Source organism: Bacteroides caccae, from assembly GCF_002222615.2.
Classification (GTDB): Bacteria; Bacteroidota; Bacteroidia; order Bacteroidales; family Bacteroidaceae; genus Bacteroides; species Bacteroides caccae.
The window spans coordinates 3165781-3223451 of sequence record NZ_CP022412.2 but is presented as its reverse complement, the minus strand read 5'-3'; the positions used below and the strand labels follow the sequence as shown (position 1 = coordinate 3223451).

Genomic DNA, 57671 nt, shown 5'->3' with positions numbered 1-57671 from the left:
ATCCATCGAATTTATATTCTTCCAGCCAGTATTTACAGTTAGACAACAAGAAGTGAACGACTTCATTCTTGCCATAGTCAAAACAAAGAGAATCCCACGCCGGATGTTCACGACGCCCTCCCGGATAGAAATACTGGTTCGGATCACCGGCAAAATTACCCAATCCTTCTACCTCATTCTTCACTGCATGGGAATGAACAATATCCATAATAACAGCGATACCCATTCCATGAGCAGTATCGATCAACTCCTTCAACTCATCAGGAGTACCGAAACGGGAAGAAGCGGCAAAGAAACTGGATACGTGGTAACCGAAACTTCCATAATAAGGATGTTCCTGAATAGCCATTATCTGAATACAATTATACCCTTCTTTGGCAATGCGGGGAAGCACCTTTTCACGGAATTCATTATATGAACCTACTTTCTCTTCCTGTTGTGCCATTCCGATGTGACATTCATAAATCAACAGAGGACTTGTGTTAGGTTTAAAAGTCTTTTTCTTGAATTTATAAGGTTTCTCTGGGGCCCATACCTGTGCACTAAAAATTTTCGTCTGTTCATCCTGAACAACACGGGTAGCCCAAGCAGGAATACGTTCTCCCTGTCCACCGTCCCAATATACATTCAGTTTATACAGGTCACCGTGATGAATGGCCCCTTCTGGAAGATTGATTTCCCAAATCCCATTCTTCAGTTTTTTCAGTTTATAGGTAGCCTTTTCTTCCCAGTTGTTGAATGTACCTACCATGTAAATATGACTGGCATTAGGAGCCCATTCACGGAAAGTCCAGCCTTTGGCAGTACGGTGCAATCCAAAATAAAGATAGCCCGAAGCGAAATCCGACAGCGTCTGTTTTCCTTTATTAGTCAGTTCGGCTTCTTTATCCAGCACAAATTGATGCCGGCCGGCAATAGCGTCGGCAAAAGGTTCCAGCCAAGGATCGTTTTTGATAAGATTCAGTGTCTTTTCCATATCTGAATTAAATTAGGATTATGCTTTTACTTTTACAATTACTTTTTTCACTCCGTCCGGGGTAATACCAGGAGCGTGTCCGTCTTGCGGGAAGAAGATAGCAAACATTCCCGGTTTCACGGCAATATAAGTTTCAGCTAATCCTTCAAAGAAAGTGATATCTTTTTCTACATTGTATGGAGCATTTGTCGGGACACAGTCTTTAGCAGCAGTATACCCCATGATTTCTGTTCCCGACAATGGAATTTGAATATCAATAAATTCGTTATGTGTTTCCAGTTTAGCCTCTTCTTTAGTCTTAGGTTTGGTCTGTGCAATATTCACCAGCAGATCTTTTCCTTTCAGTTCAGTCTTACCGATTTCCATGGCTTGAAGATCATGAGATTTCAGGAACTCAATAGCTTGTGCAAACAAAGGATTTAAAGACGCATATTTCTCCAGATTTTCTAAAGTATCTACTACCATAAGAGTTTTATTTAAAAGTTTATATTCTAGGTATTATTCAAAATCGTCAATTGTGTAATTGATAAAGTCGGCAAATCGCTTGAATTGGCGGAATACTTTATCTATCTGTTCCAACATATCCGGTTGGGCGAAGAAGTCATCGGGGACATTATAAGAACAGACATATTCTTTACACTTCAAATAATCAATGTATTTAAAATCTTTTGGAAAGCCCTTAGGAGCAGTTTTCAGGAAGTCTTCCCCTATCACCGGAAAGTATTTCTTAAACTCCGGATCTTCTACGATCGCAACAAATTCCTCAATATTGTCATAAATTGACTGCCGCACAGCTTTTAGTACGTTAGACGGCAGGCATAAGCTCCCTCCGGCAAGCATAGATCCAGCAGGTTGCAGATGCACATAATAGCCACAATGATCGGATTTTTTTCCTTTTGCATTGATATAACCGCCAAAATGTATTTTATACGGAGTTTTATCCGTAGAAAAGCGTGTATCACGATAAATACGATACGTACAATCTTTAGGTTGGATGCCTCGAATTGATTCGTCGAACAAGGAGATACGGGCAATAACTGTTGCTAAGAAATTTTCAAACTCGACACGGGCTGTTTCATACTCCGCCCTGTGTTCATTGAACCAGTCACGATTATTATTCGCAGAAAGATCTTTTAAAAACTGAAAGATAACGGGTATGTTCATCTTTATCATTTTCTATTATTACCCTACAAACGTACAAATTTTATTTCATATAAACTACAAAACGCAACAAAAGGACATAAAAAAAGCATCGGCCTGGTAAAACCGATGCTCTAACACATTTATCAAAAAAACAGACTCTTCTGTCTCTGACGTACTTTAGCTTTCACAAGTGGAGTACAATCTCTTTTAATTAATCTTATATCTAATACTATGAAAAACACATAAATATAACAGACGAAAGAACACCTTTGTTCAAAGGTTCTCTAAATATTTCTGTTAATAATAGTTTATAGAATTAAATGTTTTTCATCAATCGGTATCACGATTTGTCCCCAATCAATCATCGCATTGAATAACATAATACGGAAATAGCTTCCCAACTGTGTATGCAATATCTCCTTTTCTTGAATCAAATGCTTGTCCAGAAGTTCAGCCCGCTTGATTCCCTTGAGTAGCGGGCACGACGGAGTAAACCATGTATTGCCGTCATAAAGAGCTATATTGGAAATAGATGTATCCGTCAGGTATCCGTTTCTTACCACTAATATATCATCAGCCGTTTCTCTCTGGGCGTACAATGAATTTAGTTCTTCCCGATTCGTACTTTTATAAGTATAATCAATAGTATCCGACGTAACCAGACGTAAAGAGGAAACTTTGCGCCTCTGATAAGGAACGTATGTAATTTCTTCTATCGCCTTTCCGTAAACAATCCGGCATTTCCAGATACCTTCCAATGATTGGGGAGAAATAAATTCACCTAAGTCAATATCGGCAACATCTTGCCAGAAGGCGGCACGAGTCCGGTTGCAACGTTCCGTATGATAATTGATATTATAAATCTTTCCATCTTCTATTCGGATCGTTTCAATAAATGGGCACATATACTTTCTGTTTCATTTCATTATATTCATTTTCCACATCACTTTGGCTGGTAATCCCACCCCCACTCTTAAAATACATTTTACCACCCTCCTGCTCCACAAAACGGATCATAACTGCGCTATCGAGGTCCTTACCGTCAAAATAGCCCATAATACCTGTATAGAATCCCCTGTCATAGGTTTCAGCCTCCTTGATAATCTGCATTGTTTTTTTCTTCGGAGCTCCTGTGATAGAACCGGCTGGTAAAAGCCGGAATATAATACTTCCCAAATTTGTCAGATAATCATCCGGCAGTACACCCTGTATTTCAGAACTTGTCTGAAGAATACTCCCTTGATTGGTCTGCAATTTATCAATATACCGGTATCGGGATACGGATACTTGTTCGGCCACCATGCTCAAATCATTACGAATCAAATCTACAATAGTGGCATGTTCCGCCGTTTCTTTAGGATCGTTGATTAATAGCCGGTCAGCCGAAGGGGTTGAAGCATTAATCGTTCCCTTCATGGGGTAGGAATATATTCTTCCATTATGAATTCTTATAAATATTTCGGGAGAAAAAACCGTAAAAGCATCTCTGACCCATAATTTATACATAGCTTTTGAATAACAATAGATATCTTTCAAAGTCAGATTTGTTTCTACCGGAGTGCGACAAGTCAAGTTAGTGAGAAAACTATTTCCGGCAAAGATGTTTCGTTGGACAATATCAAACGAATGTTGATATGTAGCCAAAGATTCCGGGAAAGATTGCCAACGAAGTCGCTTTCTTGACAAAAAAGCTATATTATTCTCTGCAAACATGGGCTGATTCGTAAAACCATTCAAGTTATAGAGTATTTCGGCAGGGTCTACCGAAGATACTGCTTCTATATAAGAAGCATCCTGCTGGTAATTAATGATAAAAATAAAAGGACGACAGGATTGCCCTAAATAGTTCATTTGTCTGATAGCCTGTTCTTTTGTATATAACTGCATGGATTTGTTCTATTTTTAAGTGAAGCAAATGTACGCAAAAAGTATAGATTAGAAAAAGGTGCAACAAAAAAAGGGTTGCCACCGTGTCTATCGGGCAACCCTTATTATCTATACGAGATCGGTCAAATTACTTCATTGCATCCTGTACCTGAGGAATCATCTTTTTCACATTTGCGTTGTCAGGAGATACCTTTGCTGCTTCTTCCAAGTAACCTAATGCTTCTTTAAATCTAGCTGTTGCTTTTTCTTTTTCAGCAGCATATTTATCTGCATCAGAGTTTGCTAAAGGAGTTGCTTTTTTCAGGATATTGGCTCCGTCATTATAACACAATACTCCAAGGCTGTACAAAGCATTTGTTTTATATGATTTATGATCCAGAGGAATTACCTTCTTGAAACATTCTTCTGCTTCTTCAGCTTTACCAGCTTTTTGGGCGGCGAGTCCGGCTTTCAAGTAGTGTAAACCATAATTCTTGATCATTGTTTTATTATTCGGATCAACTTTCAAGCCTTCTTCCAATGTAGCAACGTATTCATCTGTTTTCTTCAATGCATCCAAAGCCAAAGCTTTACGGGCATACGCATTACCAGTATTAAACTTCTTCTGAATAGCAATATCAAAGAAAGTTACGGCTTCCGCATACTTCTTCACTTCATCTGCTGCTATACCGCAATAGTATGCTGTTGCAGAATCCTGATTATTAGTTTGTTTCAAATATTCGCTGAACTTAGCGTAGGCCACAGGATAATTCTTAGCATTGAATGCGTCATTTCCTTCTTTCTTAATTTGATTAGGATCCGTTTGTGCAAAAATGTTAGTTACTGCAATACTAAATGCAAATAAAAAAATCAATTTCTTCATAACTTTATGTGTTTTTTAGTTGTTTATCGTCCAAAAGTATAAGGAATAATAGAAAGACACAACCCTATTTTTGTTTTTTTGAGCTTTTTGAAACCTATATAACGTTCGTTATTCTTCGTAAAAACGGGCTTTTATTCTCAAATACAGCGTAAAAGGAATCACCCTTTTACGCCTTTCTCGGCCGTCAAAGGGGTGATACACAAACTGTTTGGGTAACTACTTTTATCAAATAAATATAGTATACAACAAGAAAATGTATAGAGGGATATTTAATGTTCTATGAGGGACAACAGGGAATAAAATCAAATATACTGTCACAAGAGTTCTTCCAAATATCTCCTTTTATTAACTTCCCGAAAAAATGCTATTCATTTGTTTATCTATAAAACACGAATTCAGTCCCCACCTAATTAAATAAAAAAAACTTCTTTCATAAAATACTGATTCATAGCACCAAAGAAAAATATGAATAAAAAAGTTCCAGAAAGTTTTTGAGTTTTCATAAAAAGCACTACCTTTGCATCCGAAAATAAGGCTGGTTCCGTAGCTCAGCTGGATAGAGCAACGCCCTTCTAAGGCGTGGGTCAAGCGTTCGAATCGCTTCGGAATCACAAATAAAATCCGATAACTTGAAAAGAGTTATCGGATTTATTTTTTTATTACTTTCGCTTTTATAGACAACTTCCTTTTGCAGCGCAGAAGATAAACGATTGAACATGTAGGTCAGAATAAGAGAAGTTCTTTAAAACTTCTCTTTACGTTCAAACTTCCCTTCCTCGGTATAATATTTCCAAGTACCCTTAGGTTGGTTATGCGAATATTTACCACGAAGTCTTAATTTTCCATTTTCGTAATATTCACGATAACGTCCGTGACGTTTTCCCTCTTTTACTTCCGCTTCACTCTTTAGTGCTCCTTCCGGATAAAATTCACGTAGAACATTTCCTTCAAACTTTTCGACATAGAAACGTTTCAATTCACTTAACTGTTCTTTCTCGGTCACAACATCTTCATTCATTTCTTCATCTTCCTCATCGGTAGCAACCTCAACAAGTTCTTCCGGTTCGTATGGACTATAATCCATAACATATTGTAAAGAAGCAGACTGGCTATCTCCTATCACTTGCATAGTCCAATAAGGGAAAGAATACAAAACATCCTTATTTGACTGTATCTCATTCCATGTGGCAGGATTCATCATTAGCTTCAACTGGGAATAGAACTTACGTACATCCGTATATAAGAAAATCGTAGAACTGGATTTCAGATATGAAAAAGCATCTTTAAATCCCGGATTGTCTTTCAACAAGTTCTTTTGTTCATAATCCTCTACGAATGAGAGTAAAGATGCAGCTTTATTACTAAAAACAACATAATCATCCACATAAGTATAATAGGGTTTCTCGAACTTATCAAATAGTTTTCCGAAAAACAGTCGGAAGAACCCTTTCATCTCGACATAATTAATTTCAAAGTCCTTATAATTAACAGTTTTAATTTTAACCGGAGTACGACGTTTGACCTTCTTTTCTATAAGTTCCATGTTCTCACGTGCATCCTTTATACTTTTTGCTCTGATAGCCAAAACCAGTTCGGGTTCACGCCCAAGTAACCCCGGTTCAGATTGTGTAATAGCAAACTCTCCAGACATCCAGCTCAAAAAGTTTTCTTCCAAAGAGATACCGAACAGTCCTTCAATCTTTTTTCGGGAATTTTGATACGAATCATACAACTGTTTATCATGAACAGAGAGGGCATTTTCTAATTCCTTCACAAAAGTCATCGGATTATTAAAACCAATATTCGTATAAAGGGCCGTTCGTCCGGACAAGATTTCATGCGCTTTCATTTTATGCTTTCCGGAATTCAGCAAGGCAGTGATATAAGGATCTACTGAATCTTTCTTCAACGTATAACCTTTCACCTCCATTTTATCCTTACCCATATTCAAGTAAAGACCGGCAAAATTCATAGAATTACTGAACATATCAATATATTCATTCCTTGTTCCCAGGTAGATAGACATAAACTGTGGGATACGCTCATAGTTGATAAAAACCCTGACGAGTCCCTTACCGGAAACTAGTTTCTCGGTTTCAATAAAAGCTTGATCAAGTCCGATTTTAGGTTTGTTACGTGAATCAATAGCCGATTCGATAAGCCCGGAAGTATAAGAACCTACCAGATGATTATCCACAAAAGCAATATAAAAGATATCACGCGTATCCGGATCACGCATCTCAAGAATGTTAATGCCACTATGCATCCGGTTAGTAACAGTGAAGCCGCTCATTACAAGAACCGTCTCAAGCTGATCTTTCACCAAGTCCATTTTAGAAGCTTTCTGCATATCCAGAATGAGCAGAAAATCCCAATCAGTCGCGCGGGTTTTATGAAGTGAAATAAGCATATCCCGTTTGCCGACAAGTGACAACAGCACCTTGTTACTTTTCACAACTGAATCAAGTTTTTCCACACTCTTCGTAACTTCCTCAAAAGACTTCGCTTTTTTCAGACATTGCCATGTTTCGCTTCCGCTAAATTTCTCCCAATCTTCAATCGGAGCTGATGATTGAATAATAAATGCCGCATTTTCCGGAACCAGATAAATCTGCTGAATATTACGATCGGGTGAGATAAACAGATAAACCACGGAGTATACTACATATACCGCCAAAGCCAACCCTATCACCACCAAGGTACGTTTTACGATTTGCTTACTACTCTTTTTTGTCGTGGGCTCGGCATATTGCTCTTGTTCCCTGTTGTTTAATTCATTCATGGTTGATTTATTAATATAAATTATAGTCCCATTGGTATCCTCAGTAAATACCAAATAATAAAGAATAGCGTCCATGCAGCTAAAATACCTACAGAGTAGCGCCAAGTGTATTTGAGTAATGTCCCATAAGTAACTTGTTTATCATATTGCCTCATATATGTCAATACCAGAGGCATATAAAACATAAAAGGCGTAATAGCATTTGTCGAGCTGTCACCAATACGGAAAGCGCACTGTGCGATATCCGGAGAGATTCCCATTTGTGCAAACATCGGGATAAAGATAAAAGACATAAATGCCCACTTGGAAGTAGCAGATACCATAATCAGATTGATAAACGCTGTAAACAGGATAAAGAGAACAAGTGCAGACAACGGAGCCGGCTCGAAAGAAGAAAGCAGATCAGCTCCCATAATAGCAAGACACTTATCCAAATGAGAATACTCGAAGCAGGCGAACATTTGAGCGGCAAAAAAAGCAATAACAAAGTAAACACCCAAAAGTTTCATCGGTTGGGTAAGCCCTTCAATCACATCATTGTCGGAACGATAACGACCGGAACTGAACCCGTAAGCCATTCCCGTGATGCCCGCCCCTAAGGAAAGAAGAAAAAGAATTCCGGCAATAAAAGGCGAATGCATCAAACCACCGTTCACGCCACGTAATATCCCATGAGAAGAAAACGTAAGCCATAAGATAAGAGCTACATAAATTCCTGCTACAATAATCGAAATCATTATCGCCCGCCGTTCTTTACGGGACAAGGGCCGATAAGCTTCCACCTTCACGCTTCCTTCATATTTTCCTAAAGCGGGAAGAAGCCATTTCTGAGTCAGCCAGTAAACAATAGCAGTAATTACTACGGTAGAAGCACTCATGAAAAAATAATTGCAAAGTGGTTCGGTATTTCCCTGATATCCTGTCTGAGCTAGTGCAGCTTCCTGAGTGGTATGAGCCAGCAACGGATCCATTGTGCTTAATACAATATTTGCACTATATCCGCATGCCACTGAAACATAAGCCGTAATAATTCCTGCAAGCGGATGAAGTCCTACCCATTGGAACAGCATGGCGGCAATAGGCAATAAGATAATATATCCGCCATCGCCAATAACGTTGGACAACAAGCCAAGAACGATTACCCACAAGATAACCTTCCTTTTCTCCTTCCGGTTCCCCACTCCCAAACGGATGCATGCACCAATAAATCCTGAATGCTGGGCAACCCCCAGTCCGAACATAGCAATAATCACCATACCCAACGGTGCAAATCCGGTAAAGTTCTTGATAGCATTCCGCAACCACCAGCGAATTCCTTCCGGACTCAATAAGCTCTGTACGCGAATCTCCTCACCGGTTTGTGGCAGCGTCACCTTCAATCCATAAATATCACATATCCATGAAAGAAAGACCACTGCTATTGTCAGCAGAAGGAACATCGTAGCGGGGTGAGGCATACGCCATTTATTCTTCATCTGTCTCAAGATTTATTCTTCGTCAGCCTCCAGATTATCCAAGTCAATAATACGTAATTCTAATGCACGCACTGCTAGACGGGTAGCATTTACTCCCACCCGTTCCCCATTAGGGAAAAGGCGTCCTATAAGATCATTCTGTCGTTTTTCCAATGACTTCACTCCGAAAGGCATTCCCTTCAGACTGGCAATCATTTCTTTCGTATATCCTAAAGCCAGATGACGTAAGAAACGCTCATCATACTCATCAATATCATAACTAATCACCGCCTCCTGACGCTTGGCATCGTTAGCTACCGATTTTTTGAAACGATCTACAATCTTTTCCAAAATCGGATAGTTGAAAACTAACTTCTTTCCGTCCATTACAGCCTGCACATCTGTTTTGGTGAGCAGTTCCCCTGTTTTCAGGATAATTCCGTCAGCACCGGCATTGAGCACATCCACCCATAACTTTTCATTCAGAATTTCACCCGTAAATATCAAAACCCGAACTCCTTTGTAACGTTTGAATATATTCCGGCATATATCAACACCGATAGTGGTTGAACCTCCCAATCCTAAATCCAGCAACACCAAATCGGGAAGTTGTGCCTCCATTAACGGCCAGAACTCATTTTCCGTCATAGCTGTACCAATAACCTCTGCATTGGGTATCTCATGGCGAAAAATCTCCTCTGTACCTTTCAACTCCAGTTTTACATCTTCTACAATAATAACTTTAAATTTCTGTTCTTCCATTTCCTTATCTAATAACTTTATATGTGTTCTTTTTCATTATCTGCGTGGAATAGTAAAATAAACCGTAAACCCTCCGCCTTCGGCCGGTTCGGCATTAATACGGCATCCTCTACGCCCTGCAAATTCATCATGATCGCGGATTATCTGCTTACATACGAGATATTCCGTCCCCCTCAATTCTCCCTCTTCTCCGGACGTCATACGTGCCAGATTCGGATAAAATAGTTGATTCAACTCCAACACGCTCTTTTCACGTCTTGTATCCGTGAAAAGAAAACGTATATACTCATCATCCTTACGAGCCTGCAAACGCAATACTCCGTCTTCGTGAACCGTCAATGCTTCATCAATCAGGTTCTCCAATAAGAAACGCAACTGGTTTACATCTCCTATTACTCTTGCATCTATCGGAGCCATCTCCAACTCTATCTTATCCATACGGTTCTTTACAGACTTTTTGAAATATTTTCCGGCAGTTTCGAAAAGCTCTTGAACCGGAATCGTGGTCCGCCGGAAAGTAACCTCTTCCAACTGGCGGGAAGCACATGAACTCAAAATAGTAAAGATCCCCTTATAATATTCAATCAACTCCGTCATAGTCTCCACTGCCTCCTTTTCTTCTTTCTCCGAAAGGTTCTGCGCATTCAGCCGACCTATAATTTGTTTAATCTTATTCGGATAATAAATCGTTTCATGCTTGATAGTCGAAAGACAATTATCAAGTACCATATTCTGTACATGTAACATACTGTCCTCCCAAGACGCCCGTTGCGTTTCCTCATGCGCCGACTCAATATCACGATATTTCGTTGCCAGTTTCACCACAGCGTTAAATACGACAATAGCTACATAACGTGCCACCAGTTCGAAAAGCAAACGGTCAGTTTCCTGTTCCGTCCCTTCTCTTCGTTCCAAATAAAGCACACCGACACATTGGTGTTCACCTCCCGCTTCTACCATGAGAGGTATTGCCTGACGATGTTGCTCGGAAATATATTCTCTTGAATCAAAACATAGCTGCACCATTTCCGGCATTTCCTGTCCGGGACTCGAAGCATATTCCAACAAATGTGTCGTTTCATTATAAACGGCAATCCCCATCCGGTCAATCGTCAACAACTCATTTACCGAGCCGAATGCTTCATCTACGATACGTTGCGGAATCTCTTTGAGCGTACTTTCTTCCCTTTGGAGCGCTTCTGCATTTTCCTGCTCCTGCGGTCGAATCAGGGAAGCAGCAAATACTTTCTGATTAATTTCAAGTACCTGTTCCAAACTCAAACGATTTTGTATCCGCTTCCTCAAATACAAAAGATAATATCCTACCAAAGAAACAATCAACAAAACGAAACAAAGGATAATTCCCACTGTCTTATTAATATTCGAACGTTCTAGTTGCCGACAATATCCTTCCAATGTCTGATCTTCTCCCTGCAACTTATACAAATCTGTAAACGCCGAATTATTATAACTATACGCATCCAGTTGTTTCAATGCCAGAAAAGCAACCGCCGCCTCATTTCTTATATCCAATATCACATGATAATCCGAATCAAAAAGTTCGTTCCACCACAGAATCTCAGCAGGTATACCTTCACCGACGAGCTTCATATACCGATGCGTAGCATCCGGGCGCGCATATTTCTGATAATGCTCATTCAGCAACAATATGGCAGAATCAGCATATTGCAAAGCAATCTCATACTGCTCATCCACATTAGCGAAATAAGCAGCATTGGCATAATCTGATGCAGCATCCAACAAATCTTCATAAGCAGAATCCGTAATAACCACAATCGAATCGGTATCCTGTAACATCGGAGGAATCGGATCATACAGACAAGACCCCATACCAAACGGAAGTAAGAGGCAAAGTAGCACTCCAATTACTTTGCGCACTCCCGAAGGCAAACGGAAATAAAAGCGACTCCCTTTTCCAAGTTCGCTTTCCACGTTGAATACACATACTCGGAACAGTTCATTCGTTTTCTTATATTTCTCGATGATTCCCTTACAATTCATCAATCCGAAGCCACTACCCTTATTTTCCTTCAATTCATCTGCATCCGTGGCATTCTTCATACCGATAACACGTGAATCATACACTTTCTCACCAATAATCTGTGCCACATCTTCGGCTGAGATCCCCCTTCCATTATCTTCTACAGAAATCTCCACATAAGAATCCGTAGTACGTGCATACACCTTGATTACACCTCCCTCAGGAGTATATTTGCGGGCATTCTCGGCCAACGTATTTATCATAAATAGGGTCAGTGCACGGTCCGCCTTCACCATAGCATGGGTCGGTTCAATTTCTAACGTCTGTTCTTTCATCTCAAAGGCACGACGTCCCTTTCCCAATAAATCGAACAACTCATTAAGACCGAATGTTTCAATATTCAGGCTAAGAGTTCCCTGCTTCATCTTGATCCAAAGAGCAAGAATGTCATTATACTCATTGATAGTAGTCACCAGTTCGTCAATATACTGATACTTCTCTTTCTTAATCTTCTCATCGTCAATATAACCTTTCTCTGTCAACTTATGTACCTCGTTCAAAATCCGGTCAATATATGGATTGATGCCATTTACAATCGCCAGACAAGCCTTCTTTATCAGATTCTGGCGTTTATTCCCGGCAATATGCTGCTCGTACACATACCGTTGTTTTTCCAATTGAATCCGTTCGTCGCTCAATGCCTCTACCATTTGTTCATTATCGGCAGCCCAAATAATATATGGCTCAAGCACATGCACCAGCGCTTTCTCGTCTTTGCTTAATCGGTGCACAGGAACAAGTGCCGCTTTCCCCTCTTCGGGTATTTCCAATGTCATCCGTCCTTTGCCGAATAATTGGTCAATTCCTTGCTGAATTAAAGGAACATTCATCGGAATAGAAGAAGTTATATCCCTACATAACGATAGAATCTGTTGTAGTCGTTCCACATCCACCTGATTTCGTGTTTTGGAACTCTTATTGAAGAACCACCAGAGAATAACTACCAGCACCAACCCAACAATGACCACAGATAGTACGAGAGTCATTTGCCGCGAACCTGCTTCCAATGAAATATAGCGGCTCTCCAATTCCTTATCCTGCCGTGTAAAGTTCAGAATATCCAGATAAATATTCCGGTTATAGTCCGATGCGTGCTTCATTCCCAATCCTGCATACGAAACGCTCAACTGCTCGCGAATCCTTGAAATCCATTCGGGAACAGTTTTAACCTTCTCTTCCGTAATCCACGGTACTCCGGTGTAAGTCGTATCCCCTTCGGCATAAGGCCACAATTTGTCCAGTGTATCTGCCTTATAATGATAATAAAGCAGATGATGTTGATTCACACAATCCAGTGCTTTTGTCAATGTATCGAGTGCTTCCGAATAACGACCATGCGCATTCAGATACTTACCGATAGACACATACGCCCCGGCAATCTGATATAAATCATCATATTCCTGAAATTTCTCAAGTGCCAACTGTGCCATACGCAAAGGCATAAGTGAATCCACCGGAAAATCGAATTGGTCGAGTGCATGCGTCCTCCTTACCCGATAAAACTCGAAATTGGCAGGAGAAACCATCAGATTAGCCAATCCTTGCAAACCATTCCCTTCGAAATAAGGGTTCTTACTTTGAACGGCTATCCGCCATGTATAGTAAAGCTGGTCGAACTCACGAAGCTTTCTTTCTTCCGGATTATTTGCTTCCACCAATGAAGCCGAGCCCTTGATATAATGATAATAAAGCAACTGATTGGTATCTGTCAATGCTTCATCCTCCGGAATCTGGTTGAGGGCGTCAATCGCTTCCTGCCGCTGCTGAAGATAATAGTAGTAGATAGACGAAACGATAAAAAACTCGGTAAACGCATAGTCCAGCCGAAGTGTTTCGTGCCGGTCGGCAAAGAGGTCACTTTCTTCGCGGATACGTTTCATGCGGCGAAGCGCACTGTTCCGGTAATCATAATATTCTTTGTTCATTGCCGTCCGTTGGCAGATTTTCATCAGCCCGATATCAGCAATCAGGAGTTCGAGTTCATTCTTTGTCAGCTTATAGACTTCCTTATGTAATGCTTCCGCACGGTCAAAGTCCATATTCATATACGCACAAAAACCAAGATTATTAGAAGCTTCGGCTTTTCCCGATTTGTAAAAATTTACCTGTCGATAGGCCGCATCAGCATATTTGTAGGAAGAATCAAGACTTCGGTAACGATAAGCATACGCCTTCCCGTTCAGCGAATCAATCAACCGTACCTCTTTTGTCGGCACCATATCCGTACACGAAAAAAAAGAGGCAAACAACACTATACCTATTATATATAGAGGAAAGCGTGAACTCATTTTAGTGATTTTCTGTTTTCAGAAAGCAAATCTACAAATATTTCCGATAAGATTGGAGAGAAAAATATTTTTTATACAATAAGTCCTTCTAAATAATAAGAGAAATTCCTACCTTTGCAGGCAAATTAACAAATAGGTAACATCTATTACAAAATGAGCGAAAAAGCACCCTTTATGGTATTCTCGGGAACGAACTCGAGATATCTTGCAGAAAAAATCTGCGCAAGCCTGGATTGTCCTCTGGGAAATATGAACATTACCCATTTTGCCGATGGTGAATTTGCGGTTTCATATGAGGAATCAATTCGTGGCGCACATGTATTCCTGGTTCAATCCACATTCCCAAACTCAGACAACTTAATGGAACTTCTCCTGATGATTGACGCTGCCAAACGTGCATCTGCAAAGAGCGTTGTAGCAGTTGTCCCTTACTTTGGTTGGGCACGTCAGGATAGAAAAGACAAACCTCGTGTATCTATCGGAGCTAAGTTGGTAGCCGATCTACTGTCAGTAGCAGGTATCGACCGACTAATCACAATGGATTTGCACGCAGATCAAATTCAGGGATTCTTCAATATCCCGGTAGACCATCTGTATGCATCAGCCGTATTCCTCCCCTACATCCAGTCGTTGAAACTGGAAGAACTGGTGATTGCTACACCGGATGTAGGAGGTTCAAAACGTGCTAGTACTTTCTCCAAATACCTCGGTGTGCCATTGGTACTCTGTAACAAATCACGTGAAAAAGCAAATGAAGTAGCTTCTATGCAAATCATTGGTGACGTGAAAAACAAAAATGTTGTTTTGATCGATGATATCGTTGACACAGCAGGAACGATCACTAAAGCAGCCAACATTATGTTGGAAGCCGGTGCCAAGTCCGTACGTGCTATTGCCAGCCACTGTGTAATGTCCGACCCTGCTTCATTCCGTGTACAAGAGTCCGGCTTGACAGAAATGGTATTTACTGACAGTATCCCTTACGCAAAGAAATGTGCGAAAGTAAAACAGTTGAGTATTGCCGATATGTTTGCTGAAACTATCAAACGAGTAATGAATAACGAATCTATCAGTTCACAATATATTATTTAATAAAAGAGTCGACTGAAAAATAATAAAATGGATAATGACTGTCATGGTCATTATCCATTTTTATTTTACCCTTCAGGGATAATATACACAAAAAAATAGGCCACGCAATGCGCAGCCTACTATCATTTATCCACAATTCTCTATTGTAATCTTCCGAACTTATATGTTCCTTTTTTAATAACTTTTCCGTCCTTATCAGTTTCTACAAAAGGACCATTCTTTTTTCCCTGTTTGAAAAAACCTTCAAAGCGGTTACCATTCTTGTCGGTCTGTACACCTTGTCCTTCTTCCAGACCGTCTACAAAACCACCTTTATACTGCATTCCGGCAACAGTTTTTAAAGTTCCCTGACCGTTCGGGCGGTTATCTTTCCAGTCGCCCTCATATACGTCTCCGTTACTCCATTTATAAGTACCCTTACCTTCACGTTTATTATTTTTCCACTCACCTTCATACACAGCACCGTTTGCCCAGGTAAAAGTGCCTCTTCCTTCCTGCATACCATCTTTAAAGTTTCCTACATATTTATCACCATTAGCATGATAATAAACCCCTGCACCGGTACGCTCACCTAAGAGATAAGAACCCTCATAGCGGTCTCCTGTATGGAAAAAGTAAGTCCCCTTTCCGTGTTGGATATCATCTGCCCAGTCGCCTTCATATTTATCGCCGTTGGTATATTCAAAAGTACCTTTTCCATGACGGACATCATCTTTCCAATCACCGTCATATTTACAGCCGTCGTCCCAGTTCATGGTTCCTTTGCCGTTTTTCTTGTCATTTTTCCAATGCCCGGAATATTTCGCACCGTTCGCCCAGGTATATGTACCTTCGCCCTCACGTTTATCATTTACCCAATGTCCTACGTATAAATCACCGTTATGATAATACATTGTTCCTTCACCATGCTGATAATCCTGATACCACATACCGTCGTAACGGTTATTATTCATAAAGTAATAAATACCTTTACCATGCTGTTGGTCCTGAAACCATTGACCTTCGTATTTTTCTCCATCAGGGAACATATAAATTCCGAATCCTTCACGTTTTCCTTTTATATACTCCCCTTCGTAGACATCACCGTTCTTAAAGACTGTCTTTCCTTTGCCATTCGGCTTGCGTCCCTTCATCTCTCCCGTATAGACGCTGCCATCCTTAAAAGTATAATTTCCAATCTTTATTTCAGTGGAGAATGTATCTTTTATTTTTCCGAAAAATCCGCTTTTTTTTCCTTCGTTATCTTGTGCCATTGCTCCTCCTTGAGCAAGGAGAGCCAGTAAAAGTGTAGTATATAGATATTTCCTCATTGGTTTTAGTAGTTACTCATTAAAATTACAATTTGGACAAAGATACGATTTCTCTCCCAAAAAAGCCCCCTACCGGAAAGTAATTTATGATATCTTTTTACCTGCTATGACCTCTTTTAATTTCTCTTTGCACAAATAACGCTGCGCCAAATCTTGTAATTCGGCAGGCGTAACCTCCTGTACAGCTTGCAAAGAACGTGAAAAATAGTCGTCTCCCAAGCCGGAAGTAGCTATAAAAATCCATGCATCCGACAGTGAAAAAGCCGATTCGTAGCTCCTGCACATTTCGCCAAGCATATAATTGCGCACCATAGACAGTTCCTCTACGGGCACAACCTCCTGATGTAAACGATCGATCTCATGATACACTTCCTGAATCAACGGTTCTACGTATTCATTATCCGTTTCCGTCGAAACAATCAGTAAACCACTATCCGGATAGAACATAATTCCTGCCGAAATACCATAAGTATATCCTTTCTCTTCCCGGATATTAGACATCAGGCGACTACCGAAGTAACCTCCGAATACAGTCATCAATACCCGTAACTTCAGATAATCGGGATGCTCACGGGTGATAGTAGTATATCCCATTTTTACGGCACTTTGCATCGCATCTTCCCGTTCCGTAAAAATCCGTTTCTCTGGCACGGCAATATAAGGGAAATTTAATTTCGATGTCTGCAACTGATATTGCCCGAATGGAGAGCCGAACGCATCCTTCACCCGTCGAATAATATCTTCCGTCACCTTGCCGGAAAGAAAAATAGAGCAATTGCCCGAATGATAATACCGTTCATAAAAATTACGAAGAACTTCGGGAGTGATAGCATGATAATCCTCCTCCACGACAATCTTCCCACATGGATGTTGTTCTCCGTAAAGAGACTGTAACAAACTACGATGTGCCAGAAAATCCACCTTGGAGGTATTGACCAGATATTGTTGGATATTAGTATCCAAAATCGTATGCAACTCCTTTTCCGGAAACAACGGCTCTTTAATCATCGACTCCACCACTTCCAACGTTTCCGCCACATATTTATTCAATGAATAAACAGTAATGTAAGCATAGTCCGAAGAACTGGATAATTCCAGCCATGAACCATAATAGTCCAGTTTTCCGGCAATTGTGGCAGCCGTATATTTCTTTGTGCCTTCACGCAGCATCCGGTTAGTAAACAATGCCTGCAATTTCTGCGACTGTTGCCAACGTCCCCCACCGAAAAGTATATCCATGCGTACCACATCCTGCTCACCGGCATTGATTACAGTCAACGGAATACCATTAGGTAACGTAGTCCGGACAGGAGGAAGAATACGAAAATCTTTCAGGGTTTGTATTTCGGGTTGTATCTTACGATTCATATTATGACCTACTCTTCAAAAATTCTTCTGCACGTTCTAAATCCTGCGGTGTATCAATACCAATAGTTTCCACTTCGCTAATACCTACTTTAATTTTATATCCGTTTTCCAACCAGCGAAGTTGTTCCAGAGACTCAGCCAGTTCCAAAGAAGATTGCGGCAAGGCAGTTATTTCCTTCAATACGTCCGTGCGGTAAGCGTACAGACCAATATGCTTATAGTAAGTATGCCCTTTCAGCCAGTCCTGCTTTTCAGTATTACGCTGATAAGGAATAATGGAACGGCTGAAGTACAATGCATTCCAATTCTTGTTAACCACCACTTTCGGAGAGTTCACATTTTCCAAAACGGCAAACGGTTCATCGGCAGTGAAAGGTTTTACCAATGTGGCAATCTGTGTAGTCGGGTCTTCAAAACAAGCTTTTACAGCATTAAGTTGTGAAGGCTGGATAAAAGGCTCATCACCTTGTATATTGACAACAACATCAAAATCACCTCCGATCTTAGTACAAGCTTCGTAACAACGGTCCGTACCACTTTTATGATCAACAGACGTCATTACCACTTTCCCTCCAAATGCTTTCACTGCAGCTTCGATCCGCTCATCGTCCGTAGCAACATAGGCATCGTCAAGTACCCCTGCTACCTGTTCATACACACGTTGTATCACTGTTTTTCCGCCCAAGATAGCCAATGGTTTCGCAGGGAAACGAGTGGATGCATAACGGGCAGGTATAATTCCCAGAAATTTCATATCTGATTTTATTTTAATTCTTCTAATCCTTTCACGATGTACTCCCTTTTCAGATCCTCCGGCTTCAACACCCGGTCGTCAAAAGAGAGTAAATCAATATCCAGACAAACTTTTTCTTCTTTCTTATCTTCCGGACGACGACCGGCACATTTCTCGATAGCTTTCAATTCCTTCTTCACTTTTTCTTCTTCCGCTTCGGAGAAAAACAGTGCCACTTGATTGGAGAACAACGCCGGACTCCGGAAAAACAAAGGTTGTGTTTCCCGTTCGGTCGTGAAGCGAATGGAAGGAAACAAATCCGCTAATCTCTTTCGTGCTAAAAGCAGATTCTCCTTCCGGTTGTAGTTACTTCCAATGCAAATAATACACTTGTGCATAAGAAGCTGATTCTTAATTAAACAGATCGTCCAATCCGGTTTCTTCAAAGACTTCACCGTCCGACGCTTCCGAACCGGCACAAGGATCAAATCCCTCAGGGAGTTTGAACTTCTCCTGCTGATCATATCCTAAAGTCGGGTCATCATATACTTTTTTCATATATTTCGCCCAGATAGGCAATGCAGCAGCAGCGCCCTGTCCATAAGTCATCGAACCGAAGTGGATATCACGTTCATCACCTCCTACCCAACAGCCGGACACCAATGAAGGCGTGAAGCCCATAAACCAGCTATCCGAGTTATCGTTTGTCGTACCTGTCTTACCACCCATATCAGCCGTGATACCATAGCGGCGCACCCGTGCTCCCGTTCCTTCGTTGATAACCGCACGAAGCATCACGAGCATTTTATATACACTGGAAACACTGATCACCTCCTCCATTTGTGGAGCAAATGTAGAAATCACATTACCCTCATTATCTTCGATGCGGGTAACGAATAAAGGAGCCACCCTGATACCTTTGTTGGCAAAGGCTGTATATGCACTTACCATTTCACCGACGGAAATCTCACAAGGACCCAGACAGAGTGAAACCACCGGATCAATGGCCTTATTACGTACTCCGAAACTATGAATCAACCGAACCAGTTCATACGGATTCAATTTCCCCATCAAATAAGCCGAAATCCAATTGTCCGAATTGGCCAATCCCCATTTCAAAGTTACCATTTCACCATAACGTTTTTTATTAGCGTTACGCGGCGACCACGGTTCTCCTGTTTCCGTAATCAATGTCTGCTCTACATGACGTACCTGATCACAAGGAGAAAAATTATTTTCCATGGCAAGCGTATACAAATATGGTTTGATAGTAGAACCGACCTGACGGCGACCTACCATTGCCATATCATATTGGAAATATACATAATTCGGTCCGCCCACATAAGCCTTCACGTGCCCGTTCAACGGATCCATTGACATAAATCCGGTTCGCAGGAAAGACTTATAATAACGGATTGAATCCATGGGTGTCATAATCGTATCCTTAGCTCCCGTCCAAGAAAACACAGTCATTTCTTGCGGTGTATCAAAAGCCTTTCTGATTTCCTGCTCAGACGCTCCCGCTTCATTCATCAAACGATAACGGTCAGTTTGCTTCATTGCTTTTGTCAGCAATTCCTCTACAAGTTTTGCCGATATAGACCTCGCATACGGAGCATTCTTACTTCCCACTTTTTCTTTAAAGAATAATGGTTGCAAGAAGCTCAGATGTTCTTCTACCGCTTCTTCTGCATATTGTTGCATGTGCGAGTTAAGAGTTGTGTAGATTTTCAGTCCGTCAGTGTAGACATTATAATTTGTCCCGTCCTTCTTTTTATTCTTTGCACACCAACCGTATAGCGGATTTGTTTCCCAAGCAAGAGAATCCTCGTAGTATTTTTGCATCTGCCAGCCCCGATAGGTACTTTTGACAGGTTTCGGTGCCGTCATTACTCCACGAAGATATTCACGGAAATAAGTTGCCATTCCTTCCTTGTGGTCAACACGATTATAAGTCAATTTCAACGGGAGAGCTTTCAGGGAATCGCATTCTGCCTCAGTGATATAACCAGCCTTGCGCATTTGCTCAAGCACCACATTCCGGCGACCACGAGAACGCTCATTAAAGCGAACAGGGTTATAGAGTGACGGATTCTTACACATACCTACCAAAGTAGCAGCCTGTTCAACTTTCAGTTCCTTCGGTTCACATCCGAAATACGTGTGTGCAGCAGTTTTAATCCCCACAGCATTATTCAAGAAGTCGAACTTATTCAGATACATACTTAGGATTTCCTCTTTAGTATAATAACGTTCCAGTTTCACGGCAATCACCCATTCAATCGGCTTTTGGAAAAGGCGTTGAAGAGTATTACGTGCCACATTCTCAGTAAACAGCTGTTTTGCAAGCTGTTGAGACAAGGTACTACCCCCACCCGCATTTTTTTGAAACATCAGACCTCGTTTCACAAATGCACGAAACAACGCTTTGGCGTCAATTCCGGAATGCTCTACAAAGCGCACATCTTCCGTAGCGATTAAAGCATTGATAATATTAGGCGACAAATCCTTGTAGGCCGTATATACACGATTTTCTTTGCTGTACGACCAGGTTCCGAGCACCTTTCCGTCTTCAGAGAAAATTTCCGTTGCAAATTTATAATTTGGATTTTCCAGTTCCTCTACAGGGGGCATATAACCTATCCAACCTTTTGAAATAGAAACAAAGATAACAACGATAGCCAATACCACGACTGCCAATAAAATCCAAAGAGCTTTTATTATTTTTCGAATCATGTTTATTCTTACTTAAAAAGATGCTTAAATTAAGATGCAAAGGTAGATAAAATCCGGAACGCAACCAACGAGTTTGATTATTATTTCAGTTTTGTTAAATACCTTAAGGCTAAATATGCCTAACTCGTGATTGAGAAGTGATTAACAATAATTTGTATAAACGCAAAACAGGCGGGATTTTTCCCGCCTGTCATTCATACCTAATTATATCTTCTAAGATACCAATTACATTGTTGCCGCCTGTACACCGATCACTCCGGCAATTGCACCGGCAACAGCAATAATCACTTTCAAAATCATGCTCCAAGTTTTTTTCATAGATTTTCTACTTTTCAAATTAAACATTTAAAAATACTATTAACTGTCAATTAGCAGACATCAATTAAACAGACGGATCAGGTGTTACTCCACCTCCTCCTTCTCCACCACCTTCACCCGGATTTTCCGGGTCTTCGGGAGATACGACCACGCTGTTCTTCTTCAGATATTCATCCAGACTGATCAGGTCCAGCTTTTCATCTTCACGGGTCGCAGATTTTGTGATACGCAACTCTTTATTTGCCTGAAAGAAAATACGGACACTCTCCACACTCTTGGCTGTAATATCCTTTGCCAGATCTGCACCTTTCGAACGGGCAGCCAACATAAATACACCCAGGCCTTCGATATTCACCGACTTACCTTCCAGCAACTGTTCCTTCATCTTATCCACGAAGTTCTGAATCACACTCTTGATATCACCGACAGAAAGCGAAGAACGATCCCTCATTTTCTCTGCAAGATATTTCAAACTGACAGACTGTCCCAAGGTAATCAGATGCGGATAAAATCTCTTAGGAGAATTGGGAACACGCGGATCCGTTGGCCGCGTAATGACTTTGTAAATTACACTCATACTACGTTTTTTTAAGATTCAAATTCAAGTTATTTTATTCACATTTCGTTGATCAACGATGCAAAGGTGCAGTTTTTATTTCGTATAGAAAAGGAAAAAGCCCCTGTCGGAGCTCTTTTTATTTAGGATAGATTATAAACCGCTATTAATCAATAAAATATATCAACGATCTTCCCAGACAGTTGATATACAAAGGAAATTCATACTGGCATTTACGCCAACATGAGGGCATCGGTCAAGTATGTACCGCTGTACTTTCCCCAACCGATAAGATGTAGGGATTCATGTATATAGCATGAATTAGGGGCCTACATATTTCATAAATCTAATAGGATATATTCACGATTGCCTCTTTAATACAGTCAACGATATAGCGAACATCATCATCTGATACATAAGGACCGGCAGGGAGACACATACCTACCTTGAAGAGATCTTCCTCGACTCCATTTGTGTAGACAGGTGCATCAGCATATGCAGGCTGTTTATGCATTGGCTTCCAAACTGGACGACACTCAACCTTCTTGCTGAGCATGAACACACGCATAGCCTCCACATTATCATTTGGCTGACAATCGGTAGTAGGAGACTCAACAGCATGAATAACACCTGCAGCACCACCAACAGCAGTCTTGATGACCTCCTTGTAAGCATTCTCCTGGCCTACGACCTTCACCTCCGGATCAAGCACCATGGTACAAAGCCAGTAGTTAGAATCATACTTTGGATCATTTGGTTGCTTATTGATGCGAATACCAGGAATGTCCTTCATCAAATCCTCATACAGAGCCTGAACGTGCTTATGGTGAGCAATGTGCTGATCGAGTACCGTCATTTGACCACGACCAATACCCGCGCATACATTTGACATACGATAATTGAAACCGATAGCTGTATGCTGATAGTAAGGATATGCATCACGAGCCTGAGTAGCGTACCACATGATTGTGTTTGCATCCTCAGCATTACGACAAATCAAAGCACCACCACCTGAAGTAGTAATCATCTTGTTACCATTGAATGAGAGTACACCAAACTTACCGAAAGTACCAAGGATCTGACCGTTGAAACGAGATCCCATACCCTCAGCAGCATCTTCGATAACAGGAATATCATACTTATTTGCAATCTCTATAATGCGATCAATCTGATATGGCATACCATAGAGCGCTACTGGGATGATTGCCTTTGGATATTTACCCGTCTTCTCCTTGCGATCGAGAATAGCCTTCTCAAGTAATTCAGGATCCATATTCCATGTATCCTTCTCAGATCCAATGAATACTGGTTTAGCACCAAGATATGTAATCGGGTGAGAAGAAGCACAGAAAGTAAAGCTCTGTACACATACTTCATCTCCAGCCTTTACTCCTGCAGCAATAAGCGCAAGGTGTACTGCAGCTGTACCTGCACTAAGACATACTACTGTTGTATCCTTTAATTCTGGATTCAAATGCCATGCGGAAGGAGTAGCCTCAGGCCAACGAGAATCTGCATAAACAGAACTCTCTGCATTGCTAGTAACGAACTTGCACAAGTCCTTCTCAAATGCATTCACATTAGGGCCCATTGGAACAACCCAATTGGTATCAAATGCTTCCTGTACATACTTTTGTTCCCAACCTTCTTCTGACATATGTGCCAGACAAAGGTAAATGGTCTTTCTTTCTTCAGACATAATATCTTTATATTTAATATCCTAAATAATCAATGTTAAATCTTCTCGCCCGCATACATCATGTTCTTTCCCAATACTGTACAAAGGATCATCTGTATGTCTTTGATGAATGAATAATGATGATAATAATAGCAGTTCAAACGAACTTTGTCCTTATACAGTACATTATCATTGTATTCAATAGCAATTTCCTGAGCTTCTCGCTCATCACCCTCTGCTTGCTTCTTGGCTACATAATCCGAGATCATCTCATCCTCAAGACGATACTTCAAAGTAGCAGGACCAGTAATCCCTGGACGGAGTTTCAACACATCTCGATCACCACCTTCTAACTTATCAGCATATCCAGGTACGTCTGGACGAGGGCCAACGAAACTCATGTTTCCGATAAGTACATCCCAAAGACCAGGCAGCTCATCAAGCTTATAGTGGCGAAGAGTTGCGCCAAAAGGAGTGATACGACTGTCACCTGCAACAGATACAGCAGAACCATTATGTTTAACGGTCATACTCCTAAACTTATGACAATCAAACAATTTACCACCTTTACCCACTCGTTTCTGCACAAAGAATGCAGGTCCACCTGGCATCTTTACTTTCACCATAATTGCCACAACCAGCAATACTGGCCAAAGAAAGAGTAATCCTATCAATGCGACCACACGGTCAAACATATATTTAATAATCATGTTACTTATTCTTACTATTATATTCCTCAAGCGCCTTCTCCAAGATGAAAAGTGCTCTCTTCAAATCATGCTTATTCAGCACGATATCCCTGTGAAGGACTATACTCTAATGTCGTACGATCAATCTCCTTTAGGCAATCTAAAGCCTTTTAGGTGTAGGTAGATCCGGTTGACCGATATTCAATCGGTAAATCTTTACACCCTTGCTCTCAGCTTCATAAGCCAATGGAGCAAGCTTCCGAATTGGAGATTGAGGTATCTCAATATCTCGCTGTGATATTTGAAGATCCACTTTTGATTATCTTATCATAAGTTTATATAAAACGAGGAGCTTTCAGATGATCTATAACAGAATGCCAAATGACATCTCTCCAAAAATTATCAGGCATTAATCCGCAGTCAAACATCCATTTTGATGCAAACAATCGCTTTGTCTTTGCTTGCCACAGATTGGAGGTATACCTCAAGGATGCGAGCTGACTTGAAAATTAATCCTAAAAAAAGATTTATGATGCTCGATTGTAATTCCATCATATTTAAAAACATCATGTTTATCATCATATTCTATCTCAATCCCCTTCTTTCTAATGAAAGTATTTACCTTATCATGATCCCCGAAACTAAATATATCTATATCCCCGAAACTTCTATCCTCAGCAATTGGATAATAAGAAGACAAAGGCTCTGTATTAATCTCTTTATCCCAAGCTTGAACAAGTTGAAATAGAAGATTATATGACAACGGGATATTCATATAATTATCTGAATACCTTATAAGCAATTTTCTTTACCCAAGGTGGACTTACAAGCATACAGAACATCAAGAAACCAAATACATTGGCACCCATTCCATATCCCAAAGTTTTATTGATCATCAAACGATCGTTAAACTGTTTTTTAGCAAAAGCCCAACCATTACGTCTTTTCTTGAATAACGAATCGGTGAAGCGGAATTGTAATACAACATCCTTTAGGTTAGCATGTCGCGTACCTGCCTTCATGCCATCCACCCACAACATCGTATCCTGGTTTTGTCGGTATTCAGGACGATATTTACATTCAGCCTTTTCAAAAAATCTCTTTCTAAAAGTAACTGCAGGATGAGCATGAGGATTTCTTCGAGCAAAAAACTTATAACACCCATCATGAGTCTCTGGATATGTAATCGTCTTTTCTCTGCTTTCGCTATTTTCATCTATCTCCTCAATGGCTCCACCCACCACATCAATATCCTGATGTGATTCAAGATAAGCCACCTGCTTCTCTATTCTTTCTAGCATTGATATATCATCCGCATCCATACGGGCGATTATATTATAATCAGCCTTGAAGCAAACATCCAGCAGATCATTCAATACGATTGCCAATCCTCTATTTTCAGGGAACCAACATACCGTTACCTTATCATTCTGCTCATATTCCTTGAGGCACTTCTCAAGATCCTCACCAACAGGGCCATCCACTCCAACATAGAGATGGATATTCTTATATGTTTGATTCAGTATACTATCAAACGAAAGATGAATATAAGGAACCTTATCATTTTTGTATACTGGTAATGTTACTGCAACTTTCTGCATTACATTAAATAATTATCAGGATAAGTTGTTATTTATAATTGATATTAAAATATTTACCCATCTCGAAGTCAAAACTATCTGGATCAAAAACGCTATATCCGCTCCAAGAATAGAAGGTAATTTCACCAAAAATTATCTTCCCTCCAATATTATACCAATCGATTCTTGCATGAGGAAATCCAGAAGATAGTTTTTCGGACAATTTAATCATTTCATTAATATTCTCAGGTAAAGCAATAGGTGGATCCATAATAGGGCGATTATCTCTAACTTTAATTGGTTTCAAGTTTTCATCCCACCATCCTCTTTTAAAATTAGAATAGCGGCCTGTATCTACCCACAAATAACGGAATTTTCCATCGAAACAAAGAAATTTATAATCATTAATAGATCCATCCGAATTACTTTTGTCTTCCAAGAATTTTTCAACAACTATTCGAGATTGTTTTGCACCTCTGTATGCCCATTCACGAGAAATTACATATAATTTTTTATTTCTCCAGCTATTCACTTCCTTAATAATACTAGGAATATCTATATTTGACTTATCTTTGCATACAAAAATGTTATTGCCACTACCGCCATCAGTTGTCTTAATAACAAACTGACTAGGAAGTTTGTCAAAATTAATTTCTTCTGCATTATCACAAACTTGATATAATTCATTCAAATATCTATCAGTTCTAAGTCGTTGTTTTACTACATCACGAACAAGATATTTATCCGTACAAGGAAGCATTTTTTCATCTCGATAATATGCTTTATAATGCTGAATCTTTTCAGACATTCTTTGAGGATTCTTAAGATGTAGAACTCGTCCAGTTTTCAAACGATAGATGAGACTGAGAAAAACAGAGTCTGGTAAAACTACCATCATCTTTGCAATGATAAATAAAATTTTTTTAATCATAAAATTAAAATTTAAAAATAACTTTCAATAATCACCCCTTAATTATTTTATTATATATATTAATTGTAGCTTCACCGATATTTTTCCAACTATTTTTTTTTGATTCCAAGAAGGCTGCTTGTCTAAATATTTGGGGATTTTGTCTATATTCACGAATAGAAGAAATAATAGATGTTGCCAGCAATTTAGGATCTAAGGACACTTTCCAATATGAATTCTCAAGTGTATCGGAATTAATCATATTAGTACCATCAGATAATATGCAAGGAATTCCATATGACCAAGCTTCTAGCACTCCCATAGGCATGCCCTCATATCTACTAGTTAGAATAAAAATATCAGTATCAAGGAGCACTTTAACTTTATTATCGCCATAGACACCTCCCATATAACTGCCATGTGAAATAGAAGTTAAATCCTGTTTTAAACGTTCAACATCCACATCATTTTCATTACCATAAAAATTAATATGAAATTTTGGATTATCAATAGTATCAATTATCTTCAAAGCATTAATCAAAACATCCAAACCTTTATGATAATAATTAATACGACCAATAAATGTCAAATTAATATTATCTCTTTTGTTTGGAGTAATAACAGCATTATCAGAATCTTCACAACCATTAGGAATAATACACCTCTTGGGGTTAATATAAGGAACAACACTATTATTATATTCGGATTCGTTTAAATAAATAATGGAACTCGCATTCTTTAATACACTGTTAAAAAATATTTTTCCACCAAAAAACTTCTTTAAAAATCCTTTTCTATAGTTTTCTTTAGATAAAGCGCCATGTAATTGTACACAATACGGTATATGTTTAATAGACAGAATCTTACTAAAACGGACAAATTCAACATGAAAATGAGAATGGAATATTACAATATCAGGAATCCACTCAGAAATAAAAGACTCAAAGTCGCGAGTTGAAATTATTGTGGAAATAGGCAAATTTGTATAAAGCAAATTCTGTCTCTTAGAAATAATACGCACATCATGTCCCAAATTAATTTGTTCTTGATACAAGTGATTTATCACTGTGCCAATGCCTTCATAAATACGTCCAATAGAAGCTATATGTAAAATTTTCATAATTCAAACTTAACTATAATAAAGATATCCATTGTTTACAAATATTATCTACATTCAATTTATTATTTATCTTAAGCGCATTGTTAGATAATTTTATTGTCAACTCTGAGCTGCCAGCAATTAATAACATTTTATCAACAAGAGATTTCTGATTATTGACAGGTATTAAAAAACCGTTCACTCCATCTTCTATAACCATTCGAGCTCCTCCACAAGGGCAATCTGTACAAATCGTAGGTAAACCCATTGAAAGAGCTTCAAGCATAGAATTAGATAAACCTTCGAAATCGGAAGTTGATACAAACATTGCTGCATTAATTACCAATTCGTGAACATTTGGAGTATTTGGAAAAACCTTAATTATTCGCTCAAGATGCTTAGAATAAATAATATCAAGAATAGTCTCTTTTTCTGCTCCGTCCCCATATATATGAAGTTCATAATCAGGATGAATGTTACAAAATTCTTCAAAAGCAGAGATTAATAGAGGTATATTTTTTTGTTTATTTAATCTACAAAAATTAACAATTACTTTGTCTCTGACTTTTTCTTGCTTAGAAGGTAATCCTGACATAATTGGATTTAAGATAATAAATACTTTCTTCCTAATATAATCAGGAAAATAATTCTTTGCATCATCAGTCTGACAAATTAAGACATCAGCGAAAGAATATAAGATATTTCGAATTCTACTTTTAATAAACCCGGATCCAACTCTTGCAGGGTCATTTCTCTCAGAAATTAATAACTTTACATTTAGTCCTAAACAAATAAGGACAGCGCACATATTATAAAAGTACTCAAAAGATATAACAGTATTTGGTTTGATGTTTCTTATGATTTGTCTTGATCTTCTCAAAAAAATCAAATGACTTTTAGTTTCAACATATTGAACATCTATATGACTATCTATTGAATATTGATTATTTTTATGTGTTCTCGAAATAATTGTAACCTCATACCCATGTGTTGCAAAGTAATTTGCAATAATAGTAAGCACATGTTCAGAGCCCCCACCAGCTAGAGAATGGGTGATAAAAGTTATTTTCATCTTAATTATTGCTAGTTTTTATAATACTCTTGAGTTGATTCCTAAAATAAAAAGAAATAGTAATGATAATAATTACTAATGAAAATCTGATTACGGAATACCGATAGAGAAGTAAACAAATACCCATTAAAGCAAGACCAGAAAAACTGATTAGTAAGACGTGTCTTATATCAAAAATACCATTTAAATATGGTTCTCTTTTTAATATTCTCTTATAATTCCAATAATGCAATAATGCAAACAACATATAACAAATCAAAGTAGTATACCCAGCAGCATAATAACCATATTTTTTTAAAAATATATAATTCATTCCAATATTCATAACTGCTGCAATTCCTGACACAATTGTAGCAAAGATTGTTTTCTCAAAATAAAATTCAACATTTGCAAAAACAACATAGAGGAAAATAAAATATATAGACATTGCTACAGGAGGAATAACATAAATAGCATCTAAATAATCATCAGTCGCAAATATTTTTATCAATTCAGGAGCAATTAACATTTCCAAAAAAGAAACAACCATTACAACTAACAAAATAGATGAAGTCATCTTTCTTACAGGTAAAATATTCTTGTTCTTAATGCTTTTATACACATACGGACACATAGATCTATTAATCGCATCAGTTGCTATAATCATTAAATTTGAAACAGTACATGCCAAATTGTACAAACCAGTTTCAGATAACCCAACCATTTGGGTAATCATAACCCTATCTACTTGATTAAGAATTTTAATTGATAAATAATGTGGCAATAAAGGTATGCTCAAAACTAATGCATATTTCCAATACTTAGTTGTAAATTTATAATCAGCTTGTTTGTATGTATTCAAATATAATATAATACCAATGAATGTAGTAACAAATATTGGAGAAGAAACACGGAATTCATATTTATATTTAGAATAAACTACACCCAAAATACCAATTATTACTCCTGATATGGTAATAAACAACGATACAAATACAAGCTTTTTATATTTATAATCAAATCTCTCCTTTGCTGACCAAAAATCTACTATTGGATATGATAATAGATGTAAAAACATTATACACATCATAGGTGTAGTGATATCAAACATAGAATTCCAAAATTCATCTGCTATAATGTATATAATAAAAAAGAAAAAAACAACTATTAATGCTAGAGTCATCAATGAAAATGTTGCCCGATTTCTATCATCTTCGTGTTTTATTAATACATTATTATAAGCAACACCTGAGAGGTATAATGTTACAAATGGATATAGTAAATCATACCATGAATAAAAGTTAGCAGTTTTTCCATATTCTTCAACCGTTAGAATTCTCGTAAAAATTGGTGTACTAATCATCGAAAAACATTTGATGATAATACTACATACTAAAAACCAAAAAGAGGCTTTTACCGGAGCACTTAACGAAGAGTATGAAGAGGAAAGTTTTATATATAATGATTTAAGCATGTTTGATCTTACGAATTAATTAAGGAATATAATGCATTTATATTCTTATCCCTATTAGAATGAGTATTGTTTTTTAAATAATTACTCAAATTTGTTTGTAAGTCCTTGTCTCCTATTAACATCCGCAGTTTTTCTGTAACTGAGTCATTTGTCATTTCTGCAACGAGACCACTCTTACCAGATTCTATTTGATCAAAAGCTGAAGCAAAATGAGTTATCAATATAGGTTTCTCTAATAACTTGGCCTCTTCAATCGCAATACTCTTTCCTTCTGCATGGCTTGTAAGCAAGAATATATCAGCCCATTTTACAAATTTATAGGGATTAGATTGTTGATGTAGAAAAAAGGTTTCATTTTCAATGTTATTATTTCTAACAAGATCTTTAATTTCATTTTCTTCCGGACCTCCACCAACAATAAACCAAAGAAACTTTATACCTTCTTTTTTTAAATTACCTAATGCAACAGATGCATAATCAAAGCCTTTTCTAACATACAAACCAGCTACAGTACAAATAACAGTGGTATCCCTATCTATTGAATACGAGTCATATGGATTTTCTACTTCAGCTAAAGACATAAGTGTATCTTTCAGAACAATATTCTCGATGATACGTACTTTATCCGCATTTTCAGGGAATACTCTTTTTAATGTATATGCACATTCTTCCGATATTGTAACAATATAATTTACCCTGTCATAATAAAACTTGTCTAATGTCGGCTTATAGGTAAAAGAGTTAGTATAATTAGTATGATTCCAAGCAATTTTAACATTTGCACAAAGACAATCAACCATGTAATATAGCTCTACTCCATCATTATACGATATTGCACAATCATACTTTTTAGAATTAGGTCGAAATGATTTTTTATTTAATTTCCAAAATAAACGCCATCTTTTTTCTAAAGAAGTTATTCTTTTACAAAGAACAATAGATAATAACCTTTTAAATGCTGCTATAAATTTGAAAGTAAATATTAACTCTCTTAATGTAGTTGTTTCTTTGAGAATATTTACATTTGAAGGTACTTGATCTAAAAACAAACCCTGACGAGAAAATAAAAATAAATCTACATTATAAACATCGTAATCAATAGTATTTAAAAGAGATGCCAGACTTTTGGACACACCTCCTTTTCCCATCTCACAGCAAATAAAAATAAGTTTTTTTTTCATTCTAGTAAGGATATTTTGAATCAACTAATCTCTTATATTTTTTAACAAGAATAAAATAATCTGCCTTTAGACAGTCTTTTAGTAAATATTTCATAATCTTATTTTTTTCCATTGACCATTCCCTATTCAACGAATCCGTATAAGGTGTGGTTTCAAGAACATCATCACATTCATGTAGGTACTGAAGATAACTTTTCTTCATTTCGAAATACGAAATAAAGCGTTGTTTCATTCCATAATGTGCACATTCTCTATTATCAACAAAACACTCCTTCTTATATATAAGTTGTTTCTTAAAATACTTGAAAACACTTATAATAAGAGTTTTTTCTTGGTTTTCATTTAAAGAAAAATATGGATTACCTATTAAATGTTTTATTACGCTTCTCATAAACACGCAAATTCTTTCAGGTTCAAAATATAGTCCTCCTTTATAAATTGAACCAGAAGCCAGTTTTAATTTTATTGAGCTGTGCCGTTCGTTCCAAATTCTATTGTCATAAATTGCAGACTTTTCATATATTAATAAATCACGTAGCAAAAAACAATAAGTAAAAGTATCGTCAACATACTTATAATAAGTCTCTTTTTGAAGATACTTATTCATTAAATAGCGATTAAAAACCATTCCCGTAGGATGCCTAGAATAATCTTGATTTAGTAATGATGAAAATCCCTTATCATAAACCTTTAAATCATATGTTGGCTCTAAATAATTTCGTGTAGTGCTTATATAAGAATAATTATTATTCTTTAAAAATTCGACAAACTCAAGCAGTCGTTCAGTACATAAGATATCACGATCATTACAATGAAGAACATATTTACCATTCGAATTGAAAAGACCGAGTATCATATTATAATAACCAGGAACTGGTTTATCATTTGTGAATACTTTCAGACGTAAGTCATCTATACCACGCAACATTGCCATAGTACCATCGGTACATCCATTATTAGTCACAACAACTTCAATGTCTGGTGTATCAATAAACAAAATTGATTCTACTAACTCCTTCAGTTGCTCAACACGATTATATGTAGGGATGCTAATACTTAATATAGCCATATCTATTTAAAAATATAAAAAGTATTAAGAAAAAATGTTCGAAGCTGTAAAGCAATATATTCTATAAATCTATTGAATAGATATAAATTAAAGATCTTACCTAAGATAAATGAAAGTCCAAAGGATAAAATAATCGATATTCCAAAATACATTAATACAGCTGGAATCCAAAATTCAAATCCATCCCTGAGGAAAATTTTATTATAAAAATCAATCTCAACAATTGTTCTGACCAATTTATTATTATGAAGCATAAAAACAATTAATGTTAAAGATGATAAATAATTAATCGAAGCAAGGTAAAATTTTCTTTTGTTAGCAAAAGAAACAAGTCCCAAAGCTATTGCAACAAAGCAAGGATTAATAAATTTATTAAGCCAAAGTGATTTATTTGAGAATGATGCCACATTAGCAGCCAATATAGCTAAAAATACTGACCCAATAATCCATAATAATGAAGGTAACAATATCAATATGCACAATTTTTTGCTAGATAATTTATTATTTGAATATTTCTTAAAATACGCTGTAATAAAGTACAGAGAAAGAAACCCTATTAACTCGTTGTAATAAAAATAGTCACCTCCTAATATTAAAACGTATACACTATAAAGCAATACAAAACTACTAACGATACAAAAGAGTTGAAATTGGCTCAATTTTTCTATCACATAGTTTATATATGGGTGAATTAAATATATTAAAATATAGCAAGATATAAACCAATAAAATCCAAAAGTTAATGGGAAAAAAGAAAAGACTATCTCTTTAAGAGGGATATTATATCCTGCAAGCAAAACTATTGCAAGGCAAAAAACAGAAGTACAAAATGATTCTACAATCATTTTTATTGCCTTATTAATTTTAACATTATAAGATTCTAACAAAAACCATACAGAGCTAACAAAAAAAATGCAATTACCGATTTGACCTAAATTAGTAATTGTTATTTTTAATGAATTTAATAGTACTAAATCCCCCCCATTTTTAGTAGCAATAGGTGCACTAGCTGCAGCATGCGACAACACAATAAGTATAATTGAAATTAACTTAAGTAATTCAATACTTGAATTTCTGTTCTTTGTACCCATTTATTTAATTACTTCTTTTCTTGAATTATTCGACTCTGGGCTAATGATCGATTTAGTGCTTGATCCATATTATAATATTTAAAGTCAGCCAATCTTCCACATGCAATTAAATTAGAATATTTTGAAGCAAGTTCTCTATATTGAATATAGAGGCTTTGACTATGTTCTGTCAGTATAGGATAATATGGTTCTACTTCCTCACTATGATTATAAGGAAGAGGATATTCTACTGCATAAGAAGTTCCCTTTACATCCTGAAGTGGCATTTTCTTGTATTCTACTATGCGAGTATACCCTTCAGCTTGAGGATATGCCACCAAAGGTGCTCCTTGGAAGCTATCTTTCTCTTCATACTTCCATTCAAACCTTAATGATCTATATGGAAGCTTACCATAGCAACAATCAAATAATTCGTCTAATGCACCTGTATAGATTACATTAAAACTGTCATCTCCATCAACAAGAATAATATTGCGTTTTTCGTCTTTGGAAATATGATCCAATGCATCGATTCCAAGCTTTACCTTAATATTTGGGTGATTGAGTATATTTTTAAAAAATTGCTCATAAGTAGTAACAGGCATAACCTGATATTCATCATCAAAATATCCATCTTTATACGATAACCTCAATGGCACTCGTTTAAGAACAGATGGATCTATCTCTGAGGGTGCCATACCCCATTGTTTTGCGGTATATAGGCTATAATCTTTTTCAAATAAAAATTCGGCATATTCTCTAATTATGCTTACAGGAGATTCCAAAGCCTCTACAACTGTAACAAACTCACGGTTTGGATAATTCTCTTTCAACGCATCTTTGAGTTTTTGCGCATCATCTTTTGTATAAAAATCATCAATCGTCTGGAAATTGAATGGCGATGGCGTTGCTTTACCATTTATTTCTGCTTGGCAAAAAATTCTAAAAGGACGCCATTGATTGTAGCGGCACATATAATCATACAATGCCTTATTATTTGTGTGAAAGCAATGAGGGCCATATTTATGAACTATAATACCATGCTCATCAAGATAATCATACATATTTCCTCCTATATGATCACGTCTATCCCATATAGTAATATCATGACCATCCTCAGCAAGTTCTCTGCCAATCACAGATCCAGACAAACCACAACCAACGATTAAATATTTACCCATTACTTAACCTTTTCCTGATATTTCTTAAAGCTCATCAAATGTGTATCCTTTTCTGAGATAGTCAGATTTTCGATACCACCGATCTTTTCAAATGGCCACTCAATATTGATGTCAGGATCATTGTACATGATACCGCTATCACCTTCGCCATAGAATACTTCGCCACACTTGTAGCTTACGATAGAATCTTCAAGTACCAAATATCCGTGACCAAAGAACTGAGGTACATAGAGTGTCTTCTGGTTGTCACCTGTAAGATCAAATCCTTGCCACTTACCAAAGGTTGGAGAATCAGGACGAAGGTCGACGATTACATCATAAACATGACCGCTGATACAACGAACCAACTTTGCTTGCTGCTTAACCAACTGAAAGTGAGTAGCACGAATAACACCTTTCTTGCTGATGGTATAAAAAACTTCCTTCAACTCATGATCGATACCGTTCTGCTTGAACAAATCAATGTTGTAATCCTTGACGAAACCACCACGTTCGTCAGTAGCATAAAATGGAATTATCTCGTATGCACCCTTCAAGGATGTCTCTTTGAATTCAAACTTTTGAATCATAATAATATATATTTAGAGGCTCTTGAGCCAAGTAATTGTTTTGTTGATACCGTAATCGAAGCCAGTTGATACATAGTTGCCAATTGCTTCAACGAGATCGCTATTATCAAACATCTCTATAGTGTATTTGATGCCGTCATCAGGACGGATGCCAATACCTATCTTATCTGCATATCCTGCTAACTCGCCAATGCGAAGAAGATAGCCTTTTAAGATGCGAGGAGAACCTGAACCTATATAATAGAAGGCCTTTTTGGTTTCGTGAGCACCAAGACGATAAACAGCCTCAATCAAATCCTCAACATAAATGAAATCATATGGCTGAAGACCAGGGCCAAATGTCGCTTCCTTACCAGCCAACAACTCACCAAGGGTATAACTGACAAGATTACCAGTCTTATTGCCTACTCCATAGATATTAGAGAATTGCATCCAAACGAATTGCTGACCGATGTTCTTGCAATAATCGTCAACCATTAAATGACATGCATGCTTAGCAACACCATACATCATACCACCGCTGGTAGCCTGAAGATTAGGAAGGCTATAGGTAGCATTCTCAGCAACAGTGCCTGCACACAGATATTTTTTCACAGACAGTTTCTTGCAGATATTTGCACAATCAATAGCCATCTGAATATTGGCAAGCTGAATGGTTGGATCTGCCTTTTCTGCTCCATTCACACCTCTCCATGCTAGATGATAGAAAGCATCATATTCACCAGCAGGTATCTTATCGGCAAGTGACGCATCAACCGTTGCCTCAATCTTTGTGATAAGATCAGTTTCTGGCAATCTAGGTGCAGCAAAGCTGATATCAACTGCTACAACCTTTACATTATTTTCAATCAGTTTCTTGATCAGAGAGTTACCGATAAAACCGTTAGCACCTGTTACAATTACATTTTTCATTCTAGTTAAGTTAATTAACGTCCGAGGAATTTATTGATCTGCTTGTCCATGCAAGCACGAACATCGCCACCTGCAAGCCAGCATTTGCTCCATTCTACAATCTTCTCCATGGCTTCATCCAAATTCCAACGTGGGGCCCATCCAAAAGTGGATTTGAGTTTTGAGCAATCAAGCTTCAAGAAGTTAGCCTCATGAGGACCTCCATCGTACTTATTGATCCACTTCAACCCCTCGCCCCATTTGCTCACAAAAAGATCTACAAGAGCACCTGTTTGGAAACAATCTACATCATCAGGACCTACATTGTAGTAATCAGCATACTTACTATCCTGATATTGCTTCATGGCAATCAAGAGGTAAGCATAAAGTGGTTCGAGAACATGCTGATAAGGACGTGTTGAGAATGGATTGCGAACTACGATATCCTCATGTTTTTCAGCTGCACGTACACTATCAGGGATAATACGATCATTAGCAAAATCGCCACCACCGATTACATTACCTGCACGAGCTGTTGAAATAGGGATAATAGGCTGTCCTTCCTTATCTGTAAAGAATGAATGCTTATAACTATGAGTTACCAGCTCAGAGCAAGACTTAGAGTTGCTATATGGATCATAGCCATCTAACTCCTCATTTTCACGATAGCCCCAATTCCATTCTTTATTTAAATAAACTTTATCGGTAGTCACATTAAGGAATGACTTTACGCAATTACTTTGGCGAACACACTCCAAGATATTTACAGTACCAATAACATTGGTTTCGTATGTATAAGCAGGATCCTTGTAAGAGTCACGAACGATTGGCTGCGCAGCAAGGTGAAGAACGATCTCTGGTTGAGCCTCATTGAATGCAGCCATTAATGACTCACGATTGCGAATATCACCAATTACAGAATGAATATCACCTTCGATATTGGCAATCTTAAAAAGTGAAGGTTCTGTAGGGGCATTCAAAGAATAGCCAGTTACGATCGCTCCAGCATTGGCAAGCATCTTACACATCCAAGATCCCTTGAAGCCTGTATGACCTGTGAGAAATACACGCTTGTCTTTGTAAAAATCAAATATATCTTCCATTTTATTTATTTTGCGAAATCAGGAATATTTGGAACTGAGCGTTCCCAACGTTTCCACGGTGCCTTATTTTCAGCTAATAATTTTTCTAACATTGCTTTTTCACGTATGTTATCCATACACTGCCAGAAACCCTCATGAATATAAGACATCAACTGACCTTCTTCAGCTAGTTTTGTAAGTGCAATCTTCTCAAAAACACATGAATCATCAGTAAGATAATCAAAGATTTTAGGTTCAAGAACCATATATCCAGCATTAATAGGTGCACCATCAGAAGCACTCTTTTCACGGAATGATTTAACCGCATTATCACCGCCTATATCAAGAACACCTTTATCCTGCGTCATTTTCACTGCAGTAAGAGTTGCTAGTTTTCCATGTGATTTATGAAAATCAAGAAGTTTATCTATTTCTACGTCACAAACACCATCTCCATAAGTCATAAAGAAAGGTTCATTACCAACATATTCTTGAATACGTTTGATACGACCTCCAGTCATTGTATTATAACCAGTATCAACGACTGTAACTTTCCATGGTTCCATATTAGTCCTGTGAACAGTCATCTCATTCATACCATTACGATAATCGAAAGTAACATCAGAGTTATGAAGAAAATAATTGGCAAACCATTCCTTTGTATATTCCTGTTTATAGCCGGCACAAATAATAAATTCTTTATGACCAAAAAAGGCATATTCTTTCATTATATGCCAAAGTATGGGCATTCCACCAATTTCAATCATTGGCTTGGGTTTGAACTGACTTTCCTCACTTATACGTGAGCCAAATCCACCAGCAAGAAGAACAACTTTCATATTATGAAATTATTTAATTTTATTAAAAAATTTACGTAGGATGAGATATAATTTAGGATAATAACATATTAACCTTGCATCTATTTTTCGTTTAAATGGAAGATTAAGAGAGAATATAATCTTCTTATCTTCTTTTATCTTAGCAATTAATTTATCTCTTTCTGGCATTCCATTCTGATCACATCTCCATATAGCTGATACTATATAACCATAATATGAAATCATAGCAAGATTTGTAAGTGTAGGCTCTTTTTTTTCCTTTAAATATGTAATTCGATATTCTAGTTGTTTGCCTTTATAAAGATCTTTAGAATTGAACTTTGTATTAACAATGCTATTAGGATTATCTGTAAGATGATTCAAAAGTCCCCTTCTTAATAGTCCCACAGATTTGGCTTCATACAAAGCTTTGCAAGTCAACAAATAATCTTCATGAATTTCCCCAACAGGAAAACGATTAGTTTTCCAAAATTCTTTTTTGAACAATTTAGACCATACTGCGGTTCTTGGAAGCGATTGAACTGTTCTATTTTTAGAATCTAAGTGCCTGATTAAAGCATCTTTACCAGATAAAACTATAGATGGTTTTTCTATATATTTATTACTAATATTATTAGTAACCAAATTTATTCCGCACTCAACAAGGTCCAATTGTTCCTTTTCCATAAATGAAAGCATTTCTTCATACATGGTAGGCTCAATCCAATCATCACTATCAACAAAACCAATAAAATCACCAGAAGCAATATCCAACCCAGCATTTCGGGCAGAACTTAAACCTCCATTAGATTTATGTATTACATGAATTCGTTTATCAATTCTTGAATACTCATCAATAATTTCGCCACATTTATCAGGAGATCCATCATCGACTAAAATAATTTCCAAATTTTTATAAGACTGATGAATAATAGAATCAATACATTTATTAATGTAACGTTCAACATTATATATTGGAACAATGACACTAATCATATCACTTAATCAACTGTTTATGAGGTTTATTCGAAAGGAAACAAGCTAAAAAGAAAACAAAGGTATTACCATAATGATAAATGTAAGGTTCTTTTCCTTCCGCAAAAACAATAGATAGAAAAAGAAACCCCAATAATATACAAATAACTCGATTTTTTATATATCTAACATTTATAAACATAAGTCGATATAAATAAAAATAAAAAACAAGAGTTAAGATTAAGCCGTTTCCAAAATATGATTGTAAATAGCCAGTGTCCGACATTGTTGTTAATCCATCAACCGTTCCACGATAATATGATGTTCCCAATAAAGTATGCAGACAAATAGGAGCTACAGCTTGTTCTCTTAAAGTATGAACTGTATTTTGATTTTCAATTCCAACCTCTTGAAAGGCTAATATCTTATGAAAATTACCAAACTCTTCAATATCTGAAAAAAACACAGCTGCCAAAGAAAACAAGATAAAAAAACCAACTGTTCCAATAATTGCTAAGCTTGATTTTTGGTAGAAACTACCATAAATAAAGACTAAGCCTATAGTCAAGATTAGCAATAGAATTCCCAAAATAAAACCAGTTGAACCCACCAATAAAGCAGCAAATAATATTGCAATATATCCAAAAATATAAAATACATTTTTTGAACATCCAATGATCAAAATTGCAGTTGGAACAAGACCCAAAAAAAGATTTATAGCCAACAGTGACTCTGCGGCGCCTAAACCGTAAGCTCTTGAGCTAGACAAATAACCAAAATTTGCATCAACCATAAAATGGTTATAAAGAAACACTTTCACTTCAAATGAAAAGAAATCTGCAATGCAAATAACTGATTGAATCACAGTTGCGTAAAACATCGCAAGTAGAAACTGTTTAATATTATTAAAAAAGAAATAAGAAAAGGTACAAAAAAATGAAGTTAATAACAAAAACAGTAATGTTTTACCCCACATAGGTTGACCACTGCCTGTACCTGAATGTAGTAAAGTTATCAGAGTTTGCCATAAGAAAACGACAAAACCAATCGAAATTAATTTTTTTGATGTCCTTTTAAAATTAACATCATCAAAGGTCTTTGAATTAAAACGCTTTAAAAACCTTGTAATAAATGTAAAACCAGCAATGTAAAAAACTATCTTTCGCGAAGTCAACATGTCAGGCACTCCAAATGGTTGAACTTCATAAACGAAGAAAAAAACGAAGAATATCTGCCATATAAGTTTTTTCAAAGGAGCTTTTTGATCATCTAAAAAATATCTATTCATATATGAATCTATTTGTTTTTTAATAGTTTTGCAGGTATTCCACCAACAATCTGTGATTTACTAACAGACTTAGTTACAATTGCACCAGGAGCAACAAAAACATCGTCCTCAATTACAATATCACCAAAGGCTTTAGCAGATGGACCAAACGAGACACGTTCACCTAATATCGGTTTCTTACTATTATCATCCTTGTTGCCTAACAAAACTCCCGAATTAAAAGAGCAATAATTTCCTATTTTTCTAGCATTTAGTAAAATCCCACCACCACCAGAAAGGTGACGAATACGTAAGCCATAACCACAAACATTTAATGGAATGTCAATGTTTAATTTCAATCCCAAATGTTGTCTCCTAATATTATATAAATGAAATCTTATTTTGTGGTGACAATTATAATGATATTCACAGTATCTCAAAAGCCTTAAATATTTCAATATATATGCATTTTCAAATCCATAAATAAGATAAGCAATATATTTCCAAAAAGACAAAGAATACTGAGACATGTCTTCTTTTAAATAAAACCTAAGATCTTCCCTATTTCTTATCATAATAAATAAAAGAATGAGATCCTACCTATAGCAATTTAATTTTGAGAGTAATCATTGCTGAATGTGTGGAAAAAGTAGGGATCTCATTCTAGTTATACTTATCCACTCTATATTATACCTCTTGTTCTCAACGATAGCCTTTAATGCGCATACATGGCCTTTCGCCAAATCTACAACATGTATGAAGTCACGAATACCAGTTCCATCAGGAGTATCGTAATCATTACCAAAAATACCCAGTTCCTTGCACATGCCAATAGCCGTTTGCGTGATATAAGGCATCAGGTTGTTTGGAATGCCATTCGGATTCTCACCTATCAAACCACTCTCGTGAGCGTCAATAGGATTGAAATAACGAAGCAGCACCACATTCCACTCAGGATCAGACTTCTGCACGTCCATCAGCACCTGCTCCACCTGTTAAAAGAATATTCATATTTCAAATTATATTTGATCTGGCAGGAAGTATCGAACTTCGCCTTTCGCCTACCTGTGCTGCCAGAATACCATATGAGTTTATTTGAATGCTAATACATATAAACTCGACAGGTTTATTATATTATCCATAGTATTGTTTATACCACTCAGAGAACTTTCGTAAGCCCTCACGCAATGGCGTGTTTGGCTTATATCCGAAATCATCTTCTAGTGGTGTTGTATCTGCAAATGTTACAGGAACATCACCTGGTTGCATAGGTACAAGCTCTTTGTGAGCATCGAAATCGTAATCAAATGGCAATACTCCTGCACGAATCAATTCTTCCTGAAGGATAGTTACGAAATCAAGGAGATTCTCTGGTGAATTGTTACCAATGTTGTAAACCTTATATGGTGGGATTGGTAATCCATCCTCACCATTGGCTTTTTCTGGTGCATGTTGCATCACACGCAGTACACCTTCTACGATATCATCTACATAGGTGAAGTCGCGCTTGCAGTTGCCATAGTTGAAGATCTGAATAGTTTTGCCCTCACGCAACTTGTTGGTGAAGCCAAAGTAAGCCATATCTGGACGACCAGCAGGGCCATAAACAGTGAAGAAGCGAAGACCTGTAGATGGAATATTATAAAGCTTTGAATAAGCGTGAGCCATCAACTCGTTGCTCTTCTTGGTTGCTGCATAAAGTGAAACAGGATTATCCACCTTGTCCTCTGTAGAGTATGGAACTTTCTTATTGCTACCATATACGCTTGACGATGAAGCATAAACCAAGTGATCTACTTCATGATGACGACATGCTTCAAGAATGTTATAAAAACCAATGAGATTGCTTTGAATATAAGCATCTGGATTAGTAATGCTGTAGCGTACACCAGCCTGTGCGGCAAGGTTAACTACTACTGAAATCCGATTTTTTGTGAATATTTTATCGATAACCTCTTTGTTTGCAATAGATTCCTCCACGAATGACCAATTGCCACCAAGAGCCTCTATTCCACGAAGACGCTCTTTCTTAATATTAACATCATAATAATCGGTCATGGTATCAAGACCGATTACCTTTATATCTTTATAATCGTTTATAAGACGTTTTGCAAGATTACTACCGATAAATCCAGCAGCACCTGTTACCAAAATAGTCTTTCCGTTTAAATCTAAATTAAATTTTACCATGTTTATTTTCCGTATTTTTTTACTGCTTCATAGTAAGTATCGAGAGATCCGATGTTGAAACGGCCTGCTGACATTTTCCATGCATGCATTTTAGTATTGTCAACCATGTAATGGGCAAGATTGCCTGGGGCATCCTTTCCACAACCATTAGCAACTGAATTGCAAACAAGGCCCAATTTTTTTTTAAAATATACATAGAATGGAGGAACAGCCCAATGAGATTTTGGCTCTTGCGGTTTTTCTTACATATTGAGTACGCGCATGTTGTCATCAACGACAATGACTCCAGTGCGCTGGAGTTTCTCTATAGATGGTTGCTCATGACACATGATGCAGCTGGTATTCTTTGATTTTTCTTGTCTCGAATTAGAGATTTTTATTCCTCAACAAATTTTGCACCATCATCAGGGCAAACACGGTAAGGTGAGAATATGTGATATTGGAAATTGGCCATGTTAGTTTATAGTTTGTTTTTGGAAATCCTTAGTCGCGCTGGAAGATGTCACGTGTGTAAACCTTGTCCTTTACGTCATCCAATGCGGTATCATAGCGATTAGCAATGATAGCATTGCTGAGTTTCTTGAATTCATCAAGGTTGTTGACAATCTTAGAGCCGAAGAATGTTTCACCATCAGTAAGTGTTGGCTCGTAGATGATGATGTTGGCACCCTTTGCCTTTACGCGCTTCATGATGCCCTGAATGGCACTCTGGCGGAAGTTGTCAGAATTTGACTTCATAGTAAGGCGGAATACACCGACTGTAACTTCCTTCTCTGAAGATTCATTCCAGTCGCTATTGGCGGTATAGTAACCGGCTTTACGAAGAACTTCATCAGCAATAAAGTCCTTACGCGTGCGGTTTGACTCCACGATAGCGCTCATCATGTTTTGAGGAACGTCTGCATAGTTAGCCAACAACTGCTTTGTATCTTTTGGCAAGCAATAGCCACCATAACCGAATGAAGGATTATTATAGTGTGTTCCGATACGTGGATCGAGCCCTACACCTGAGATGATTGCCTGAGAATCCAAGCCCTTTACTTCAGCATAAGTATCCAACTCATTGAAATAAGACACGCGAAGTGCAAGATACGTATTAGCAAATAGCTTAACAGCCTCTGCTTCAGTCATACCCATGATAAGAGTATCAATATTTTCCTTAATTGCGCCTTCCTGAAGGAGTGCGGCAAATGTTTTTGCATTTTTCTCAGCGTCAGCATTACTGATTGCCTCAATAGATGCATTTTCCTCATCCCACTTCTTATTGCGATCAGCCGGCAATATCTTTGGATAGCCAACGATTATACGAGATGGGTAGAGATTATCGTAAAGTGCCTTGCTCTCGCGAAGGAACTCTGGAGAGAAAAGCAAATTGAACTTCTTACCCTTGAGTGAAGGATCGGTCAAAAACTTGAGCGCATACTTCACGTAAAGTGAACGGCAATATCCTACAGGAATAGTAGATTTGATTACCATCACTGCACCAGGATTCACACTCAAAACGAGGTCGATCACATCCTCGATATGATGTGTATCGAAAAAGTTTTTCTGTGGGTCATAGTTAGTTGGAGCAGCGATTACTACATAATCTGCATCCTTGTAAGCTGCGGCACCATCGAGAGTTGCTGTGAGGTTAAGATCCTTTTCAGCAAGATACTTCTCGATATAATCGTCCTGGATTGGAGAAATCTTATTATTCAGTTTTTCCACCTTTTCGGGAATTACATCCACGGTGGTTACATGATGATGTTGTGATAGCAGCGTCGCTATGCTCAGCCCCACATAGCCCGTACCGGCTACGGCAATCTTAATGTCTTTAAAATCACGCATATTTTGTTTGATTTAATTATTTTTCACCTCCATGCTTCTCTCCATATCCGTAACCGTAACGTTTTCCATAACCATAATATTTGCCATATTTACCATAGCCATAGTAATAACCATACTTCCTACTGTTCAGATCCAAACCATTGACAGCAATACAGAGATTAGGCAATTTGTTATTTTCAGCCAATTCATTAATCAAAGTAAACTCTGCCTTATGGGTATAATCAGCACGACATACATATACGGATAAATCTGCGACACGTCCTATAAGTAAAGTATCGGTTACCATACCCACCGGCGCTGTATCCAATATCACATAATCAAAATTCGCCTTCAATGTTTCAATGGCTTTCTCTAACCCTCCACGAGCCAATAATTCTGTTGGATTAGGTGGAACTGTACCACCGGGAAGAATAAACAGATTCTTGTTTATATCAGAAGGCTGCACAAAATCCATTAAATTCGCAGTTGTGTTTGTCAGATATTGAGTAATACCATGTTCCTTTTTAGGTATATTGAAGACTTTATTCAACCCCGGTTTACGAATATCCAGTCCTACTATCACCACTTTCTTCCCTAATAAAGAAAGACTAATTGCTAAATTAGCAGATATGAAAGACTTACCTTCACCACTGATAGTAGAAGTTACCAGAATTACATTCTTACCATTCTCAAGCATAAACTGGAGATTAGTACGGACATTCCGGAAAGTCTCACTCATCAGATTATTCTGATTCTCAAATACCGCTATAGAACCAGTCTTTTCATCTGCTAACGGAATATCACCAACAACAGGAAGTGAAGTCAATTTCTCAACGTCAGCACGACCTTCAATCTTGAATTTTGTCAAACCTATCAGATAAATAACTCCTACCGGAAGTCCCACACCTAAGACTAAAGCAGCCAAATAAACTATCGTCTTCTTGGGAGAAATCGGATTGTCATCTGCTAACGCTTCATCAATAATCTTCGCGTTATTGGCAGTAGCCGCCAAAGTGATGGCATTCTCCTCACGTTTTTGAAGCAACATCAGATACAAACCCGATTTAATCTCTTGCTGGCGGGCAATGCTTACAAACTGGCGTTCCTGAGTGGGTGCATCATTGATACGGCGGGAATAACGGCTTGCTTCACGAGCCAGATCTTCTTTGGTAATCTGCAATCCTTTCAATGTAGCATCTAAGGTAGCTTGCACATTGGTTCTCATTGCACGGATACTGGTATCCAGATTGATTATGGTCGGATTATTCTCCGTCGAAGTACGCAACAGACGTTTCCTTTCAACCAGCATTTGATTATAACGGTCTATCGCACCGGCTGATGCTGCATCCTGTAAGCCGATATTACTCGGTAATACTTCATATTCATTACCTTTCATATAGCGTTGCAAGTCCATCACCAGATTTATCTGAGTCTGATTTTCCACGCGTTTCTTTTCATATTCAGCATTGCCTGTCAAGGCTATCTGTGCTTCACTGCTCAAATCAGTAATTCCCGCACTACGTTTGAAGTTCTCCAAATCCTGTTCTGTACTGCCTAATTCTTTAGAAATAATACCAATACGTTCGTCAATAAATTCAGCAGTTTTCTGAGCCACCTCATTCTTGTCATTATTGGCATTGATATTATACATTTCAAGCAGTTTATTGATATAATCTCTACCACGCCGGGTATTTGTATTTTCCAATGAAATAACAACTACAGAAGTAGTCTTTGAAGTGGGGGCTATTGACAAAGAGTTAACATATTCTTTCAACACAGAAAAAGGTCTGTTAATAAAAGCTGTGATATGACGTTCTTTGGTTATATTTTCCGGACAAACTGCTGACAAGGTATCGTTATTTGCGAAAAAAGCAACCGTACCCTCATCTGTCGGAAATACAGCAGGCAATTTATCAAACTGTTTCCGGTACTCTTTTTCGCCTACTGTAATTTGTACCCCCAACGCACCCGTTGGTTGAAGAATCATATTTATTTCCATTCTACCCGGAAGTTTATCCGCTTCCTGATGAGTCAGACTCACTAAAACAGGAGATGTATGATAAAGCTCTTTGCTTGGAAATTCGTCTTCATCCATATAAGTCACGAACAGTCCCAGATTGTTTACCACCTCTCTGGCCAAAGACTTTGAACGAAGTACTTCGATTTCATTATCTACATTGCTAGATGAAGAGACGAAACCCTCCAATCCCATCTTTTCTAAATCGGAAGACATACTTGCACCACCACCTTTCTTTTCGTCCTTAATAAGGACAGTGGCAGAAATATTATATATAGGTGTTGTCAGACGTAGGTATCCCCATGCACAAGCAATACAAATAATTATCGATACTACAAACCAAGGCCAGTGAATCAGATAACGGAAAAGAAGTTCCTGAATATTAACCTGTTCTTCGGACTGTTCCCCTAATTTATCTTTTCTTTCATCAATCATACAATGCTATTATCTGAAAATTGTTACTAATAAACTTGCCAATGACACTAAAATAGAAGTAGCGGAGAACCAGAGACTTGTACTGTTACCAATATCCGAGTTGCGTGCTTTTGCCTTGTTCGGAGTCACATAAACGATATCGTTCTGCTGCAACCAGTAATAGGGAGAAAGAATGGTCTCCGCACTGTTCAAATCCAGTGTTATAATTTCCTGTTTGCCATCAGCACTTTCACGAATCAGCTTTACATTGTCGCGAACTCCCCAAACCGTCATGTCACCCGCCATAGCAAGCGCTTCCAACAAATTCACTTTCTCGTTACTGATAGTAAAAGTTCCCGGACGGGCAACCTCACCCAATACGGAGATTTTATAGTTTACCATACGGACAGTGACTATCGGCGTTTCTTTGATATAAGGTTTCAGTTTCTCCACAATCAGTTGCTCCGCCTCTTTCTTGGTCAAGCCACCTACCCTCAACTCACCTAGTACCGGAAAATTTATTTTTCCATCGTTATCTACGAGATATTGCTGCAATATCGGTTGGGAGGTTGTACTGGTTATAGCTACATTATTTTGAGTAGCTACCGTGAGGTTAAACGGAACAGCCAATTCCGGGCTGGTACATGACACTACAATAGTAAGCAGATCTTTAGGCATTATCTTTGCATCATATAGATTTTCCTGTTGAGCAGTCTGTTCTACAACTTTTGCATCTTGTAAATAAGGAACTTTCTTATACGACTGGCAGGAAGCGAACAGCAATATCGCAACTAAACAGGGAAATACCCCCCTCCCCTTTCTACTTACTCTACTTGCACAAATACAAAACAAATTATACATAAATTTCTCAAGTTTATTATTCTTTATCCAGTACCTCAAATTTCGAATTCTTCGATTTGAACTCCGGAACAACTTTTTTCATCAATCTGACCGTGTCTATAATCCGCACAGCACGGGACAACTTCTCAAACTCCGCATATATATCAAGAATATCAGCATATTCATACCGACGTACTTTAGCTATCATAATTTTTTTATTCTCGGTAGGAATCGTATTTTCTTTATCACTCAGCACTTCTTCATAGAGTTTCTCACCCGGTCGCAAGCCAGTAAATTCAATCTTTATATCTTCATCCGGGCGATAACCCGCCAATTCAATCATACGGGTAGCCAAGTCGACAATCTTAACGGCCTTGCCCATTTCAAAGACAAAGATTTCATTACCCTCTCCCATTGTAACAGCCTCCATAACCAAACGACAAGCTTCGGGAATCGTCATAAAAAAACGAATAATATCAGGGTGAGTCACTGTGACAGGACCACCGTTCTCAATCTGTTCCTTGAAGCGCGGGATTACAGAACCGTTACTGCCTAATACGTTTCCAAAACGTGTAGTAATGAATTTAGTATGTCCTTTTATCTTTCCCTCACGGATAGCACACCCCAAGCTCTGTACATAGATTTCCGCCAAACGTTTGGAACATCCCATCACATTAGTCGGGTTCACAGCTTTGTCGGTAGAAACCATTATCATTTTTTCTGCACCATACTCCACCGCCATATCGGCGACCTGACGCGAACCCGTGACATTGACAAGTACAGCTTCGCAAGGATTTTCTTCCATTAAAGGAACATGTTTATAAGCAGCGGCGTGGAAGACAATTTGAGGATGATAAAGTTCGAATACCATACGCACACGTTCTTTCACACGTACATCACCAATCACCGGAACAAAATCGATAGCAGGATAATTTTTCTCAAATTCCAAACGGACATTATGCAAAGGAGTCTCTGCAGAGTCAAACATGATGAGTTTTTGAATACCCATTTGCACCAATTGACGGCAAAGCTCGCTACCGATACTACCTGCAGCACCGGTCACTAATACAACTTTTCCTCTGAATTCTTCTGCGACCTGACTAAGGTTTATATTGATTTCAGCACGTCCCAATAAATCTTCAATTTTAATAGGACGTATCCACTGATGAAAGTTCCCGTCAGAATCCGCTTCACTGATAGTAGGAGCAATAAAAGTCTTGACAGCATTACTTTTACAATACTCTAAAAGGCGGTTCTCCTCCAGACGGGTATCTTCATAACAGGAAAACAGAATACCATGAATACCATGTTTTTTTATGACACGATTAAAGTCTTCTTCTGTTTCAAAATAATAGATAGGAAGGTCTGTCAGACGACGTCTACTGTTGTTTTTACCGTAAGTGTAGAAACCTGCAACTTTATAATGTGCACTGTCGCGGAGACGGAATTTTAAGGCCACACTCTTTTCGTCAATACCATAAATAAGAATGCGGGTATTCTTCTTATTCACCCAATCCAGCAACAGGTCATAGACAATTATCAGTGATACACGGAAGGCTGTCAGTGTCGCCAAAGTCAATAAACCATCAAACAAGAGATAAGATATCCTATAATTATCCGGCAATTCAGTCTCATAAATAACCCAATAAGAAATAGCCACCAGACAGGCTACCTTGAATAGGACGGCACACATGACACGCCAAAGTTCACGTGCCTGTGAAAAACGAATTGTATTACGATAAGTGTGGAATATTAATGCCCCTGCAACACTTGACACTAAAGAGACGCAAATAAATTTGCAAAGCATCCAGTCACTTATCGGAACATGTGCCATATAGTGAATTACGGCATAAGCGACCAATGAACATAAAACAGACAGTGCCGTATCAATACCTAAAATAACCCAATAGCTGAAATAGTTTTTACGAGCATATTGTACTATGCCCTTCAATGTTTTTTCCATTGTAGTATAAATGAATAAAATAATGTATCAGAAATACAAGTACATATTCAAAATCTAACCGGTTCTACATACCCTACCGGCATATCAGCACAAGCACATCCTAACATATTAAGCCTAACAGCTATCTTGCTTTTGCCGTCTACTGTAACAAGTTCACCCACAAGTCCAGTTAAAGGACCTTTAATGACGCGAACTTTTTCACCACGTGCCAAGGGAGCACTGTTCATGGAAATGACATATTTTGAATAATCAAGCATAAATCGGAAACGAGCCATCTGCTCATCAGGAATGATAGTCGGACTGCTCTCACCTCGCATTACCATATACCGACTTACTGTAGAAAAGGAAAGAACTTCTTTACGTTCTTTTGCATCAACGTGTACGAATACCATCATTGGAAGCAATACAGACTCGACCATCTTGCGTCGGTCACTCCATTGATGAAGTTCCTGCTGAACCGGAACGAAATTCTCAATCCCCATTTTATTTAAACGCTCGGCTACTTTCTTCTCGTGATGCATGCGAACCAAAGCGACATACCAACGTTTTGAGTATGCTACGCCTTCCCCTGTCCCATTACTAGGCCCAGCATTTGCTGATTTTTGTTTCGTTAAAATCATATTTTTTTACCCCATGTATATCTGTTACTTCTTAGGTAACAGGCAGTATATACACAAGACACACACAACAATGAAAAAGGGAAATTACACTGATATACAGGGTGTAAAAGAGGGGGGCCTGATATTCAACGAGAAGATTTCTTGATTTCGGGCAATAAAAAATCATTGAGCATGAAAAAAGAGATTTCATGTTCAAATACTTTTTTGCCCTATGTTTCAGATAAAACGAAAAAAAATGGGAAAATATTTGTTTACTATCTTAAAATATGTCTATCTTTGCGTCAAATTTAATTCTGTTACCTAAGAAGTAATAGATACACTTTAATTCTGATTATTAACTCATTACATCTTTTTATTTACCTACATAACAATTCTTTATGTAAGATAAATTCCCTTTATTTACCTCTGTACGTTCTTTAAGCTCGAAGCCTTTCAGGTAGATTTGTGTGGTTTTTATAGATTTGTGTCCCAATGATTCACTAATCATTTCAATCGGCACTCCGCGATACTTGGCTGTCGTTGCCCAAGAATGACGGAGCGTGTAGGAAGTGACAGGAGAATTCAAACGGAGAGCCCGAGCCAGATCCTTCAAACAATTATTAAATCGACGAAGAGCACTCTGGTATTCACGGTAAGCTCCTTCATCCTTACGTTTCTTATCACCGGATAGGATATCAAACAGATAGTCCGGACAATCAGGGCGGGAAGGCTGACTGTTGCGAAGCCGGTGAATCATCTCCTTCGCGGTATCCAGCACTTCCACACTGATCGGAGTTTTCGTCTTGACACGGTTGTACCGCAACACGTTCCGGTCCAAAGCTGACTTTTCCAGATGTGCCAAGTCGGCAAACGACATTCCGCAAAACTGGAACATCAGAGCGGCAATAGCCTGTGTATGGCGTAAACGTTCCGATTGGGGATCTTCATAAAGCAGCTTCCGCAACTCGGTGACAGGAAGGGCTTTCTTCTGACGAACATCCACACCCGTATAGACATCGTGAAACAGGCGGGGGATGTAAGGAGCACTACCCGCTTCCACTCCCCGGTTGTAGATACTGCGAAGCATACGCATATACGTGGAAACGGTGTTGGGCTTCAACCCACATTCATAAAGATACTGTCCGTAACGTCGTAAACGTTCCCGGGTTACTTGCCTGAACGACACATTGAACGTGCCGCAGAACAGGCTGAAAGAAAGGAGGGCATTTTTGTAGACATGCGCCGTAGAATAACGCCCTTCCTTTCGCAAACGACCGATGTAGATCTCTCCACACCGGCTAAATCCATTTTTACTCATCATTTGCATCACTAGTTATTTTATAATATATACCATTTGGCATGCAGCAAAAAAACAAATCTTTTTGCAGGTTCGTTGCACGCTTGCCAAAGTATAATTTATTATTTAATTTATTTAACCATTGCAAAAATTAGCAAACTATGGCAAAGAAAAAAACAAATCAACAAGAGAAAAAAGTACAAGTAAAAAAGAAGGTCCAAAAACGGAAAAAGAACACTAGAAGACATGTGAAAGGGGAAATCATCAGTTGGGAGGAACTCGAAAACAGGACAGGATTAACCGGAGATGAAACGGAACTTCTCACTGTTTATTTGCACAAATTCGAAAGAGGGGAAGTACACGTCAGATGCTCTAAAAAACTAAAAGACTTAGCTGAATATATCTACGAAACGGAGAGCTTATATATAGCTAAACATGTATAAACGGCAAAACGATTTGCGAAGTTATCACAAATCGATTTGAATAGTTTTCAATCTCGTTAACATAAAACGAAATGTGTATTTTCAATTTTTATTTAATAGTAACTTCGTGATGAACAGGACGGCTTTCTTTTTACTCCATTTTCTTCGTACTTTGGAAAAGTTCATCTTCTTTTATAGGTAACTGATAACCAATTGCAGAAAAGTATTAATCGGCGGGGCGTCCTATTACAACAACTCGAAAATCTATATTCATAAGCCCCTTATTGGCATCAAGTGTCTGTATATTAAAATGATCATTGTACCGCCCACACTCTATACCTATAGTCCAACGCTCGCCATCGACTGCCCAGGGAGTCGTTTGTACAATTACAATATAATCAGTATGCCCTTGTGAGTGATATAAGGTATATTGTCCGGTACTTGTGCGTTGTATGCGTGATATTATCATTCCGTCACCCCACCTTTGGACAGAATTTAAATCTCTTTCAACAGCAACAAAACCAAGGACTCCGGGCATACTCCAATGGTCGTTCTTGTCCATTTTCCAGTCAACGCCACCAATAGCGTCAATGCATAAATTGCAATATCCCCCAAACATCATATCCTTTCTCATCGTACTACCACTGGCGCGAAGCATGAGTGCCCTGTTGAAAGAGTTCCAATTTCCTGTAGCGGACATATAAGCAGACACGTCGAATCCGACCATGGCGGACAATGTGTTTCCAAGTGCCGCTTGCCTTTGATGATCACCATAATCCGTTTGGACGGAAATCATGGCATCTCGTCCGCTAATGTTTTTAAGCCCGGATCCTTCAATTTCAAAACCACCAATAACGCCGTCATTTGCATTTACCGTTCCAGTAAAAGTTCCCTTATTCGCGAACACCTCTCCTTTGAATTTGTACTTTTTATTGACTGGATCAAGCTCGAACACTACTTCATCATCAACCAATGCGAATATCCCGGTACGCTTCGTCCCGTCAGCTCCGGTGAGACAATCACGTCCCATAGCGACGCCTGTCAGCTTCCCGTTACTGTCTTTTGTGCCGGAAAACATCTTGGGAGACACCATATACTCACCTCCTATTTCCGTCTTATTATTGTTCCATTCCTCAATCCACGGAAGAAGGTTCGCATCTTGACCGTCTTTTCCTCTGAATCTGATAGGAGTGCCCCATTCACCTGAATCTGCACTATCTGCAACCTTCTGTGAAATCCAAACGACGGATGCCGTTGAATTTGTATGCCAACCTTCGGTTGTACCATTCCCTGTAGGAACGGCAGGTTCGGTTTCGCTGTCATGATAGGTTATGTAAACTCTCATACCATCCTTACCGTTTGTACCATCCGTACCGTCCAGGCCATCTGCCACCATTAATTCCCAAGCTGTGCCGTTATAGATGTAGACACGCCCGTTGTCAGTGTCACGATACACCCAGTTTTTAACAGGGTCAGCTGGAGCGGCAGACAAGTCACCTTTCCATACAATGTCCAGACCATCCTTTCCGTCATTACCGTTAATTCCGTCCAGGCCATCCTCACCGTCAACGGTCATTACATACCAAGCATTATCTTGATAGACATAGTTCTTCTTGTCGGATGTATTGCGGTAATACCAGCCGTTCTGAGGATTGGAGGGATGAGAAGTGAACTCGCCTTTATATACAAGACTGCTACCGTCTTTCCCAGGTTCGCCTTTCAGGTTTTTTTTTACTTCACTATCCAAGTTATCCCAAGTAAGTTTCACGCCACTTCCGAAATGGAAGCCGTCAGTGTCCCAATATATAGCCCTGTTGAATATGTCACCGTTACCTTCCTTGTCCCATCTGATATTGCCTTTTGCAATGAATCCGGAACTGTCGGGATTGAACTGGTACAGGATTGTCCCGTCATCGTCTACACCTTTCAGCATACCGTTGACGCAATAGAATCCTTTCAATCCATTCGTTCCCGGTATATCACCGCCCACACGAACCTTCAGGCAGTTGCTCCAGTCCTTTGAATAAATACCGGCCAGCACGTCAATGGCAGGCTGTGCATTTTCATCAGCGTGCATATAGATAGCGGAATGCCTTCCTGCGTACTGTGTTTCGTATGAACTGTTACCAAATTGCACTATGTCGTCACCCACTATGGGGGGATTCGTAACAAAGGTAACCCCGTCCTCGTTCACTTCCGATTCAAACTCCGATACCGGAATGCGGATTACTCCGTCAACGATTGATTCTATCTCCACGTGATACAATCGCTGGTTGCCTGTAAACTCCTGGCACCGGATGAAGTCATGCTCCATGAAACTCATGTCCTGTTCTTCGAGTGTGACAAGGTAGGCAGTCCCGTCTTCCGACATCTGGACTGTCTTAATCTTGCCACATCCCTGTGTAATAGTCTGCGCACCGATTATCGCCCTGATCTTAGACACCAGAAGCTCGAATACGGTGAACTGTCCACGTACACGGATAGCGTCAATTTCAAGCATCCACTTGCCCTTGACATATTCCCAAATTTTCCAACCATAACCCGAAAAACCGGATAAAAAGAATTCTACGATTTTCTCACCCATCTTTATTCCGGATGAGATAAATCCGACAATTGCCGAACTGGATAATCCTGCCATATTATAATATTAAGATAGTTTTGTAACTTCGACTATACAGATTGGGGATATTCTGGAGTAACCGGGTTCTGCTGAAGGATCGTTATTATAACCTTGGGCAACTAACAGATAACCATCTGAATCCACTGCTACATCGTCGAATGTATACCAATCAGAATTATTGTTGATTACTTTAGTAGACAAGTCGGATGCTAATACTTGTTGCACAGCATTTTGAACGTATAAATTCCAAGGTTGGGTATTGGGTACAGAATTTTTGTCTGATAATAAAAGTCTGACCTTATAGTTACCCGGAGTTAACCCCTTTAATATTACGACACTTTGAATTTCAGCCGTGTAAGAAGTGAAATTACCACGTGTGGGAACAACGATATTTTTGGTAGAGCCATCCCAAATCATTGAGTTGGGATATTGTACTTCCGCTCCTAATGTCACCCCTTGCCAATAAACAGGAGCGCCTGTTCCGCCTAGGACATCCTTGGACAACTTTGCTCCCATAGCTGCATAATCAGCTTTGTTATATGGTATATATCTACCTGTCAAGGTTCCAACGTTGTTTCCCTGAATATCTTTTAGATCCACAGCCGCATTACCGGAGTTTATAGGCTGGACAAAGCCGACGCCATCCACATTCCCTGCCGATGGTATGTTTGCCAGTAATATTATGACAGGCGATTCTGTAAGAGTTACGGAATCGCTGCCAACGCTTGATTCAGAAACTTCATTCTTCAACTGTCCATACAAAGTTTTAGCTCCAGAAGTTGCAAATTCGTAAACAATATTATCTTTCCATGCTTCCCATGCAGCAGACGCCAAGCCTGCTGACGTTTCCGCCAATCTGTAATGCGTTGGAGTTCCCTGACTGATTTCAAATGAAACAGGTACGGTATAGCCGGCAAAAGAATCTTTCCCTTCCGCCAGTGTTATGCTTGTCAGGCCAACGGGTTGCACTACCTGTATAGAATCAGACTTGATCGAAGATTCTGTCGTCTCATTTCCGACCTGCGCATATACTGTCAAATTACCATCCACTATTTTTGAGTCATATTGAACTGTCGAACCGCCCCACACAATCCAGTCTGTACAATCAGACAAATCCGCCTGTTGGCCGATCTTGTATTTGGTGATGGTATTCAACGTCTCAAATTTAACCGATACAATACCGGAATCTGTGCTGGCATCCCCATTGTTGACAGTAATACTGTCCAACCGTGCCGTAACAGCATCTATCAACTCGATGGCGGCTGATCTGGATACCGTTTCAGTAGTGGCATTTTTCAATTTTGCATACAGTATTTTGTTTCCATAAGATGCGGATAGTTGCACTATCGGATTTTCAGTGAATTCCACCCATGATGCTCCCGCAAACGATGAATTTTCCGAAACCATGTAATGAGTTGGATATCCGAGGTAGTCAAATGTTACATTTACATTTCTCTGTATCGCCGAAGCTGCTCCGTTATCTATCGTGATGCCTTTCAGAGTCAATGTCGGCTCAAGCAGAGTTATACCGGCTGATAATACTCCGGTTTCCCCATACGCATTCTTTAGCTTCACATAAACGGTTTTAGCATTGAATCCGGAAGACAACTTGAATGTCGGTTTTTCCACATATTCAATCCATGAGGCTCCTGTAAACGACATATCCTCTGAAACCATATAATGGGACGGAGCCTGACCGCTGTAGGTAATGTTTAGTATAACATTCCGGTCTTGAGTGAATTCCTGCCCGGAGTTGATCACAAACGATTCAAGTACAGGCGGTGACACCCATTTATTGATTCTTGCCAAATACGGCTCCTTCAATCCCGGTTTCAACATCTGAACAAAATAATAAGCGTCATCATACGCATACTCCGCATTATAATCTGCCTCAAATGATTCCACATACTTGTTCACCCGTTCCAACAACAACGGGTTGAAGTCAAGGTTAACCAGCAGCCTGCCGTCATTCATAGCGAATGATGTTCCATACACATTGTCCCCCGATGTGACAGACACCCCTTCCAGTGACGGAACACCTGATATGAGTACGGACAAGTCCCTGAAAAAGAAATTGGCGCCCTTCGGCACATACATCCTGTAATGTACCCCCGTTTCCGTCACAGTCTTAACAGACAGCGTGTTTTCCCTCATATACCAATATTCAAAGAATTCATCTAAAGTAGGGAACCATAGATTGTCTAAGCCGATATCTCCATACAATCGATGCAGATTCTTAATGAATACCGATTCCCAGTGCGATCCTCTGTGTGTGGAACCTATCAACCAGTAGATCGATTCCTTGTTTTCTGTTGCATTAAATCCGGATAGAATATCAAGTAAATCCTGCGCATATTGAGGATTATCATTATCGTATACCATATCATCTCCGTAAGCGAATAATCTCTGAATGGTTACATTATTTTTGCTTAAAGTAAAATCAGGACTGAATGGATAAACTTTTTTAATACTGGGGTCTCCTCCCTGCGCAGTAATGACCTGAATGTTGTCATTAACCCGGCTGAAAGTTATATATTTGTGGTCGCCATTCGGTTCCACCATTAATTTTGGGGTAATGCCTATGTAC

Annotated in this window: 48 protein-coding genes, 1 tRNA gene and 1 pseudogene (2 of these 50 only partly in view); 3 read left to right on the top strand and 47 right to left on the bottom strand. The window is 38.4% G+C overall.

The window, feature by feature from the left end; all coding sequences use genetic code 11:
- The 6 genes from CGC64_RS13200 to CGC64_RS13175 form a co-directional block, all read right to left on the bottom strand.
- Window positions 1-976, bottom strand: the start of a protein-coding gene (locus CGC64_RS13200; RefSeq protein WP_005675942.1) for an alpha amylase C-terminal domain-containing protein. It extends 1037 nt beyond the left edge of the window; 976 of the gene's 2013 nt are visible here — the first part of the coding sequence; its start codon is at window positions 974-976; its stop codon lies off the left edge, out of view.
- Window positions 977-994: 18 nt separating this feature from the next.
- Window positions 995-1441 carry a YhcH/YjgK/YiaL family protein gene (locus CGC64_RS13195; protein WP_005675943.1) on the bottom strand — a complete coding sequence of 149 codons (447 nt, stop codon included), beginning with the start codon at window positions 1439-1441 and terminating at the stop codon, window positions 995-997.
- Window positions 1442-1474: 33 nt separating this feature from the next.
- A complete protein-coding gene (locus CGC64_RS13190) occupies window positions 1475-2149 on the bottom strand; it encodes a DUF2461 domain-containing protein (protein ID WP_005675944.1) in 675 nt (224 codons plus the stop codon).
- Window positions 2150-2427: 278 nt separating this feature from the next.
- Window positions 2428-3024 (bottom strand): aminotransferase class IV family protein, encoded by a 597-nt coding sequence (locus tag CGC64_RS13185; protein ID WP_005675945.1) that lies wholly within the window; start codon window positions 3022-3024, stop codon window positions 2428-2430.
- Complete coding sequence (locus tag CGC64_RS13180; RefSeq protein WP_005675946.1) at window positions 3008-4006, bottom strand: aminodeoxychorismate synthase component I; 999 nt, start codon at window positions 4004-4006, stop codon at window positions 3008-3010. Before CGC64_RS13180 ends, CGC64_RS13185 begins: the two co-directional genes overlap by 17 nt.
- Before the next feature lie 127 nt (window positions 4007-4133).
- Window positions 4134-4868 carry a tetratricopeptide repeat protein gene (locus tag CGC64_RS13175; RefSeq protein ID WP_005675948.1) on the bottom strand — a complete coding sequence of 245 codons (735 nt, stop codon included), beginning with the start codon at window positions 4866-4868 and terminating at the stop codon, window positions 4134-4136.
- 537 nt (window positions 4869-5405) lie between these two features.
- Between CGC64_RS13175 and CGC64_RS13170 the strand changes: the two genes are divergently transcribed.
- A tRNA-Arg gene (locus CGC64_RS13170) sits at window positions 5406-5479 on the top strand.
- A 131-nt stretch (window positions 5480-5610) separates the two neighbouring features.
- On the opposite strand, the gene CGC64_RS13165 is transcribed toward CGC64_RS13170, so the two are convergent.
- From CGC64_RS13165 to CGC64_RS13150, 4 genes are read right to left on the bottom strand one after another with little or no spacing between them, the layout of a single operon-like run.
- Window positions 5611-7650 (bottom strand): toxin-antitoxin system YwqK family antitoxin, encoded by a 2040-nt coding sequence (locus CGC64_RS13165; RefSeq protein ID WP_032855023.1) that lies wholly within the window; start codon window positions 7648-7650, stop codon window positions 5611-5613.
- Window positions 7651-7670: 20 nt separating this feature from the next.
- On the bottom strand, window positions 7671-9125 hold the full coding sequence (locus CGC64_RS13160) for an AbgT family transporter (protein WP_005675951.1): 1455 nt from the start codon (window positions 9123-9125) through the stop codon (window positions 7671-7673).
- Between the two features lie 12 nt (window positions 9126-9137).
- Window positions 9138-9866, bottom strand: coding sequence for a DUF5932 domain-containing protein (locus CGC64_RS13155; RefSeq protein WP_005675953.1), 729 nt, complete (start codon window positions 9864-9866; stop codon window positions 9138-9140).
- Between the two features lie 36 nt (window positions 9867-9902).
- Window positions 9903-14216 (bottom strand): sensor histidine kinase, encoded by a 4314-nt coding sequence (locus tag CGC64_RS13150; protein ID WP_081447284.1) that lies wholly within the window; start codon window positions 14214-14216, stop codon window positions 9903-9905.
- Window positions 14217-14369: 153 nt separating this feature from the next.
- Here CGC64_RS13150 and CGC64_RS13145 point away from each other — a divergent pair, with 153 nt between their 5' ends.
- Complete coding sequence (locus tag CGC64_RS13145) at window positions 14370-15308, top strand: ribose-phosphate pyrophosphokinase (protein ID WP_005675955.1); 939 nt, start codon at window positions 14370-14372, stop codon at window positions 15306-15308.
- Between the two features lie 140 nt (window positions 15309-15448).
- On the opposite strand, the gene CGC64_RS13140 is transcribed toward CGC64_RS13145, so the two are convergent.
- The 35 genes and pseudogenes from CGC64_RS13140 to CGC64_RS12970 all read right to left on the bottom strand — a co-directional run bounded on the left by CGC64_RS13140 (window position 15449) and on the right by CGC64_RS12970 (window position 52063).
- Window positions 15449-16618: a phosphatidylinositol-4-phosphate 5-kinase gene (locus tag CGC64_RS13140; RefSeq protein ID WP_005675956.1), complete on the bottom strand. Its 1170-nt coding sequence runs from the start codon at window positions 16616-16618 to the stop codon at window positions 15449-15451.
- Between the two features lie 84 nt (window positions 16619-16702).
- Window positions 16703-17986: a M16 family metallopeptidase gene (locus CGC64_RS13135; RefSeq protein ID WP_005675957.1), complete on the bottom strand. Its 1284-nt coding sequence runs from the start codon at window positions 17984-17986 to the stop codon at window positions 16703-16705.
- A 1-nt stretch (window position 17987) separates the two neighbouring features.
- Entirely contained in the window at window positions 17988-18740 is a 753-nt protein-coding gene (gene kdsB, locus CGC64_RS13130) for a 3-deoxy-manno-octulosonate cytidylyltransferase (RefSeq protein WP_005675958.1), read from the bottom strand.
- Window positions 18741-18748: 8 nt separating this feature from the next.
- Window positions 18749-19117 carry a 2-amino-4-hydroxy-6-hydroxymethyldihydropteridine diphosphokinase gene (locus CGC64_RS13125; protein WP_005675960.1) on the bottom strand — a complete coding sequence of 123 codons (369 nt, stop codon included), beginning with the start codon at window positions 19115-19117 and terminating at the stop codon, window positions 18749-18751.
- Window positions 19118-19130: 13 nt separating this feature from the next.
- Complete coding sequence (locus tag CGC64_RS13120) at window positions 19131-21455, bottom strand: transglycosylase domain-containing protein (RefSeq protein WP_005675961.1); 2325 nt, start codon at window positions 21453-21455, stop codon at window positions 19131-19133.
- Window positions 21456-21680: 225 nt separating this feature from the next.
- The gene (locus tag CGC64_RS18845; RefSeq protein WP_022042037.1) at window positions 21681-21773 is read right to left on the bottom strand and encodes a smalltalk protein; all 93 of its coding nucleotides are present in this window, start codon (window positions 21771-21773) and stop codon (window positions 21681-21683) included.
- A 64-nt stretch (window positions 21774-21837) separates the two neighbouring features.
- Entirely contained in the window at window positions 21838-22350 is a 513-nt protein-coding gene (locus CGC64_RS13115) for an HU family DNA-binding protein (protein ID WP_005675963.1), read from the bottom strand.
- Between the two features lie 325 nt (window positions 22351-22675).
- Window positions 22676-24028 (bottom strand): DegT/DnrJ/EryC1/StrS family aminotransferase, encoded by a 1353-nt coding sequence (locus CGC64_RS13110; RefSeq protein WP_005675964.1) that lies wholly within the window; start codon window positions 24026-24028, stop codon window positions 22676-22678.
- Window positions 24029-24063: 35 nt separating this feature from the next.
- Entirely contained in the window at window positions 24064-24717 is a 654-nt protein-coding gene (locus tag CGC64_RS13105) for a sugar transferase (RefSeq protein ID WP_005675967.1), read from the bottom strand.
- An 80-nt stretch (window positions 24718-24797) separates the two neighbouring features.
- Window positions 24798-25009, bottom strand: a pseudogene (locus CGC64_RS19145) (pyridoxal phosphate-dependent aminotransferase); the annotation flags it as partial.
- Window positions 25010-25180: 171 nt separating this feature from the next.
- Window positions 25181-25471, bottom strand: a complete 291-nt coding sequence (locus CGC64_RS13095) for a nucleotidyltransferase family protein (RefSeq protein ID WP_005675969.1) — start codon at window positions 25469-25471, stop codon at window positions 25181-25183.
- A 4-nt stretch (window positions 25472-25475) separates the two neighbouring features.
- Entirely contained in the window at window positions 25476-26297 is an 822-nt protein-coding gene (locus tag CGC64_RS13090; protein ID WP_005675970.1) for a glycosyltransferase, read from the bottom strand.
- 28 nt (window positions 26298-26325) lie between these two features.
- Window positions 26326-27207: an ATP-grasp fold amidoligase family protein gene (locus tag CGC64_RS13085; RefSeq protein WP_005675971.1), complete on the bottom strand. Its 882-nt coding sequence runs from the start codon at window positions 27205-27207 to the stop codon at window positions 26326-26328.
- Between the two features lie 31 nt (window positions 27208-27238).
- Window positions 27239-28306: a glycosyltransferase gene (locus CGC64_RS13080; protein WP_005675972.1), complete on the bottom strand. Its 1068-nt coding sequence runs from the start codon at window positions 28304-28306 to the stop codon at window positions 27239-27241.
- 13 nt (window positions 28307-28319) lie between these two features.
- Window positions 28320-29357 (bottom strand): glycosyltransferase, encoded by a 1038-nt coding sequence (locus CGC64_RS13075; protein ID WP_005675973.1) that lies wholly within the window; start codon window positions 29355-29357, stop codon window positions 28320-28322.
- A gap of 1 nt (window position 29358) precedes the next feature.
- Window positions 29359-30810 (bottom strand): lipopolysaccharide biosynthesis protein, encoded by a 1452-nt coding sequence (locus CGC64_RS13070; RefSeq protein WP_022042030.1) that lies wholly within the window; start codon window positions 30808-30810, stop codon window positions 29359-29361.
- 8 nt (window positions 30811-30818) lie between these two features.
- Window positions 30819-31991, bottom strand: coding sequence for a glycosyltransferase (locus CGC64_RS13065; RefSeq protein ID WP_005675977.1), 1173 nt, complete (start codon window positions 31989-31991; stop codon window positions 30819-30821).
- A gap of 1 nt (window position 31992) precedes the next feature.
- Window positions 31993-33060 carry a glycosyltransferase family 2 protein gene (locus CGC64_RS13060; RefSeq protein WP_005675978.1) on the bottom strand — a complete coding sequence of 356 codons (1068 nt, stop codon included), beginning with the start codon at window positions 33058-33060 and terminating at the stop codon, window positions 31993-31995.
- Window positions 33061-33062: 2 nt separating this feature from the next.
- The gene (locus tag CGC64_RS13055) at window positions 33063-34151 is read right to left on the bottom strand and encodes an acyltransferase family protein (RefSeq protein ID WP_005675979.1); all 1089 of its coding nucleotides are present in this window, start codon (window positions 34149-34151) and stop codon (window positions 33063-33065) included.
- A gap of 8 nt (window positions 34152-34159) precedes the next feature.
- Window positions 34160-35311, bottom strand: coding sequence for a UDP-galactopyranose mutase (glf, locus tag CGC64_RS13050; protein WP_005675980.1), 1152 nt, complete (start codon window positions 35309-35311; stop codon window positions 34160-34162).
- Window positions 35311-35880 carry a dTDP-4-dehydrorhamnose 3,5-epimerase gene (rfbC, locus tag CGC64_RS13045; protein ID WP_005675981.1) on the bottom strand — a complete coding sequence of 190 codons (570 nt, stop codon included), beginning with the start codon at window positions 35878-35880 and terminating at the stop codon, window positions 35311-35313. The genes glf and rfbC overlap by 1 nt, the downstream gene beginning before the upstream one ends.
- A 12-nt stretch (window positions 35881-35892) precedes the next feature.
- The gene (locus CGC64_RS13040; protein ID WP_005675982.1) at window positions 35893-36792 is read right to left on the bottom strand and encodes an NAD-dependent epimerase/dehydratase family protein; all 900 of its coding nucleotides are present in this window, start codon (window positions 36790-36792) and stop codon (window positions 35893-35895) included.
- Between the two features lie 14 nt (window positions 36793-36806).
- Window positions 36807-37874 (bottom strand): CDP-glucose 4,6-dehydratase, encoded by a 1068-nt coding sequence (gene rfbG, locus CGC64_RS13035; protein WP_005675983.1) that lies wholly within the window; start codon window positions 37872-37874, stop codon window positions 36807-36809.
- 5 nt (window positions 37875-37879) lie between these two features.
- On the bottom strand, window positions 37880-38692 hold the full coding sequence (gene rfbF, locus CGC64_RS13030) for a glucose-1-phosphate cytidylyltransferase (protein ID WP_005675985.1): 813 nt from the start codon (window positions 38690-38692) through the stop codon (window positions 37880-37882).
- Window positions 38693-38701: 9 nt separating this feature from the next.
- Window positions 38702-39667 (bottom strand): glycosyltransferase family 2 protein, encoded by a 966-nt coding sequence (locus CGC64_RS13025; RefSeq protein WP_005675986.1) that lies wholly within the window; start codon window positions 39665-39667, stop codon window positions 38702-38704.
- Window position 39668: 1 nt separating this feature from the next.
- Window positions 39669-40934, bottom strand: coding sequence for a hypothetical protein (locus CGC64_RS13020; protein ID WP_005675987.1), 1266 nt, complete (start codon window positions 40932-40934; stop codon window positions 39669-39671).
- 8 nt (window positions 40935-40942) lie between these two features.
- Window positions 40943-41488 (bottom strand): LbetaH domain-containing protein, encoded by a 546-nt coding sequence (locus CGC64_RS13015; protein WP_005675988.1) that lies wholly within the window; start codon window positions 41486-41488, stop codon window positions 40943-40945.
- A gap of 51 nt (window positions 41489-41539) precedes the next feature.
- Window positions 41540-41890: an NAD-dependent epimerase/dehydratase family protein gene (locus tag CGC64_RS13010; protein WP_005675989.1), complete on the bottom strand. Its 351-nt coding sequence runs from the start codon at window positions 41888-41890 to the stop codon at window positions 41540-41542.
- Window positions 41891-42047: 157 nt separating this feature from the next.
- On the bottom strand, window positions 42048-43103 hold the full coding sequence (locus tag CGC64_RS13005; RefSeq protein WP_005675991.1) for an NAD-dependent epimerase/dehydratase family protein: 1056 nt from the start codon (window positions 43101-43103) through the stop codon (window positions 42048-42050).
- Between the two features lie 483 nt (window positions 43104-43586).
- Window positions 43587-44933: a UDP binding domain-containing protein gene (locus CGC64_RS12995; protein ID WP_005675995.1), complete on the bottom strand. Its 1347-nt coding sequence runs from the start codon at window positions 44931-44933 to the stop codon at window positions 43587-43589.
- A 16-nt stretch (window positions 44934-44949) separates the two neighbouring features.
- A complete protein-coding gene (locus CGC64_RS12990) occupies window positions 44950-47364 on the bottom strand; it encodes a GumC family protein (protein WP_005675996.1) in 2415 nt (804 codons plus the stop codon).
- 9 nt (window positions 47365-47373) lie between these two features.
- Window positions 47374-48204 (bottom strand): polysaccharide biosynthesis/export family protein, encoded by an 831-nt coding sequence (locus CGC64_RS12985; protein ID WP_005675997.1) that lies wholly within the window; start codon window positions 48202-48204, stop codon window positions 47374-47376.
- Between the two features lie 16 nt (window positions 48205-48220).
- Window positions 48221-50146 carry a polysaccharide biosynthesis protein gene (locus tag CGC64_RS12980; protein WP_005675998.1) on the bottom strand — a complete coding sequence of 642 codons (1926 nt, stop codon included), beginning with the start codon at window positions 50144-50146 and terminating at the stop codon, window positions 48221-48223.
- A gap of 47 nt (window positions 50147-50193) precedes the next feature.
- On the bottom strand, window positions 50194-50766 hold the full coding sequence (locus tag CGC64_RS12975) for a UpxY family transcription antiterminator (protein ID WP_005675999.1): 573 nt from the start codon (window positions 50764-50766) through the stop codon (window positions 50194-50196).
- A gap of 352 nt (window positions 50767-51118) precedes the next feature.
- The gene (locus CGC64_RS12970) at window positions 51119-52063 is read right to left on the bottom strand and encodes a tyrosine-type DNA invertase cluster 3b (RefSeq protein ID WP_272791476.1); all 945 of its coding nucleotides are present in this window, start codon (window positions 52061-52063) and stop codon (window positions 51119-51121) included.
- Window positions 52064-52203: 140 nt separating this feature from the next.
- Between CGC64_RS12970 and CGC64_RS12965 the strand changes: the two genes are divergently transcribed.
- Window positions 52204-52485, top strand: a complete 282-nt coding sequence (locus CGC64_RS12965; RefSeq protein ID WP_005676002.1) for a DUF4119 family protein — start codon at window positions 52204-52206, stop codon at window positions 52483-52485.
- Window positions 52486-52690: 205 nt separating this feature from the next.
- Here CGC64_RS12965 and CGC64_RS12960 read toward each other — a convergent pair whose 3' ends face one another.
- Window positions 52691-55102 carry a hypothetical protein gene (locus CGC64_RS12960; RefSeq protein ID WP_005676003.1) on the bottom strand — a complete coding sequence of 804 codons (2412 nt, stop codon included), beginning with the start codon at window positions 55100-55102 and terminating at the stop codon, window positions 52691-52693.
- 9 nt (window positions 55103-55111) lie between these two features.
- Window positions 55112-57671: the 3' portion of a polysaccharide deacetylase family protein gene (locus tag CGC64_RS12955; RefSeq protein WP_005676004.1), read on the bottom strand. The gene runs 1289 nt beyond the window's last position; 2560 of the gene's 3849 nt are visible here — the last part of the coding sequence; its start codon lies beyond the right edge, outside the window; the stop codon is at window positions 55112-55114.

What these genes read in the sequence shown, in the direction of transcription:
- CGC64_RS13195 (WP_005675943.1), bottom strand. Translation starts at nt 1,441, where the DNA reads ATGGTAGTAGATACTTTAGAAAATCTGGAGAAATATGCGTCTTTAAAT.
- CGC64_RS13190 (WP_005675944.1), bottom strand. Translation starts at nt 2,149, where the DNA reads ATGATAAAGATGAACATACCCGTTATCTTTCAGTTTTTAAAAGATCTT.
- CGC64_RS13185 (WP_005675945.1), bottom strand. Translation starts at nt 3,024, where the DNA reads ATGTGCCCATTTATTGAAACGATCCGAATAGAAGATGGAAAGATTTAT.
- CGC64_RS13180 (WP_005675946.1), bottom strand. Translation starts at nt 4,006, where the DNA reads ATGCAGTTATATACAAAAGAACAGGCTATCAGACAAATGAACTATTTA.
- CGC64_RS13175 (WP_005675948.1), bottom strand. Translation starts at nt 4,868, where the DNA reads ATGAAGAAATTGATTTTTTTATTTGCATTTAGTATTGCAGTAACTAAC.
- CGC64_RS13165 (WP_032855023.1), bottom strand. Translation starts at nt 7,650, where the DNA reads ATGAATGAATTAAACAACAGGGAACAAGAGCAATATGCCGAGCCCACG.
- CGC64_RS13160 (WP_005675951.1), bottom strand. Translation starts at nt 9,125, where the DNA reads ATGAAGAATAAATGGCGTATGCCTCACCCCGCTACGATGTTCCTTCTG.
- CGC64_RS13155 (WP_005675953.1), bottom strand. Translation starts at nt 9,866, where the DNA reads ATGGAAGAACAGAAATTTAAAGTTATTATTGTAGAAGATGTAAAACTG.
- CGC64_RS13150 (WP_081447284.1), bottom strand. Translation starts at nt 14,216, where the DNA reads ATGAGTTCACGCTTTCCTCTATATATAATAGGTATAGTGTTGTTTGCC.
- CGC64_RS13145 (WP_005675955.1), top strand. Translation starts at nt 14,370, where the DNA reads ATGAGCGAAAAAGCACCCTTTATGGTATTCTCGGGAACGAACTCGAGA.
- CGC64_RS13140 (WP_005675956.1), bottom strand. Translation starts at nt 16,618, where the DNA reads ATGAGGAAATATCTATATACTACACTTTTACTGGCTCTCCTTGCTCAA.
- CGC64_RS13135 (WP_005675957.1), bottom strand. Translation starts at nt 17,986, where the DNA reads ATGAATCGTAAGATACAACCCGAAATACAAACCCTGAAAGATTTTCGT.
- kdsB (WP_005675958.1), bottom strand. Translation starts at nt 18,740, where the DNA reads ATGAAATTTCTGGGAATTATACCTGCCCGTTATGCATCCACTCGTTTC.
- CGC64_RS13125 (WP_005675960.1), bottom strand. Translation starts at nt 19,117, where the DNA reads ATGCACAAGTGTATTATTTGCATTGGAAGTAACTACAACCGGAAGGAG.
- CGC64_RS13120 (WP_005675961.1), bottom strand. Translation starts at nt 21,455, where the DNA reads ATGATTCGAAAAATAATAAAAGCTCTTTGGATTTTATTGGCAGTCGTG.
- CGC64_RS18845 (WP_022042037.1), bottom strand. Translation starts at nt 21,773, where the DNA reads ATGAAAAAAACTTGGAGCATGATTTTGAAAGTGATTATTGCTGTTGCC.
- CGC64_RS13115 (WP_005675963.1), bottom strand. Translation starts at nt 22,350, where the DNA reads ATGAGTGTAATTTACAAAGTCATTACGCGGCCAACGGATCCGCGTGTT.
- CGC64_RS13110 (WP_005675964.1), bottom strand. Translation starts at nt 24,028, where the DNA reads ATGTCTGAAGAAAGAAAGACCATTTACCTTTGTCTGGCACATATGTCA.
- CGC64_RS13105 (WP_005675967.1), bottom strand. Translation starts at nt 24,717, where the DNA reads ATGATTATTAAATATATGTTTGACCGTGTGGTCGCATTGATAGGATTA.
- CGC64_RS13095 (WP_005675969.1), bottom strand. Translation starts at nt 25,471, where the DNA reads ATGAATATCCCGTTGTCATATAATCTTCTATTTCAACTTGTTCAAGCT.
- CGC64_RS13090 (WP_005675970.1), bottom strand. Translation starts at nt 26,297, where the DNA reads ATGCAGAAAGTTGCAGTAACATTACCAGTATACAAAAATGATAAGGTT.
- CGC64_RS13085 (WP_005675971.1), bottom strand. Translation starts at nt 27,207, where the DNA reads ATGATTAAAAAAATTTTATTTATCATTGCAAAGATGATGGTAGTTTTA.
- CGC64_RS13080 (WP_005675972.1), bottom strand. Translation starts at nt 28,306, where the DNA reads ATGAAAATTTTACATATAGCTTCTATTGGACGTATTTATGAAGGCATT.
- CGC64_RS13075 (WP_005675973.1), bottom strand. Translation starts at nt 29,357, where the DNA reads ATGAAAATAACTTTTATCACCCATTCTCTAGCTGGTGGGGGCTCTGAA.
- CGC64_RS13070 (WP_022042030.1), bottom strand. Translation starts at nt 30,810, where the DNA reads ATGCTTAAATCATTATATATAAAACTTTCCTCTTCATACTCTTCGTTA.
- CGC64_RS13065 (WP_005675977.1), bottom strand. Translation starts at nt 31,991, where the DNA reads ATGAAAAAAAAACTTATTTTTATTTGCTGTGAGATGGGAAAAGGAGGT.
- CGC64_RS13060 (WP_005675978.1), bottom strand. Translation starts at nt 33,060, where the DNA reads ATGGCTATATTAAGTATTAGCATCCCTACATATAATCGTGTTGAGCAA.
- CGC64_RS13055 (WP_005675979.1), bottom strand. Translation starts at nt 34,151, where the DNA reads ATGGGTACAAAGAACAGAAATTCAAGTATTGAATTACTTAAGTTAATT.
- glf (WP_005675980.1), bottom strand. Translation starts at nt 35,311, where the DNA reads ATGGGTAAATATTTAATCGTTGGTTGTGGTTTGTCTGGATCTGTGATT.
- rfbC (WP_005675981.1), bottom strand. Translation starts at nt 35,880, where the DNA reads ATGATTCAAAAGTTTGAATTCAAAGAGACATCCTTGAAGGGTGCATAC.
- CGC64_RS13040 (WP_005675982.1), bottom strand. Translation starts at nt 36,792, where the DNA reads ATGAAAAATGTAATTGTAACAGGTGCTAACGGTTTTATCGGTAACTCT.
- rfbG (WP_005675983.1), bottom strand. Translation starts at nt 37,874, where the DNA reads ATGGAAGATATATTTGATTTTTACAAAGACAAGCGTGTATTTCTCACA.
- rfbF (WP_005675985.1), bottom strand. Translation starts at nt 38,692, where the DNA reads ATGAAAGTTGTTCTTCTTGCTGGTGGATTTGGCTCACGTATAAGTGAG.
- CGC64_RS13025 (WP_005675986.1), bottom strand. Translation starts at nt 39,667, where the DNA reads ATGATTAGTGTCATTGTTCCAATATATAATGTTGAACGTTACATTAAT.
- CGC64_RS13020 (WP_005675987.1), bottom strand. Translation starts at nt 40,934, where the DNA reads ATGAATAGATATTTTTTAGATGATCAAAAAGCTCCTTTGAAAAAACTT.
- CGC64_RS13015 (WP_005675988.1), bottom strand. Translation starts at nt 41,488, where the DNA reads ATGATAAGAAATAGGGAAGATCTTAGGTTTTATTTAAAAGAAGACATG.
- CGC64_RS13010 (WP_005675989.1), bottom strand. Translation starts at nt 41,890, where the DNA reads ATGGACGTGCAGAAGTCTGATCCTGAGTGGAATGTGGTGCTGCTTCGT.
- CGC64_RS13005 (WP_005675991.1), bottom strand. Translation starts at nt 43,103, where the DNA reads ATGGTAAAATTTAATTTAGATTTAAACGGAAAGACTATTTTGGTAACA.
- CGC64_RS12995 (WP_005675995.1), bottom strand. Translation starts at nt 44,933, where the DNA reads ATGCGTGATTTTAAAGACATTAAGATTGCCGTAGCCGGTACGGGCTAT.
- CGC64_RS12990 (WP_005675996.1), bottom strand. Translation starts at nt 47,364, where the DNA reads ATGATTGATGAAAGAAAAGATAAATTAGGGGAACAGTCCGAAGAACAG.
- CGC64_RS12985 (WP_005675997.1), bottom strand. Translation starts at nt 48,204, where the DNA reads ATGTATAATTTGTTTTGTATTTGTGCAAGTAGAGTAAGTAGAAAGGGG.
- CGC64_RS12980 (WP_005675998.1), bottom strand. Translation starts at nt 50,146, where the DNA reads ATGGAAAAAACATTGAAGGGCATAGTACAATATGCTCGTAAAAACTAT.
- CGC64_RS12975 (WP_005675999.1), bottom strand. Translation starts at nt 50,766, where the DNA reads ATGATTTTAACGAAACAAAAATCAGCAAATGCTGGGCCTAGTAATGGG.
- CGC64_RS12970 (WP_272791476.1), bottom strand. Translation starts at nt 52,063, where the DNA reads ATGAGTAAAAATGGATTTAGCCGGTGTGGAGAGATCTACATCGGTCGT.
- CGC64_RS12965 (WP_005676002.1), top strand. Translation starts at nt 52,204, where the DNA reads ATGGCAAAGAAAAAAACAAATCAACAAGAGAAAAAAGTACAAGTAAAA.
- CGC64_RS12960 (WP_005676003.1), bottom strand. Translation starts at nt 55,102, where the DNA reads ATGGCAGGATTATCCAGTTCGGCAATTGTCGGATTTATCTCATCCGGA.